Here is a 57,671-nt window from a genome sequence, read left to right as displayed (position 1 = left end):
CCGACCTGCGGTACATCGGCCTGCGGGTGGAGAACAACGCGGGGTTCGCGGCGGACGCGTACGGCAGGATGACCGGGGAGGCGGCCCCGCTGCTGCTGTCGACGGGCCCGGGGGCGCTGACGTCGCTGGCCGCCCTCCAGGAGGCCGCGGCCGCCTCCGCCCCGGTCCTGGCGATCAGCAGCCAGGTCCCGACCGCCGGCCTGGGCGGCGGCCGGCACGGCTACCTCCACGAACTCCCGGACCAGTCGGCCTCCTTCCGGGGCGTGGTCAAGTCCGTCCACACCGTCCGCACCCAGTCCCAGATCCCGTCCGCGGTCGAGGCGGCCTGGAAGTCGGCGCTGACCGCCCCGCACGGGCCGGTGTGGGTGGAGATCCCCCAGGACGTGCTGCTCGCCGAGACCTCGATCCCGGTGGTGACGGGCGGCGACGCCTTCCCCGAGGAACTGCCGCCGCGCCCCGAACTCACGGCGCTGGCCGCGCACCTGCTGTCGAACGCCGTCCGCCCGGCGATCATCGCGGGCGGGGGAGTCGTACGGTCGGACGCCTCCCGCAAGCTGCGGCAGCTGGCCGAGACGCTCCGGGCGCCGGTCGTCACCACCCCCGGCGGCAAGGGCGCCTTCCCCTGGACGCACCCGCTGTCCCTCCAGTCGTGGATCGAGGACCGCCACACCACGGACTTCCTGGAGGAGGCGGACGTCCTGCTGGTGGTGGGCTCGGGGCTCGGTGAACTGTCGTCCAACTACCACACGTTCAAGCCACGCGGCCGAGTGATCCAGATCGAGGCGGACCTCGGCAAGCTGGAGTCCAACCATCCCGCGCTGGGCATCCACGCGGACGCCCGCCTCGCGTTGCAGGCGCTGCTGGAGACGGTGACGCCGAGGACGGACGAGGAGGCCCCGGAGCGGGTGCGGGAGGTCCTGGCCCGCGTGTCGGAGCGGATCGCCGCCCAGGAACTCACCCTGGAACAGGATGTCCTGGCGTCGGTCCGCAGGGCGCTCCCCGCCGACTCGCCGTCCTTCTGGGACATGACGATCCTGGCCTACTGGGCCTGGTCGGCGTTCGACGCCAAGGGCCCCAACCACATGCACTCGGCCCAGGGCGCCGGCGGCCTCGGCTACGGCTTCCCCGCGGCACTGGGAGCCGCGGTCGCGGACCCCACCCGTCCGGTCCTGGCGGTCTCCGGCGACGGCGGCGCCCTCTACTCCGTCGCCGAACTCGCCACGGCCCGCCAGTACGACCTGAACGTCACCTGGCTGATCGTCGACGACGGCGGCTACGGCATCCTGCGCGAGTACATGACGGACGCCTTCGGCCAGGCCACGGCGACCGAGCTGACCCGCCCGGACTACGTGGCACTGGCCGAGTCCTTCGGCGTCCCCGGGGTCCGCACGACCCCAAAGACCCTCGCGGACGACCTCGCGAAGGCGCTCGGCTCACCGGGGCCCTCGGTGGTCGTCCTCCCGGCGGTGCTGCGGATGTTCGCGCCGACGCACCTGTAGCCGGGGTCCTACCAGATCGCCTCGACCCACTCCGGGTGGTCGACGAACGGGTTGCGGTTGTGCTGGTAGGTGTCGTAGATGACCTGGTTGCGGCGCTCCTCGAAGGCGCTGGGCGGGTCCGCCTCGTTCCAGGCCTTGAGGACGGAGAGCTTGCCCATGTACGGGTTGGAGCCGTTGCCGACCTTCTCGTTGGGCTCCAGGTCGGCGAAGCCGTCGCCGCCGTCGTAGCGCACGGCCATGTAGAGGATCATGCGGGCCACGTCACCGCGGTCCGCGGCGCGCGGCGCGAAGGAGTCGGAGTCGACGGTGGAGCCGCCGCCGTTCGTGACGGAGCTGCCGCCGTTGTCGAAGTCCAGGTTCCCGCGGATGCTGTTGACCTGGACGTCACAGGCGCGCAGGTGGTGCAGGTCGGTGCCCGGGCCGGTGACCTCGCCGAAGTCGCCGTGCGACTTGGCCCAGGTGTGCTCGCGGTTCCAGTCGCCGACGTCGCCGCCGTTGAGGGACTTGCTGCGGGAGACGCCGCTGTACAGCAGGAGGACGTTGCTGCTGTTGTTCGGGTCCTGGTCGGTGACCTTGAGCGCGTCCCAGACCGCGGAGTACGAGATCTTCGACTGGCTGCTGATGATCGTGTGCAGGGACGACTTGAGGCTCGAACCCGTCTTGCCGATCGCGTTCTTGTAGTACGTCGTGTCGTACGCGGTCGTGGTGGCGGCGGCCGGGGTCGTGGTCACGACGGGGGCGGCGAGCCCGGCCAGCACGGCGGCGGTGGTGAGTGCCACCGTCTTCCAGTTGCGGATGCGTGTCGCCAGCATAAAAGGGGGTCCCATCTACGCGGGTTGAATGGAGGCGGCAGATGGGAGCGTGACATGGACATGCGGCCGTGTAAATGGATGGCACGTGTCCATTCGGTGACCGGAAACGGCAAATCAGGTCGTGTCTACGCGAGTTGACACACGAAACGGCCCCCGACCGGGTGATCGGGGGCCGTTCGCGAGGGCAGGGACTAGTCGGCGAAGAGAGCGCCGAACTGGGGGGTGCCCGAGGTGGAGACGCCCACCGCGGTCACCGACAGGGCGCGGGAGCCGGTCGTGCCGATCTTCGTGCCGGTGGACGGCAGGTAGGTGACCGCTCCGTCGCCGCCGTCCTCGTAGGACCCGATGACCAGGTCGGCCTTGCCGTCGCCGTTGACGTCGTCGAGCTTGACGTCGGCGCCGAACAGGTCGTTCTTCTCCGAGGTGCCGGGGACGCCCGTCGTGTTCTGCTCGAAGGACTGCAGGCCCGTGGAGGTGTTGATGCCGCTCGCGGAGCCGTACATGACGGTGACCATGCCGGCGTTGGAGACGCTGCCGAGGTCCTCGTTCGGGGCGGAGACGACCACGTCCTGGAAACCGTCGCCGTTGACGTCGCCCAGGTCCAGGTCCCAGCCGAAGGAGTCGCCCTTCTCCGAACTGCCGGGCACGTTCCCGGTGTTCTGGGTGATTCCGGTGGTCGAGGCGGGGCCGGACGCGGAGCCGTAGGTGATGCTGACCCTGCCGCCGTCCGAGGAGTCCGGGACGGTCTGGCCGTCGCTGGTCGTGGCGTCCCAGCCGGCGCCGGTGACGATGTCGCCGTAACCGTCGCCGTTGATGTCGCCGATACCGGTGACGATGCCCGGCTTGAGGGTCTTGACGCCCGCGACGCTCAGGCCGTTCGCGGTGCCGGGCACCCAGTAGTTGGTGTTCCAGCCGATGCCGGTCTGCGTCTCGTAGCCGTCGACCACCAGGTCGGTGCGGCCGTCGCCGTTCACGTCACCGGCGGTGAGCTGCTGCGGGCCGTAGGGGAAGCCGGAAGAGCCCGGCATGATCGGCGGCTTGATGGTGTAACGCCCGCCGGGCTGGCCGGTGCTGCTGAAGCCGCCCTTGTAGACGTAGAGGGTCGCGGACGAGCTGCCGACGGCCAGGTCGGCCTTGCCGTCGCCGTCGAAGTCGCCGGCGGCCAGGGCCAGGCCCCAGTTGTCGTGCGAGGAGACGGCCGGGTCCGGCACGTCGCTCGCCTTGCCGGTGAGGCCGCTCGCCGAACCCCACAGGATGGCCAGGGCGCCGCCGTCGGTGTCGGTGCCGACCTTCTCGTACGGCGAGGCCACGGCGACGTCGTCGTACCCGTCGCCGTTGAAGTCGGCGTACGCCGTCGCGCCGCCGAACCAGTCGCCGGCCTCGGCGCTGCCGGGCACGGTGCCGGAGTTCTGGCTGAGGACCGAGCGCTTGGCCGAGGTCACGCCGTTGCCGGCGCTGCCGTAGAGGGCGACGACCTGGCCGGCGTCGGCGTGGCCGCTGACGGAGGCGCCGGCGGCCGTGGCGAGGACGTCGCCGATGCCGTCGCCGTTGAAGTCGGCCTTCGTGACCTTGAAGGAGTCCGCGGCGGTGGCCGTGGCCGCCGAGACGGTGAGCAGACCGCCCGTCAGCGCGGCCGCGGCGGCCGTCGCGAGGGCGAGTCTGAGGTGTGCGTGGTGCTTCTGGTGCATGCGGGATTCTCCTGCGGCATGCGGGGGATGCCTGGCGGGCATCCGGGTCGATGGGGTGCGAACCGTCCGTGTTTGCCGGGTGTTGTCCTCGGTGACACGTGCGGTTGGCGATCAAGAGACCTGCGGCGGGGTGCAAGGGTTGTACGTGAGTCGAAGGTTTTTTCCTCTGTCCCCGGCTCCCGACCCCGTGAGAACACCGAGGGCCGGGTAACGATTCGTACAACCGTCCCCCACGCGTACAACCATTCGCACCCGTCCGAGGGTCAACTGGGCATGACACGGGGGATACACAGACACAAGAAATGGATCGCGGCCGGTGCGCTGGCCGCCTGCGTCGCCGCCGCCGCACCGGCCGCCGCGGCCACCACGCCGGCCGTGAGCTGCACATCGGCCAAGGCCGGCCTCGCCGACAAGCTGAAGCGGGACATCACGGCCGCCGTCGCCAACCGCTCGGGCACGATCGCCGTGGGCCTCTACGACCGTACGACCAAGACCACCTGCACCCTGCGCTCCTCCACCGCCTACGACTCGGCGAGCGTGGTCAAGGTGACCGTCCTCGCCACGCTGCTGTGGGACGCCAAGAAGCACAACAGGTATCTGACCACCACCGAGAGCAACCTCGCCAAGGCCATGATCACCAAGTCCGACAACGACGCCACCAGCAAGCTGTGGCGGCAGCTCGGCCTGACCAAGATCAAGGGCTTCCTGTCCGCGGCCGGCATGACCCAGACCAAGCCGGGGGCCAACGGCTACTGGGGCCTGACCCAGATCACCGTCACCGACGAGCAGAAACTGCTCAAGCTGGTCACCGCCAAGAACACCGTCCTGAGCGACAACTCACGTGCCTACATCCTGAAGTTGATGGGGCAGGTCGTCTCGTCGCAGCGCTGGGGCACACCGTACGGCCGCGGGTCGAACATCTCCTGGCACGTCAAGAACGGCTGGCTCCAGCGCTCCACCCACGGCTGGCGGGTGCACAGCGTCGGCACCTTCACGGGCGGCGGCCACGACTACATGATCACGGTGCTCACGCACGGCAACAGCACCATGAACTACGGCGTCACCACGATCCAGGGCGTCGCCAAGGTCATTCACCGGGATCTCGCGGCGAGCTGACGCCTGCCGGACTCCCGCACGTCACCGAGCCGGACGGCCCTTCACGACACGGCCTCCCGTTCGTCACGAACCCGTCCTACGGTGACGCGCATGCAGCTCAGAACCGTACTCGCGACCACCACCGCGGCCCTGGCGGCGGCGGCCTGCCTGACAGCGGCAGGACCCGCCGTCGCCGCGGCCCCGGTGAGCCACGCCTGCTCCCCGTCCGTCTCCCTCGACGGCTACTCCGACGCCCTCGACAAGACGACGTTCGACGGCACCTTCGTCGGCAACTTCTCCGCGCTCGCCGTGGACCGGGACGGCTCGCTCGCCGCCCTCTCCGACCGCTCCGCCCTCTTCGACCTGGACGCGAGAACTCTCGCGCCGAAGGAAGTCGTCCCGCTCGCCGACGAGAACGGCGCAGCACTGGACTCCGAGGGCCTGGTGATCGACCGGGACGGCACCCGGCTGGTCACCTCGGAGACCGAGCCGTCGATCCGCCGCTACCGCGCCGACGGGAAGCTCCTCGACCGGCTCCCCGTCCCGGCCGCACTCCAGGTCGCCCCGGCCGGCCGCGCCACCTCCAACCAGACCTTCGAGGGCCTGACTCTCCTGAACGGCGGCCGCACCCTCCTCGCCTCCATGGAGTACGCCCTCTCCGGCGACACGGCCGGGACCGTCCGCTTCCAGACCTGGCAGCGGCACGGAAAGGGCTGGCAGACCGGGGCCCAGTACGCCTACCGCACCGACGCCGCCTTCCTCGGCGTCCCCGAGGTGCAGGCCCTCCCCGACGGCCGTCTCCTGGTCCTGGAGCGCGGCTTCACCTCCGGCGTCGGCAACACGGTCCGCCTCTACCTGGCCGACCCCCGCCACGCGACGGACACCCGCGGCATCGAGAACCTGACTGATCAGGCGGACGTCCGCCCGGTCAGGAGGACGCTGCTCACGGACATCGCCGACTGCCCGGCCCTGGGCGCCACCGCCAGGCAGCCCCAGCCGAACCCGCTCCTGGACAACATCGAGGGCATGGTGATCACCGGGCGCGACCACGGCCGTCTGAGGGTGCTCCTGGTCAGCGACGACAACCAGAACGCGGTCCAGACGACCCGTTTCTACCGCCTCCGCGTCCGCGTCTGACCACCGGTTGTTGCGGAGGGATGAAATCCGCTTCTGTCCGCGTTGGTGTCTTCCGGTAGATCAGGACTTCTGGACGACGGAGGACACCGCGTGGATCCGCAACGGGGCTGGGCGCGACGACTGGCCGGGTACGCCTGGCGCTATCCCAAGGACGTCGTACTCGCCCTCGGCTCCTCACTCGGCGGCATGGCCGTCATGGCGATCGTCCCCCTGATCACCAAGGTGATCATCGACGACGTCATCGGCGACCACACCCGGGACATGGCCCCCTGGGCCGGCGCCCTGATCGCCGCCGCCGTCCTCGTCTACGTCCTCACCTACGTCCGCCGCTACTACGGCGGCCGCCTCGCCCTCGATGTCCAGCACGACCTGCGCACCGAGATGTTCGGCACGATCACCCGCCTCGACGGCCGCCGCCAGGACGAACTGTCCACGGGCCAGGTCGTGGGCCGCGCCACCAGCGACCTCCAGCTCATCCAGGGCCTGCTCTTCATGCTGCCGATGACCATCGGCAACTTCGCCCTCTTCCTGATCTCCCTGGTCGTGATGGCCTGGCTGTCGATCCCGCTCACCCTGGTCGCCCTGGCGGTCGCCCCGGCCCTGTGGGTGATCGCCAAGCGCTCCCGTTCCAGGCTGCATCCCGCCACCTGGTACGCCCAGGCCCAGGCGGCCGCCGTCGCGGGCGTGGTCGACGGCGCGGTCAGCGGTGTACGCGTGGTGAAGGGCTTCGGGCAGGAGGACCAGGAGACCGGCAAGCTCCGGGAGGTCGGCCGGCGCCTGTACGCGGGCCGCCTGCGCACGATCCGCTTCAACGCGAAGTACACCCCGGCCCTCCAGGCCGTCCCCGCCCTCGGCCAGGTCGCGATGCTCGCCCTCGGCGGCTGGCTCGCGGTCCGCGGGCACATCACGCTCGGCACCTTCGTCGCCTTCTCGACCTACCTCGCCCAGCTCGTCGGCCCGGTCCGCATGCTCGCCATGGTCCTCACGGTCGCCCAGCAGGCCCGCGCCGGCACCGAGCGCGTCCTGGAGCTGATCGACACCGAGCCCTACCTGAAGGACGGCGGCAAGGAACTCCCCGCCGACGCGCCGGCCACCGTCGAGTTCGACGACGTCTCCTTCGGCTACGAGGACGGCCGCAAGGTCCTCGACGGCCTCTCCTTCGAGATCCGCCCCGGCGAGACCCTCGCGGTCGTCGGCTCCTCCGGCTCGGGCAAGTCCACGGTCTCGCTCCTGCTCCCGCGCTTCTACGACGTCACCCACGGCGCCGTCCTCATCGGCGGTCACGACGTCCGCGAGCTCACCCTCGACTCGCTGCGGGCCGCGATCGGCCTGGTCCCCGAGGACTCCTTCCTGTTCTCGGACACCGTCCGCAACAACATCGCCTACGGCCGTCCCGACGCGACCCAGGAGGAGGTCGAGAAGGCCGCCCGCGCCGCCCAGGCGGACCGTTTCATCGCCGAGCTGCCCGAGGGCTACGACACCAAGGTCGGCGAACACGGCCTCACCCTCTCCGGCGGCCAGCGCCAGCGCGTCGCACTCGCCCGGGCGATCCTCGCCGACCCGCGGCTGCTCGTCCTCGACGACGCCACCTCCGCCGTGGACGCCCAGGTCGAGCACGAGATCCACGAGGCCCTCAAGCACGTCATGGAGGGCCGCACCACCCTCCTCATCGCCCACCGCCGCTCCACCCTGAACCTCGCCGACCGCATCGCCGTCCTGGAGCACGGCCGCCTCGCCGACGTGGGCACCCACGAGGAGCTGGAGAAGCGCTCCGCCCTCTACCGGCGCCTGCTCACCGACCCCGACGGCCTCGGCGGTGTCTCCCCTGGCCACGCCCGGCCGGTCGCCGTGCAGGAGGACACCTCCGTACGCGACGAGCTGGACGCCGAGTTCGACGCCGAGCGCGGGGTCACCCCCCGGCTGTGGACCGGCGACCGCGAGCGCAAGGACCTGGCCCTGGCCGGCACTCCGGCCACTCCCGAACTGCTCGCCCAGGTCGACGCGTTGCCCCCGGCCACGGACACCCCGGACATCGACGAGGCGCGCGCGGTCACGCCCGAGGAGTCGTACGGACTGCGCCGGCTGCTGCGCGGGTTCGGGCGCCCGCTGCTGATCAGCCTGGGCCTGGTCGCCCTGGACGCCGGCATGGGTCTGCTGCTCCCGGTGATGATCCGGCACGGCATCGACGACGGTGTCTCGCGGACGGCCATGGCCGCGGTCTGGACGGCGACCCTGTTCGCCCTGCTCTCGGTGCTCGTCCAGTGGGCCGCCCAGATCGGCGAGACCCGGATGACCGGACGCACCGGCGAACGGGTCCTGTACTCCCTGCGGTTGAAGATCTTCGCCCAGCTCCAGCGGCTCGGACTCGACTACTACGAGCGGGAGCTGACCGGGCGGATCATGACGAGGATGACGACGGACGTCGACGCCCTCTCCACCTTCCTCCAGACGGGCCTGGTCACCGCGTTCGTGTCGGTCGTCACCTTCTTCGGCATCATGGTCGCGCTCCTGGTGATCGACGTGCAGCTGGCGCTGGTCGTGTTCGCGACGCTGCCCCCGCTGATCGTCGCCACGTACTTCTTCCGCAAGGCGAGCGTGAAGGCGTACGAACTCGCCCGTGAACGCGTGTCGTTGGTCAACGCGGATCTCCAGGAGTCGGTGTCGGGGCTCAGGATCGTGCAGGCGTTCCGCCGGGAACGGGACGGTGGGGCACGGTTCGCGGAGCGCAGCGACAGCTACCGCTCGGCCCGGATCCGGGGCCAGTGGCTGATCTCGGTCTACTTCCCGTTCGTCCAGCTGCTGTCCTCCGTCGCCGCCGCGTCCGTGCTGATCGTGGGCGCGGGCCGGGTGGACGCGACCACGCTGACGACCGGCGCGCTGGTCGCCTACCTCCTCTACATCGACCTGTTCTTCGCCCCGGTCCAGCAGCTCTCCCAGGTCTTCGACGGTTACCAGCAGGCGACCGTCTCCCTGGGCCGCATCCAGGAACTGCTCCAGGAGCCCACGTCCACCAAGGCGGCCGAGGAGCCCCTGGAGGTCCTCTCCCTGCGGGGCGAAGTGGCCTTCGAGAACGTGCACTTCGCGTACGGCGACGACGAGGAGGCCCTCGGCGGCATCGAGCTGCGCATTCCCGCGGGGCAGACGGTGGCGTTCGTCGGCGAGACCGGCGCGGGCAAGTCCACCCTGGTCAAGCTGGTGGCCCGGTTCTACGACCCGACGGGCGGCCGTGTCACGGTCGACGGCACCGACCTGCGCTCCCTGGACCTCACCTCCTACCGCCACCGCCTCGGCGTGGTCCCGCAGGAGGCGTACCTCTTCCAGGGCACGATCCGGGACGCCATCGCCTACGGCCGCCCGGACGCCACCGACGCCGAGGTGGAGGCGGCGGCCCGCGCGGTCGGCGCCCACGAGATGATCGCCACGCTGGAGGGCGGCTACCTCCACGAGGTAGCCGAACGCGGCCGCAACCTCTCGGCGGGCCAGCGCCAGTTGATCGCCCTGGCCCGCGCCGAACTGGTCGACCCGGACATCCTGCTCCTGGACGAGGCCACGGCGGCCCTGGACCTCGCCACCGAGGCCCAGGTCAACCTGGCCACCGACCGCCTCGCCGGGCGCCGCACCACGCTCGTCGTGGCCCACCGCCTCACCACGGCCGCCCGCGCCGACCGCGTCGTCGTCATGGACCACGGCCGCGTCGTCGAGGACGGCACCCACGAGGAACTGCTCGCGCGGGGCGGCAGGTACGCGGACCTGTGGCGCACGTTCGTCGGCGAGGACGAGCCCGCGGCGGCGTGACGGGGGGGTCGGGGGCGGCGGCGGTGACTGGATTCGGGTGTCGGCTTGACGGTCGTGCAACCGTCCGACATACGTTGTGCGTCCGTACACCTGTACGCCCGAAAGCTGCGGGAGGGACGGCAGTGAAGAGTGGTGCGATACGCAGGCTGGCGGAGGGGCTGGCGGTGACAGCGGTGGCCGGGATGCTCGCGGTCGCCGCGCCGGGGCACGCGCACGCCGCCGCCTCCTCGTGCGAGGGGCGCAAGGTCAGGTCGTTCCCGTTCCCCACCGGCACGGTGGAGGTCTACAAGCGGCGCGGTTACGTGTGCGCGCTCACGCTCCCGAGGCGCCCCGGGGCCCGGCAGTACATGATGGTGAGCCTGCGCGCCTACGGTCTGCTGCCGGTCAAGGACGCCGGCCGGTACAAGTACCGCGCGGGTCCGGTCACCGTGCACGCCGGGCAGCGGAAGCTGTGGGTGAAGGGCCAGGTCGGCCGGGGCAAGTACGACTCGGACGGCTGGATCCGGCTCTGAGGCACAGATTCCTCACAGGGTTTTCCCCATCGAGTGGCCATCTCCCCTGGTGCGGACCGCACTTGCGCCGCTAGCGTCCGGCGCACATCTGTACTCACAGGGGAGGGTGCATGCGCAAGGCGCTCAGATGGCTCCTCACGCTGGTCGTGCTCATAAGCACGGTCGGCACGGCAGGCGCGGCCACCGCCGCCGAGCCGGAGGCCCAAGGCACCGGTGCCACCACCGACATCAAGGATCAGCTCCTCGCCGTCCCGGGGATGAGCCTGATCGAGGAGAAGCCGTACACCGGTTACCGCTTCTTCGTGCTCAACTACACCCAGCCGGTCGACCACCGGCACCCGTCCAAGGGCACGTTCCAGCAGCGCATCACCGTGCTGCACAAGGACGTGAGCCGGCCGACGGTCTTCTTCACCGGCGGCTACAACGTCTCCACCACGCCTCGCCGCAGTGAGCCGACCCAGATCGTGGACGGCAACCAGGTCTCCATGGAGTACCGCTTCTTCAAGCCGTCCAGGCCCGACCCGGCCGACTGGAGCAAGCTGGACATCTGGCAGGCCGCCAGCGACCAGCACCGCATCTTCAAGGCGCTGAAGAAGATCTACTCGAAGAACTGGATCTCCACCGGTGGCTCCAAGGGCGGCATGACCGCCACGTACTACGAGCGCTTCTACCCGCGGGACATGGACGGCGTCGTCGCCTACGTCGCCCCCAACGACGTGGTGAACAACGAGGACTCGGCCTACGACCGCTTCTTCGCGAAGGTCGGTACCGAGGAGTGCCGCGACCGGCTGAACGCGGTGCAGCGCGAGGCCCTGGTCCGGCGCGAGCCGCTGGAGAAGAAGTACGCCGACTACGCGGCGGCGGAGGGCCTCACCTTCACCACCATCGGCAGCCTGGACAAGGCGTACGAGGCCGTCGTACTCGACTACGTCTGGGGCTTCTGGCAGTACAACCTGCTGGCCAACTGCGGTGACGACACGCTGATCCCGCCGGACGCGAAGACCGCGACCGACGACCAGATCTGGAACTCCGTCGACACCATCTCCGGGTTCTCCGCCTACGCCGACCAGGGCCTGGAGACGTACACGCCGTACTACTACCAGGCGGCCACCCAGCTCGGCGCGCCGACGATCGAGTTCCCGCACATCGAGAAGAAGTACATCCGCTACGGCTACCAGCCGCCGCGCAACTTCGTCCCGCGCAGCATCCCGACGAAGTTCCAGCCGTACGCCATGCGGGACGTGGACACCTGGGTGCGCCACAACGCCCACCACATGCTGTACGTCTACGGCCAGAACGACCCGTGGGGCGCGGAGCGCTTCCGCGTCGACAAGGGGGCGAAGGACGCGTACGTGTTCACCGCGCCCGGCATGAACCACGGGGCGAACGTCGCCGGTCTGGTCGCCGACCAGAAGGCGTTCGCCACGGCCAGGATCCTCGCCTGGGCGGGTGTGTCCGCCACGGCCGTGTCCGAGGCCAAGCCGCTCGCGAAGTTCGACCGGAAGCTGGACGTCCGGGACGTGGAGCGCGAGCCCGCCCTGCGTCCGTAGTCCGCTCGCCGCGCCCGGCCGTCGATCACAACGGCCGGGCGCAGCCCACCGGTCGGGGGCCGCCGAGCTGGACGTACAGGGCGGTCGACAGCGGGCACCGGCCGCGCGCGTCGACCGCCTTCACCACCTTGTACTGCGGCTTCTTCGCGCCCTTGCCGTCGCAGGCGGTCTCCCTGACCTGTCCGCTGCCCGCGCCGTACACGCAGTCGCCGACGATGGTCCGCGGCCCGCCCCCGCCGCCGGGGTCGCCCGGGTGCGGCGGTTGCAGGTTGCGCATGCAGGCGTACCCCTGGGGCACCGCCCCGTCGCCGTCCTCGTCGGAGACCTGGCTCTGCGCACTGATGTGCAGCACGAAGTCGGTGGTCGCCGGGCACGGCGGCCCGTCGGCCGTGGTGCCGTCGTGCCGGGCCACGACCCGTGCCGCCGCCCGCTCGCCGGCGCAGGGCACCTCGGTGAAGGTGGCCTTGCCGAAGGAACTGCACTCGTCGACCCCGAGGAACACCGCGCCGAAACCGGAGGCGGGGCGCGCGGACGGCGAGACGGCGACCTGCGTGGCGGACCCCGCGTCGCCCTCCCCGCCGGCCGCCGACTGCGTACACCCCGTCAGCAGGGCGCCGAGCAGCGCCGCCAGGACGCACACCACCCCCGCGGAACTCTTCTCGCGCATCGCCATCCCCCCGACCGTCCCCGCCGTCCAGCGTGACCGTCGCGACGGGGCCACGCCAGACGTGTGGGGTCCTTTGCGCCTTTCGGGGGTGATGTGCGAGTTGCGCGTCGTACGGGATCTACGCCCCGCGCCCTATCGGCCGTACGACAGCCCGTACCCGACCGGGTACAGCACCTTCGCCGGGTCGTCCGCCCGCTGCACCGGCACCGGCAGCCTCCCGCGCGGAGCCACCTTCCCGGCGATCACCCGCGCGGCCGCCCGCAGTTCCACGTCGGTCCAGGAGTAGGTCGCCAGGAAGGCCGGCACGGTGGGCAGTTGGGCCACGTCGTAGGGATTGCGGATCGCGACCGCCACCACCGGCCTCCCGGTCGCCATGAGCTGCTCGACGAGCGTCCGCTGCGCGGCCGTGAGGTTGTACGTCCCCACGATCACCGCGTCCGCGTCCTGTGCCGCCGCCACGGCCCGGGCGACGACGGCCGCCGTGGGGGCCGTGCCGGTCGACAGGGCGGTGGCCGTGAAGCCCAGTTCGGTGAGGGCGGCGGCCAGGACCCCGGTGGGCGGCCCCGTCGTCCCGGACGGGGAGGCGGGGTCGGCGCCCACGACGAGCAGCCTGCGGTGGGTGCGCCGGGACAGGGGCAGCAGCCGCTCCTCGTTGACCAGCAGGGTCGTCGTGCGCTCGGCGATCCGGTCGGCCGCGGCGAGATGGGCCGCGGTGCCGACGGTCCGGGTGACGCCGCCGTGGCTGACGTACGGCTGCTCGAACAGCCCCAGCCGGGCCTTGAGCCGCAGGATCCGCAGGATCGACTCGTCGAGGCGCGCCTCGGTGAGCTCTCCGTCCCGTACGGCCGTCAGGACCGCGTTCCACGCCACGTCCAGGGAGGGCGGGTTGAGGAGCTGGTCGACACCGGCCTTGAGGGCGAGGACGGGGACGCGGTCGTCGCCGTACTTGGTGCGGACGCCCTCCATGCCGAGGGAGTCGGTGACCACGACCCCGTCGTAGCCGAGTTCGCCGCGCAGGATGCCGGTGACGATCGGGTGGGAGAGAGTGGCCGGGTCGCCCGAGTCGTCGAGGGCCGGGAACTGGATGTGCGCGGTCATGATGGAGTCGATGCCGGCGCGGATCGCGGCCCGGAAGGGCACGGCGTCCAACTGCTCCCACTGCTCCCGGCTGTGGGTGATGACCGGGAAGCCGTAGTGGCTGTCGACCGCGGTGTCCCCATGCCCGGGGAAGTGCTTGGCGGTCGCGGCGACCCCGGCGCCCTGGTAGCCGGCCACCTCGGCGGCCACCAGCCCGGCGACCGCGCCGGCCTCGGAGCCGAAGGAGCGGACGCCGATGACGGGGTTGGCGGGGTTGACGTTGACGTCGGCGACGGGGGAGTAGTTCTGCCGGATGCCGAGGGCCCCGAGCTCCTGCCCGGCGATGCGGCCGAGGGTGCGGGCGTCCTTGCGGGACCCCCCGGCGCCGATCGCCATGGCGCCGGGGAACAGGGTGGCGGGCTCGCCGACCCGGCACACGATCCCGTGCTCCTGGTCGGTCGAGACGAGCACCGGCAGTCCGCGCGGCTGGGACAGCGACGCTTTCTGGATGCCGTTGGAGAGGTCGGCGATCTGGTGCGGATCACGGGTGTTGTGCGCCCAGGTGAAGTAGATGATCCCGCCCACCCGGTACCTGGCGATCATCTCGGCGGCCGTACGGACGCCGATCTCCTTGAGGTTGGCGTCGACGTCGGCCTGGTCGGGGGCGGTGGCCGAGTGGCCGTAGACCCGCATCACGAAGAGCTGGCCGACCTTCTCCTCGAGCGTCATACGGGAGACGAGGGAGCGGAGCTTCTGGTCACCGGCGTGTGCGGTCCCGCCGACGGCGAGTGCGGCGGCGACGCCTGCTGTGGCGGTGAGGACGGTACGTCTGGAGGGCACGTGCGCTCCTTCCGGAGGTGATCCGCTGAAGGAAACTTCCGAGAGGTCACCAATATCCGGGAAGTTTCTGCCAGTCAAGGGAGTGCACAGTAACCAGGGAGGGGCCGCCATCGGCGCAGTTGGAGGGGGGCGCGCCGATGACGGCGTGCTGCCGGCCGCAGTACGGAGGAGAGGGTTGGTCAGCGTTCGCAGCCAGCAGCGAGGCCGACGCCGTACCGCGGTGACTCTCCGGCAGCTTGCCGGTTGGACGAGCGGGGGTGGGGCCGGGTTCCCGGCTCCGGCCCGATTCCCGCAAGTTGGTGGCGGCGGGGCCAACGGGACGGATGAGCCGCCGACTCGCCGCGTACGGTTGCCGCATGGGTCATGTGGTGCCGCTCCTGATCGTGCTCGGTGCGCTCGCCGTCGTACTCGGCCTCTTCACCGCCCTGGCCGGTCACGTCCGCAGACGGGGCACCGCGGGCGGAGGCCTGCGCGGGGCGCTGGCCGCGCACGACGAGGCGTTCCACGGCACGGCGGCCGACTCGTACCACGAGATCCAGGTGCAGACGGACCGGAAGGCGCCGCTGCCCGACGACCGGTGGAAGCGGGGGCCGCGCTCCGGGCGGCGCGCCTGACCGGGGTCCACCCCGTGGACGTGCCGGCCCCGGAGACGGCCGGGCGGCGATCATGAGGGCATGCCCGTCGATGCACCCGCCCCGCGCTCCCTCACCCTCCCCGGCTCCAAGTCCATCACCGCCCGCGCCCTCTTCCTGGCCGCCGCGGCCGACGGCGTGACCACCCTCGTACGCCCCCTGCGCTCGGACGACACGGAGGGCTTCGCCGAGGGCCTGGTACGGCTCGGCTACCGGGTGGGCCGTACACCGGACGCCTGGCAGGTGGACGGCCGCCCGCAGGGACCGGCGGCCGCGGAGGCGGACGTGTACTGCCGTGACGGCGCCACGACCGCACGCTTCCTGCCCGCGCTCGCCGCGGCCGGCCACGGCACGTACCGCTTCGACGCCTCTCCCCAGATGCGCAGGCGCCCCCTGCTGCCGCTGTCGCGTGCCCTGCGCGACCTGGGCGTGGATTTGCGGCACGACGAGGCGGAGGGGCATCATCCGCTGACCGTGCGGGCGGCGGGCGTCGAGGGCGGGGACGTGGTGCTGGACGCGGGCCAGTCCTCCCAGTACCTCACCGCGCTCCTGCTCCTCGGCCCCCTGACCCGCCGGGGCCTGCGCATCCGCGTCACCGACCTGGTGTCGGCGCCCTATGTCGACATCACCCTCGCGATGATGCGGTCGTTCGGGGTGGAGGTGACGCGAGAGGACGACGTCTTCGTGGTCCCGCCGGGCGGCTACCGCGCCACGACCTACGCGATCGAGCCGGACGCGTCCACGGCGAGCTACTTCTTCGCGGCGGCGGCGATCACGCCGGGCGCCGAGGTGACGGTCCCGGGCCTCGGCACGGGCGCGCTCCAGGGCGACCTCGGCTTCGTGGACGTCCTGCGGCGGATGGGCGCGGACGTGTCCGTCGGCGCCGGCGCCACCACGGTCCGGGGGACCGGCGAACTGCGCGGCCTGACGGTCAACATGCGGGACATCTCGGACACCATGCCGACCCTGGCGGCCATCGCCCCCTTCGCCGACGCCCCGGTCCGCATCGAGGACGTGGCCAACACGCGGGTCAAGGAGTGCGACCGGCTGGAGGCGTGCGCGGAGAACCTGCGGCGGCTGGGGGTGCGGGTGGCCGCGGGCCCGGACTGGATCGAGATCCACCCGGGGACGGCCGCCGCGGCCGGCACGGAGATCAAAACGTACGGCGACCACCGCGTCGTCATGTCCTTCGCCGTCACCGGCCTGCGGGTGCCGGGTATCTCGTTCGACGACCCCGGGTGCGTACGGAAGACTTTCCCCGGTTTCCATGAGGCGTTCGCCGCACTGCGCGGCGGCATCGGGGGTTGAACGGGCGTTGGGTTTCGCATGGCAAGGGCCGGTCCTGACGGGCGGGTTGGTGCGCCTGGAGCCACTGGACCACGGGCACACGGCGGACCTGGCCGTGGCGGCGGAGGAGAACCGCGGGACGTACGCGTACACCTGGGTGCCCAGGGCCGGCGAGGTCGGTGACTACGTCGACGCACAGCTCGCGCGGGCGGCGACGGGACGGCTGGTGCCCTATGCCCAGGTCTCGGTGGCGACCGGGCGCGCGGTGGGGGCCACCGCGTACTGGGAGCCGCGCTGCTGGCGCTCGGAGGACCAACTGGACGCCGTCGAGATCGGGTTCACCTGGCTGGCGGCCTCGGCGCAGGGCACCGGCATCAACGCCGAGGCCAAGCTGCTGCTCTTCCGGCACGCCTTCGAGACGTGGGGCGTCCTTCGGGTCGACCTGAAGACCGACGCCCGCAACGACCGCTCGCGGGCCGCGATCCAGAGCGTCGGAGCCCGCTTCGAGGGCGTCCTGCGCAACTGGTCCCGCTCCTGGGCACCCGGCGAGGACGGTCTGCTGCGGGACTCGGCGATCTTCTCCGTCACAGCCGAGGAGTGGCCCCGGTGCCGCGACCGGCTGGAGGAACGGGTGGCGGGGTTCCTGCCCCGGCGGGGATGAGGAGGAGCGGGGGTATGCGGTCGCGCCCCCGGACCGGCCCGACGTGGTGGCGGTGGACCGGGTCCTGCGCAGCAGCCACTGGACGGTCACGCCACCCGGCTCATGAGGTCCGCTGCTGTTTCGCGTCGCACAACTCCTGGCCCGACAGGCGTAGTTGGTCCAGGACGGTTGCCAGTACCGGATCCGTCTCCGCGCCGGTGCGTACCGCCGCGAAGAGGTGCCGGGCCGGAGGCGGGCCGTCCTCCGTCGTCAGGAGGGCCAGGTCGCGGTGGGCGTACGCCGGGCGGACCAGGCGGGGGATCAGGGCCACCCCGCGGCCCGCCTCGACCAGGGCCGCCAGCGCGCTCCAGTCGTCGACCGCGTGACGGATGTCCGGGGTGAAGCCGGCCGCCGCGCACACCGAGCGCGCCACCGCGCCCACGCAACTGCGCGCGTCCCCCACGATCCACGCCTCCCCGGCCAGTTCGCGGAGCGGTACGCGACCCCGTCCGGCCAGGCGGTGTCCCGCCGGGACGGCGATGTCCATCACGTCGGTGAACAGCTCGGTGCGGCGGTAGCGGGCGTCCGTGTGCGGGGGCGCCGCCGCGAAGTGCACCGCCACGGCCACGTCGACCTGGCCCGCGTCCAACGCCGTGAACAGGTCCGGCGGCTCGGACTCGACCACGTCGACCCGGACCCGGGGCAGCCGCCCGGCCAGGGCGCTCAGCACGTCCGGCAGCAGGCCGAGGATGCCGCTCGCCAGACAGCCGATCGTCACCGACCCCCGGCCGCCCTCGCCGTACGCCTCCAAGTCGGCCCGCGCCCGCTCCAGTTGGGCCGCGATGACGTCGGCGTGGGCCAGCAGCACCCGTGCCTGGCCGGTCAGCCGTACGCCCCGGCCGTCCTTCTCCGTGAGCGGTACGCCCGCCTCGCGGGCCAGTGCCGCGATCTGCTGCGAGACGGCGGACGGGGTCAGGTGCAGGGCCTCCGCCGTCCTCGCGAGGCTGCCCCGGCGCCGGAGCTCACGCAGGACGGTCAGCCGACGCAGGTCCACCGTGAAGGGATCGCTTACCTGTTCCACCAGGAAAGATTAACTGGACCTGGGTCCTGGTGATCGGAAACCATCGACCGCATGACGGCCTACCTCATCCTCCACGGCTGGCAGAACCACCGGCCCGAGAACCACTGGCAGCACTGGCTCGCCGACCGGCTCACCGGCCTCGGACACCACGTGGCCTACCCCCAGCTGCCCGACCCGGACGACCCCGACCTCGACGTGTGGCTCACCGAACTCGCCCACCACCTCGCCGAACTGCCCGTCACGGGAGAGCGAGTGGTCCTCGCCCACAGCGCCTCCGCCCTGCTCTGGCTGCACGCCGTCGCCCGCGGCCTGCCCGGCCTCGACGGCGTCGACCGCGTGCTGCTGGTCGCCCCGCCCTCCGCCTCCGTGCTCGTCCACCACCCGGAGGTCGCCGCCTTCGCCCCGCCCGCCCTGGAGTTCGCCCTTCCCGGACCCACCCGCCTGGTCGCGGGCGATGACGACCCCTACTGTCCGGAGGGAGCCCGCGAGACCTTCGGCGAGCCGCTCGGCATTCCCGCCGACATCCTCCCCGGCGCCGCCCACCTCGACCTGGACGCCGGCTACGGCCCCTGGCCCGCCGTACTGGACTGGTGCCTCGACCCGAGCGCGGCGATCACCCCTCGCCCGTAGCCGGCACCTCCCGCAACTGCGGTGTGCTCGCCCCGACGTACCCCACCGCCGCCACGCACAGGAGACCGCCCGTGATCAGTGCCGTGACGCCCGAACTCCAGCCCGCGACCAGGCCGCCGCGCAGGTTCCCGAGGTGCGGGCCGGCCTGGCCGACGATCGTCTCCGCGGCCGTCACCCGGCCGAGCAGGGCGTCCGGGGTGCGGGTCTGGACGATGGTCGTACGGGAGAGGACGGCCAGGGCGTCCGCCGCGCCGGCCAGCGCCAGCACGCCCAGGCCCACCCAGGCGCTGGTGGTCAGCCCGAACAGCGCCAGGGACGCCCCCCAGGCCGCCGACGCGCACAGCATCACCGGGCCCGGCCGGGCCAGCCGGGTGACCGGCCCTGACAGGACCGTCGCGGCGACCCCGCCCACGGCGAGCGCGGACAGGAACAGGCCGAGCGTGCGCGGGTCACCGCCGAAGCGCTCTTCGTTGACCAGCGGGAACAGGCTCACCGGCATGGACAGGACGGTGGCGGCGAGGTCGGTGAGCAGCGCACCGCGCACCACCCGGTGACCGGTCAGGAAACGCAGCCCGTCCAGGACGCCGTGCAGACCGGGGCGCGACTTCTCGCCCTCGGGCGGCAGCGCGGGCAGGCCGAAGGCGCCGTAGAAGGACATCGCGAAGCTCAGGGCGTCCAGCAGGTAGCAGACGCCGATGCCCCACCAGCCGAGCACGACCCCGGCGACGGCCGGGCCGACCAGCATCATCGCCTGACCGGTGACCTGCTGGAGCGCGAGACCGGCGGCCACCTGCTCGCGGGGCAGCAGCCGCGGCACGAACACCCCGGCGGCGGGCGCGCCGAGCGCGGCGAACGACGTCTGCGCCGCCACCAGCAGCAGGACGACCAGCACGGGCGCGTGCCCGGCGAAGCCCTGCACGGCCAGCAGCAGGGAGCAGACCGCCGAGCCGACGGTGCCGGTGAGGTACACCCGGCGCCGGTCGGCCCGGTCCACCCAGGCCCCAGCGAACAGGCTGACCCCGACCATCGGCACCGCCTGCGCGACACCGACCGCGCCGCTCCAGACCGTGCTGTGGGTCATGTCCCACACCTGGTACATGACGGTCACCATGGTCATGAAGGTGCCGAGCGTGGACACCGTGCGCCCGAACAGCAGCCGCCGGAAGACCGGCGAGGTGCGCAGGGGCCGTACATCGAGGAACGTACGGCTGAGGCTCATGACACGGGGAGCGGGGCGGGGGCGGGCTGAGGCACCCGGGGACGGTATCCGGCCGCGGCCGCCCCCGCCATCGAATTTGTCCCGCCGTCAGGCGGAGTCGTTCAGGAGGCGGGCCAGGTGCTCGCGGCCCGTCCCCAGCAGCTCCTCCAGCGGCGCGGCCGCCTCGTACCAGCGCTTCTCGTACTCCCAGCACAGCCAGCCGTCCCAGCCGTTCCGGGAGAGGACCTCCACGCACTCCGCGAGCGGCAGGACCCCGGCGCCGAGCGCCACCGGGGTGGTGTCCTCGGCCGACGCGATGTCCTTGACCTGGACGTATCCGAGGTGCGGGCCGAGGGCCGCGTACGTCTCGGAGGGCTGCTCGCCGCCGAGCCAGGTGTGCATGACGTCCCAGAGCGCGCCTACCTGGCGGTGGCCGACCGGGCCGAGGACCCGGATCGCGTCGGCGCCCGTGCGGTGCGAGTCATGCGTCTCGAGGAGGATGCGCACGTCGAGGTCGCCGGCGTACTCCGCGGCCGTGCCGAGCCGCCGGGCGGCCGTGGCGTCGGCCTCCTCGCGGGACTGGCCGGAGGCGGCGCCGGGGAACACGCGCACGTAGCCGGCGCCCAGGTCGCGGGCGAGGTCCAGGAGGCGGTGGATCTCCTCGACCACGGGCTCGTCGTCGCCCGGCGCGGCCACGCGCGCGTACCCCGCGAGACCGAGGACCTCCACGCCCGCCGCCTTGAACTCGGCGACCGCGTCGGCCCGTTCGCCGAGTCCGATGCCGGGGTGCACCGGCTCCTCGGGATGCGCGCGCAGTTCTACGCCGTGATAGCCGTGCGTGGTCGCGAGCCGCAGCACGTCGGTGAGGGGGAGGCCGGGGACACCGAGGGTGGAGAACGCCAGTTTCATGCGCCCTACTCTCACCCGCTGGAGTCGGTGAGGTCCAGCCGGGCGGGCGCGGCGCGGTCCGGTCGCCCGGCCGACGCGCACACCTCACTCACCCGTGCCGGTCAGGTCCAGTCGCCAGTCCTGTCCGTTCAGGTCCTTGCCGAAGGAGCGGTGGGGCTTCTCCGCGACCAGGACGAAACCGTGGCGCTGGTAGAGGCGGCGGGCGGCGGCGAGGACGTCGTTGGTCCACAGCACCAGGTCGCGGTAGCCGACCTCGCGCGCGAAGTCGACGACGGCCGACACCAGCCGGTCCCCGATGCCCAGTCCGCGCGCCTCGGGCTCGACGAGGAGCAGCCGCAGCCGGGCGGTCGCGGGCGCTTCGTCCCGTACGCACATCACGGAGCCCACCGGGCGCCCGTCCAGCTCGGCGATCCACACCCGCTCCAGATGCGGGTCGTGGTCCTGCGCGAAGTCGGCGACGATCCGTGCGACCAGGGCCTCGTAGTCGGCGTCGAAGCCGTACTCGGCGGCGTACAGGGACGCGTTGCGGGCGACGATCCAGCCGAGGTCACCGGGGCCCGGCTCGCGCAGCAGGACGTCCTCGCGGCGGGGAGGACGGCCCTCGGACAGCAGCGTGCGAACGGTGTGCATCGCCTCGGAGAGCCGGGGGCGGTCGGCGGAGGGGACGGTCGCGAGGAGCGCGCCCACGGATTCGTCGGCGCGCTCGGCGAGCAGGGCGGCGGTCTCCCGGCCGCGCGGGGTGAGGGTGACGCGGCGCCGGCGCGGATCGCGGCGCGAGACCGTGCGCTCGATCAGTCCGTCCTGCTCGAACCTGTTCAGGATGCGGCTCAAGTACCCGGCGTCCAGGGAGAGTTCGGTGCGCAGGTCGGCCGCGTCGGTGCGCGGCGAGTGCGCGAGCTCGTACAGGACGCGGGACTCGGTGAGGGTGTACGGCGCGTAGAGCCGGCGGCTGTAGTCGAGGGCGCCGATGACGTTCGTGTAGAAGCGGTTGAAGGCGCGGATGTCCTGGACGGTCATGATCGGTCGACCCCCGGATGCTTGACTGAGTCAGAGATACCGATGGACCGAGCGTAGGACGTCCGCGCCCGCCGCGGCTACCCCTCGGTAGCGGGCCGGTAGACGCACAGCTGCACGCCGGTCTTCCCGGTGACCGTGGACACCAGCTCGAAGGGCCGCTTCGCGCCGTCGTCCGGGAAGATCGACTTGCCGCCGCCGAGCAGCACCGGCATCACGATGAGCTGGAGCTCGTCGACGAGCCCCTCGCTGATCAGCGTGCGGACGAGGGTGGGGCTGCCCATCATCGCCAGCTCACCGCCCTCGCTCTCGCGCAGCGCACGGATCCGCTCCACGGCCTCCGAGCCCGGGATCCGCTCGGTGTTGGCCCAGGTCAGATCGGAGTCGCCGAGGGTGTCCGTGACGACGTACTTCTTCAGGGAGTTCAGCCGGTCGGCGAACGGGTCCCCGGCGCGCTCCGGCCAGGCCCCCGCCATCGTCAGATACGTCCGTCGCCCGTACAGCAGCGCCTCGGCCCGCTCCATCCCCTCGGTGAACGCCGGGCCCAGCACCTCCTCGTCGAAGTACGGGTGCGACCAGCCGCCGTGCGCGAACCCGCCGTCGGTGTCCTCCTGGGGCCCGCCGGGCGCCTGCACGACGCCGTCCAGACTGATGAACTCACTGACCACGATGCGCATGGGAATCACTCCGGTTCCTTGGGTGGATGACGGCAGTACAGACCGAGGCGGGGGGCGGAACTCATCGGTGGGGGGAGCGTACGGCGTCCGACGGCCGCGGGAAGGGGTTACGCGGGTTCAGGCACCGGATTCCGGCGGACGCCCGCCCGGAGCGCCCACGGGCCGTGGTGGAGTGTCACCGGTGCCGGACGGAGGAGGCGGCGAGGGGACTCCCGGGGGGGGGACACGGATGCCGGCACCCGCCTGAGAACGCGGAGCCTGGGCGGCCGTGGGCATGCGCTGCGGGGCGACGACGATGCTGCGCTGCTTGTCCGTCTGGCGGTCTGCGGCCGCCGCCGCGTGGGCGCGACCGGCCGCCGCGTGGGCGCGCCGGGCCAGTGGCCCGCGCCTGTCCACGCCTCCTCAGCCCCGGGGCGCCCCAGAAGACCCCCGCACCATCAACTCCCCCCGCACCGTCGCGATCCCCCCGGGCGGCGGCTCCTCCCGCCCCATCGCGATCCGGCCCGCCCGGGCCCCCGCCTCCGCCAGCGGCAGCCGTACCGTCGTCAGCGCGGGCACCGCGTCGATGCTGAACGGGAGGTCGTCGAACCCGGCGACCGAGACGTCGTCCGGGATCCGCAGCCCCGAGTCCCGCAGTGCCGCGCACGCCCCCAGCGCGACGGAGTCGTTCGCGGCGACGACGGCCGTGAGGGACGGGTCCCGGCGCAGCAGCTCCAGCGTGGCCTCGTACCCGGACCGCCGGTCGTAGCGGCCGTGCACGGTCCAGCGAGGGTCCTCCTCGATCCCGTGCGCCTCCAGCGCCGCCCGGTGTCCCTCCAGCCGGTGCCGGGTGGTCGTCCGCTCCTCGGGACCCGCGATGTAGCCGAGGCGTCGGTGCCCGAGTCCGATGAGGTGCTCGGTGAGCTCGCGGCCGCCGCCCCGGTTGTCGAAGGTCAGCGCGAACGCGCCGGTCTCCGGCGCCGGCGGCCGCCCGCACAGCACGATCCGCGTCCCCGCGTCCGCCAGCTTCCGCAGCTTGGCGGACATCGCGGCCTTGTGCGGCGCGGCCTCCGTCGCCCCGCCCGTCAGCACCACCGCCGCCGCCCGCTGCCGCTGGAGCAGGGTGAGATACGTCAGCTCCCGCTCGGGCGAGCCCCCGGTGTTGCAGACGACCCCGAGCCGCTCGCCGCCCGCGCGCCCGCCGGGCCCCCCGATCTCGGACTGGATCGCACCGGCCATGATCCCGAAGAAGGGGTCGGCGATGTCGTTCACGAGGATCCCGACGAGATCCGAGGTGGCGGCGGCGAGCGAACTCGCCGGACCGTTCAGCACGTAGTCCAGCTCGTCCACGGCCCGCAGCACCCGTTCACGGGTGGACGCGGCCACGGGATAGTTCCCGTTCAGCACGCGCGACACCGTCGCGGGGGAGACCTGGGCGCGGGCCGCCACGTCCGCCAGGGTCACCGTCATCTCGTCGTCCTCCGGTCGCGCGCCGCGGTGTGCCGCGGTGTGCCGCGGGCGCCCTGGCGCATCTCAGTCGTACTCCGTCGTACACGCGGGCCCCCACGGCCCGGTTCCGAGCCGAACCTTAAGCCCCCCGACCCTCGCCGTTCGCCCCCTCGAACAACTCGCCCCGTTCGCGGTCTTGTCCGGACCACTGGTCAGAGGCTAGCTTCTCCCTAGATAGAAAGCGCTTGCTGTAACGCTCATCAGTAGGGCGTGCGCGGCGCGCACAACCGCGTACGACTCCTATGAAGGGAATGACGTGACACGCAAGACGGTGCGTATCGCCATGAACGGTGTGACGGGGCGCATGGGCTACCGCCAGCACCTCGTCCGCTCCATCCTCGCCATCCGCGAGCAGGGCGGTCTCGACCTCGGCGACGGCGACGTGCTGTGGCCCGAGCCGGTCCTCGTGGGCCGCCGTGAGCACGCGCTGAGGGCCCTCGCCGAGCAGCACGGCCTGGACCCGGCGAACATCTCCACCGACCTGGACGCGGTCCTCGCCGACCCGACCGTCGAGATCTACTTCGACGCCCAGGTGACCTCCGCCCGCGAGGAGGCCATCAAGAAGGCGATCGCCGCCGGCAAGCACATCTACACCGAGAAGCCCACCGCCACCGGCCTCGACGGCGCCCTGGAGCTGGCCCGGCTCGCCGAGGCGAAGGGCATCAAGCACGGCGTCGTCCAGGACAAGCTGTTCCTCCCCGGCCTGCTCAAGCTCAAGCGCCTCATCGACGGCGGCTTCTTCGGCCGGATCCTCTCCGTCCGCGGCGAGTTCGGCTACTGGGTCTTCGAGGGCGACTGGCAGCAGGCCCAGCGTCCGAGCTGGAACTACCGGGCCGAGGACGGCGGTGGCATCGTTGTCGACATGTTCCCGCACTGGGAGTACGTGCTCCACGAGCTCTTCGGCCGCGTGAAGTCCGTGCAGGCGCTCACCGCCACCCACATCCCGCAGCGCTGGGACGAGAACGACAAGCCCTACGACGCCACCGCCGACGACGCCGCCTACGGCATCTTCGAGCTCGACGGCGGCGCGATCGCCCAGATCAACTCCTCCTGGGCCGTCCGCGTCCACCGCGACGAACTCGTCGAGTTCCAGGTCGACGGCACGGAGGGCTCCGCGGTCGCCGGCCTGCGCAACTGCCGCGTCCAGCACCGCTCCGCCACCCCGAAGCCGGTCTGGAACCCGGACATCCCCGCCACCGAGGTCTTCCGCGACCAGTGGCAGGAGGTCCCGGACAACGCCGAGTTCGACAACGGCTTCAAGGCCCAGTGGGAGCTCTTCCTCAAGCACGTCTACGCCGACGCCCCCTACCAGTGGGACCTCCTCGCCGGCGCCCGCGGTGTCCAGCTCGCCGAACTGGGCCTGAAGTCCTCGGCCGAGGGCCGCCGTCTCGACGTACCGGAGATTGCGCTGTGACGATCCGACTCCCCGACTTCAAGGGCGGCTGGAGGGCTTACGAGCCCCGCGAGGAGCCCTTCGCCGCCACCCCCGGCACGCCCCTCGCCTCCCGTACGGTCTTCTCGGCCGCGCACGTCGTCGCCGACCCGTTCGCCGACACCACCCCCGACTCGCCCGCCGCCGTCGACTGGGACGCCACCCTCGCCTTCCGCCGCCACCTGTGGTCGCACGGACTCGGGGTCGCCGAGGCGATGGACACCGCCCAGCGCGGGATGGGCCTGGACTGGGCGGGCGCGGCCGAGCTGATCCGCCGCAGCGCCGCCGAGGCCAGGTCGGTCGGCGGGCTCATCGCCTGCGGCGTCGGCACCGACCAGCTCACCGGCCCGGCGACCCTCGCGGAGGTCCGGGCCGCCTACGAGGAGCAGCTCGCCCTCGTCGAGGAGTCCGGCGCCCAGGCCATCCTGATGGCCTCCCGGGCGCTCGCGGCCGCCGCCCAGGGCCCCGAGGACTACCTGGAGGTCTACGGCCATCTCCTGCGCCAGGCCGGCGAGCCGGTGATCCTGCACTGGCTGGGCCCGATGTTCGACCCGGCGCTTGAGGGCTACTGGGGCTCGTCCGACCTGGACGCGGCCACCGGCACCTTCCTGGACGTCATCGCCGCCCACCCCGACAAGGTCGACGGCATCAAGGTCTCGCTCCTGGAGGCACGGCGCGAGATCGACATCCGCCGCCGGCTCCCGCAGGGCGTGCGCTGCTACACCGGCGACGACTTCAACTACCCCGAGCTGATCGCCGGTGACGAGCAGGGGTTCAGCCACGCCCTGCTCGGCATCTTCGACCCGCTGGGCCCGCTCGCCGCCGAGGCGGTCCGGGTCCTGGACACCGGAGACGCCAAGGGCTTCCGCGAACTCCTCGACCCCACCGTCGAGTTGTCCCGGCACCTCTTCCAGGCGCCGACCCGCTTCTACAAGACGGGCGTGGTCTTCCTCGCCTGGCTGGCCGGCCACCAGTCGCACTTCACGATGGTCGGCGGCCTCCAGTCGGCCCGCTCCCTGCCGCACTTCGCGCGCGCCTACGAACTCGCCGACGGACTGGGCCTGTTCCCGGACCCGAAGCTGGCCGAGGAGCGCATGAAGAACCTGCTGTCCCTGTACGGGGTGACCCAGTGACCGACCTGTCCCGCTTCTCCGTCAACCAGATGACGGTCAAGCAGCTGTCCCTGCCCGAACTGGTCGCCGCCTGCCGTGAGCTGGGCGTCGGCAACGTCGGCCTGTGGCGCGAGCCCGTCCGGTCGTACGGCGTCGAGGAGACGGCCAAGCTGGTCCGCGACGCGGGTCTGACCGTCACCACGCTGTGCCGCGGCGGCTTCTTCACGGCGATCGACCCGGACGAGCGGGCCGCCGCCCTGGACGACAACCGGCGCGCGGTCGACGAGGCGGCGACGCTGGGCACCGACACCCTGGTGCTGGTCTCCGGCGGCCTCCCGGCGGGCTCGAAGGACCTGCACGGCGCCCGTGAGCGCATCGCGGACGCCCTGGCGGTGCTGGGCCCGTACGCCGAGGAGCGCGGGGTGAGGCTGGCCATCGAGCCGCTGCACCCCATGTACGCCTCGGACCGCTGCGTGGTCTCCACGCTCACCCAGGCGCTCGACCTGGCGGAGCGCTTCCCCGCCCACCAGGTCGGCGTCACCGTGGACACGTACCACATCTGGTGGGACGACAACGCGCCCGCGCAGATCGCCCGCGCGGGTGCCGGCGGCCGTATCCACACCTTCCAGCTCGCGGACTGGACGACCCCGCTGCCGGAGGGCGTGCTGAACGGACGCGGGCAGATCGGCGACGGCGCGATCGACATGCGCCAGTGGCAGCGGTACGTCGAGGCGGCCGGGTACACGGGCGCCATCGAGGTGGAGCTGTTCAACGACGCGCTGTGGGCCCGCGACGGCCACGCGGTCCTCGCGGAGACGGCGGAACGGTTCGTGGCCCACACCCTGTGAAGCGGGCCCCGGGCATTTCGAAGGGGCCCGGTCACAGACCGGGCCCCTTCGGGTTTCCCCTCCCCATCAGAACCCCCGCGATCCCCCCAGATCCCCCTCCAAGAGTCCTGATGCCAAGTACGACCCGCCAGGTCGGGGGAGGGTTGTACGGGTTGCCGACTTTTTTTCGCGGAGTTCGGCGAGCGCTCCGCCCTCAGAAGAACACCCCGCATCTGAGCAGCACGTTCGCGTACGGCCGGGCCTCTCCGGTGCGCACGATCAGCCGCGCGCCCGCCGACAGCTCCTTGAGCTCCTCGTGGGAGACCAGGGCCAGCTCGGGGAGGCGGGCGTCCAGCAGCTCCGCGGCCGCCGGGTTGGCGCCCCGCACCTCCCGCGCCGCCGTGCCCCCCTCCACCACCAGCTCGGCGAGCAGCCCGTCGAGGACCTCCGCGAAGGACGGCACCCCGGCCCGGAAGGCCAGGTCGACCACGCGCGGCCCGTCCGGGATCGGCATGCCGGCGTCGCACACCAGCACCCCGTCCCCGTGCCCCAGCTCGGCGAGCGCACCGGAGAGGTGGCGGTTCAGTATTCCGGCCCTCTTCACAGCGCGCCGACCTCCTCGGCGGTGGGGAACGAGTCCTGCGCGCCCTTCCGGGTCACGGCGACCGCCCCGACCCGGGACGCGTACGAGGCCGCCTCCACCAGGGGGGCACCGGCCCCCAGCCGGAACGCCAGCGCCGCCGTGAAGGCGTCCCCGGCGCCCGTCGTGTCCACGGCGTCCACCTTCACCGACGCCACCCGGCTCACCCCCGCCGAGGACGCCACCAGCGATCCCCCGGCGCCCAGCGTCACCACGACCGACCGCGGCCCCTTCGCGAGCAGCAGCCGCGCCCAGTCCTCCGGCACGTCGCTGACACAGGCGTCCCCGAGGATCACCTTCGCCTCGTGCTCGTTGACGATCAGGGGATCGCAGGCCGCGAGCACCTCGGTGGGCAGCGGCCGCGGCGGCGACGGGTTCAGCACGAACCGGCTGTCCGGCGACAGGTTCCGTACCACCTCCACGACCGTCTCCAGCGGGATCTCCAGCTGGGCCGACACCACCCGGGAGGCGTGGAAGAGGCTGACCGCGGCCCGTACGTCCCCCGGCGTCAGACGCCCGTTGGCACCCGGCGAGACCACGATGCTGTTGTCGCCCGACGGGTCGACGGTGATCAGCGCGACCCCCGTCGGCGCCCCGCCCACCAGCACCCCCACCGTGTCGACCCCGGCCGCCCGCTGCGAGTCGAGCAGCAGCCGGCCGTGCCCGTCGTCGCCGACCCGGGCCAGCAGCGCCGTGCGCGCGCCCAGCCGGGCCGCCGCGACCGCCTGGTTGGCGCCCTTGCCCCCCGGGTGCACGGCCAGGTCCGAACCGAGCACCGTCTCGCCGGCCCCCGGCCGCCGCTCCACGCCGATCACCAGGTCGGCGTTGGCCGACCCTACGACCAGTAGGTCGTAGTCGTACATGAATGACTCCCCTAGTCGGTGACGCGGGGCGGGCGGTCGCAGCGACCGCCCGCCCGTACGTCGTCGTCAGCCCGTGAAACCGGCCACGTTCTCCTTCGTGACCACCTTCACCGGCACCTTGACGGTCTCCTCGACCTTCTTGCCCTCGAGGGCCTTCAGCGCGTTGTCCACCGCGATTTTGCCGAGTTGGGAGGGCTGCTGTGCCACGGACGCGTACAACGTGCCGCCCTTGACCGCGTTCAGGCCGTCCGGAGTGCCGTCGAACCCGACCACCGAGACCGACTTGCCGGCCTTGGAGCCCAGCGCCTTGATCGCGCCGAGCGCCATCTCGTCGTTGGCGGCGATGACGCCCTGGACGTCCGGGTGCGCCTGGAGCAGGTTCGACATCACGTCGAGGCCCTTGGTGCGGTCGAAGTCGGCGGGCTGCTGCGCGACGACCTGGATGCCCGGGTAAGCCTTGAGGCCGTTGGCGAAACCCTCGGCGCGCTCACGGGCCGCCGACGTGCCGGCCTGGCCCTGGAGGATCACGATCTTGCCCCTGCCGCCGAGCTTCTCGCCGATGGTCCTGGCGGCGAGCTCACCGCCGGCGATGTTGTCGGAGGCCACGAGGGCGTCCGTCCTGGCGTTGTTGACGCCCCGGTCGACCGCGATGACCGGGATCTTCGCCTTGTCGGCGGCCTTCACGGAGTTGCTCGCCGCGTCCGAGTCCACCGGATTGACGATGATCGCGCCGAGGTTCGAACTGGTGAAGTTCTGGAGCTGGTTGGCCTGCTGGGAGGCGTCGTTCTGGGCGTCGGTGACGGTCAGGTCCACCCCCAGCTTCTTCGCCTCGGCCTGGGCACCGGCCCGGATCTGCACGAAGAAGGGGTTGTTGAGCGTGGAGAGCGACAGGCCCACCTTCGGGTTCGCCGTCGAGGACGAGTCGTCGTGCAGGAACGAGGTCGCGCCGACGATCGCCACGGTGACCACGGCCGCGAGCCCGTACGTCGCCGCCTGGCGCCGCTTGCCGCCCGGCCCGCCGGCGCCCGCGGCCACCGGGGTCGCCCCGGCCTTGCGGCGCAGGGTGTCCAGGAGCACGGCCAGCGCGATGACGACACCGATGACGACCTGCTGCCAGAACGCGGACACGTTCAGCAGGTTGAGACCGTTGCGCAGCACCGCGAGGATCAGCGCGCCGATCAGCGTCCCGGACGCCTTGCCGGTGCCGCCCGCGAGCGAGGCGCCGCCGATGACGACCGCGGCGATCGCGTCCAGCTCGTAGCCGTCGGCGGCCTGCGGCTGCGCCGAGGACAGCCGCGCGGCGAGCACGACACCCGCGACGGCCGCGAACACACCGGAGAAGGCGTAGATGGCGAGCTTCTGCTTCTTCACGCGGAGACCGGAGAGGCGGGCCGCCTCCTCGTTGCCGCCGATCGCGTACATGGAGCGGCCGATGTACGTCCGGCCCAGCACGAAGGCCGCGACCAGCCCCATGACGACCATCACGAGGACGGGCACCGGCAGCCAGCCGCCGAGCGTGTCACCGAGGTGCGAGACGGAGTCGGGGAAGGCGATCGGGGAGCCCTCGGAGATCACCAGCGACAGACCGCGGGCCACCGAGAGCATCGCCAGCGTGGCGATGAACGGCGGGAGCTTGCCGTACGCGATGAGGAAGCCGTTGACGAGTCCGGCCGCGATGCCGGTCACCACGGCGAGGACGACGGCTATGAAGACCGGCACCCCGTGCGAGGTGGCGCTCCAGGCGAGGACGGTGGCCGACAGCGCCGCCACCGAGCCGACCGACAGGTCGATGCCCGCCGAGACGATCACGAAGGTCACACCGAAGGCGAGGATGGCGGTCACGGCCGCCTGGACGCCGACGTTGAGCAGGTTGTCGGTGGTCAGGAAGTCGCCGGACAGCGCCGACATGGCGATGACGAGGACGATCAGCGCGGTCAGCGCGCCGTTGTCGAGCAGGAGACGGCGCAGGCCACCCGCGCTCGCTCCGCTTCTGAGCGTGTCAGTGGCCACGGGGGGCCTCCTTGTCGGTCTTGACGGTGTTCGTGCTGACGGCGAGGGCCATCACGGAGTCCTGCGTGGCCTCGCCGGCGTCGAGTTCGCCGGCGATCCGGCCCTGGGCCATCACCAGCACCCGGTCGCTCATGCCGAGCACCTCGGGCAGATCGCTGGAGATCATGAGGACGGCGGCCCCTTGAGACGTCAGCTCGTTGATGAGCTGGTAGATCTCGACCTTGGCGCCGACGTCGATCCCGCGCGTGGGCTCGTCGAGGATCAGCACCTTGGTGTCGGCGAGCAGCCACTTGCCGATGACGACCTTCTGCTGGTTGCCGCCGGAGAGCGTGCGGACGTGCTGGTGCAGGCCCGCCATCCGCACCCCGAGCTGCTCGGCGATCCGCGCGGCGGCCTCCCGCTGGCCCTTGAGGTCGACGAGCCCGCCACGGGTCGCCGAGCGCATGGTCACCAGCCCGAGGTTCTCCTCGACCGACTGGTCGAGCACCAGGCCCTGGCCCTTGCGGTCCTCCGGGATCAGGCCGATCCCGGCCGCCATCGCGGCGCCCACGTCATGGCCCCGCAGGGCCGTCCCGGCGACGTGCACGGCCCCCCTGTCGTACGGGTCCGCGCCGAACACGGCCCGCACGACCTCGGTACGGCCCGCGCCGACCAGCCCGGCGATGCCGACGACCTCACCGGCGTGCACCTCGAAGCTGACGTCGTGGAAGACGCCGTCACGGGTGAGGCCCTCGACCTTCAGCAGGGCCGGACCGGTGTCCCCGCGCTCCCGCGGGTACTGCTGCTCGATCGACCGCCCCACCATCAGACGCACGAGTTCGTCCTCGGGCGTGGTGGCGGGCACCTGGCCGACGGACTTCCCGTCCCGGATGACCGTGACCCGGTCGCCCAGGGCGGCGATCTCCTCCAGGTGGTGGGTGATGAAGACGATCCCGACGCCGTCCTCGCGCAGCCTGCGCACGATCGCGAAGAGCTTGTCGACCTCCTCGGAGGTGAGCACGGCGGTCGGCTCGTCCATGATCAGCACACGCGCGTCCAGGCTGAGCGCCTTGGCGATCTCGACCATCTGGAGCCGGGCGATGCCGAGTTCACGCACGCGCGCGCGGGGCGACACATTGACCCCGACGCGCTGGAGCAGCACCTCGGCGTCGGCCTCCATCCGCTTCCGGTCGATCATCCCGAGGCGGCGCGGCTGGCGGCCCAGGAAGATGTTCTCGGCGACCGTGAGGTCGGGGACGAGGTTGAACTCCTGGTAGATGGTGGCGATGCCGAGCCGCTCGGCGTCCTGCGCCCCGCGGATGTGCACCTCCTCGCCGTCCACCAGGACGCGGCCCTCGTCGGGGTGGTAGGCGCCCGAGAGCATCTTGATCAGCGTGCTCTTGCCGGCGCCGTTCTCGCCGAGCAGTACGTGCACCTCGCCCCGGCGCAGGTCGAAGTCGACGCCGTCGAGCGCGACCACGCCGGGGAAGGACTTCCGTATGCCCTCGATGCGCAGCAACTCGTCCTCGTTGCTCACGACGTGCTCCTTTGCACAGGGTTGGGGTTCTCGCCGCAGGAGCGGCGGACGACCAGACGGGCGGGGAGGGTGACCGACGCGGGCGGCCGCCCCTCGATGCGGTCGACGAGCGCGCGCACGGCGGCCCGTCCCAGGTCGCCGGTGGGCTGGGCGATCGCGGTGACCGGCGGATCGGTGTGCACGAACCACGGGATGTCGTCGAACGCGGCCAGGGCCAGGTCCTCGGGCACGCGCAGCCCACGCGCGCGTACGGCGTCCAGGGCGCCGAGCGCCATCAGGTTGTCGGCGGCGAAGACGACCTCGGGCGGCTCCGGGAGGTCGAGGAAGCCCTCGGTGACCCGCCGTCCGCTCTCGGCCTGGAAGTCGCCCTGCCCTATGTAGGCGTCGGGCAGCTCCAGGCCGTGCGCCTCCAGGGCCTCCCGGAAGGCCGCCACGCGCTCCTGGCCGGTCGTGGTGGCGGCGGGCCCGGCGATGATGGCGAGCCTGCGGTGGCCGAGGCGGTGCAGATGGGCCACGAGGTCGCGCACGGCGGCCCGTCCGTCGGCCCGGACCACCGGCACGGCCACGCCCGGGATCCACCGGTCCACGAACACCATCGGGGTCCCCGCGCGCACGGCGTCCAGCATCAGCGGGGAGCCGCCGTCGGTGGGGGAGACCAGGAGGCCGTCGATCCGCCGGTCGAGCAGGGTGCGGACGTGATGGTCCTGGAGGTCCGGCCGTTCGTCGGCGTTCCCGATGATCACGCTGTAGCCGAGCGCGCGGGCCTCCTCCTCGACGGAGCGGGCCAGCTCGGTGAAGTAGGGGTTCAGCACGTCGCTGATGACCAGGCCGAGGGTGTGGGTCTGGTCGGTGCGCAGGGAGCGGGCGACGGCGTTCGGGCGGTAGCCCAGGGCCTCGACGGCGGCCAGCACGCGGGTGCGTGCGTCCGCGCTGACCGACGGATGGTCGTTCAGGACACGCGACACCGTGGCGACGGAGACCCCCGCCTCGGCAGCGACGTCCTTGATGCTCGCCATCGCCGCTCCACCTCCTTGTGGAATCGATTACACGAGTTCGTGTAACGAGGATTGGAATCGATTACACGGCGGTTGGCAAGACCTCGATACCGGATCGTGATGTCGCGGGTCGCGCGGACGCGGACCAGGCTGGAAGGGACAGGAGTCGTTTCCCCGAGGCCCCCCGGGCCGGAGCGGAGGAGTCATGACGGCGGCCACTCGCGACGACGTACCCGTCGCCCTCGCGGGCGACGGTGTGGAGGTGCGCACCCAGCCCATCGGCGGCGGCATGTCCGTCGGCTGGCTCCGGCTCCCGGAGGGCACGGACATGGGCCCCGCCCTCAAGGGCCTCGAAGGCGACGCGTGCCAATGCCCGCACTGGGGCTACCTGTTGAAGGGCCGGCTCAAGATGCTCACGCCCTCCGGCGAGGAGGAGTACGAGGCGGGCCAGGCGTACTACTGGGGACCCGGCCATGTCCCCGTCGCCCTGGAGGACTGCGAGTTCGTGGAGTTCTCCCCGACGGAGGACTTCCGGACGGTGATCGACCATGTGACGTCACAGACGGGGTAGCGGGGCCGGCGGTGTGTCGGGCGCGGGGGTTCCCTTGGCTGTTGGGCGCCTCCGAGGCGTCTCCTGGCGGGCGCTCGGCGTGTGTGTTCGTGGCGAACGGTAGGGCGGCGCGCGGGGGTTGGGGGCGGCGGACGCCCCGCGCGGCGGCCCGCGGCTTCCCGGGCGGGCCGTGCGCTTTCGTACTCCGGGGATCATGCGTCGCTCGCCGGGACTGGGGCGGTACGTAGAGTCCCGCGCGGCGGCCCGCAGCTTCCCGGGCGGGCCGTGCGCCTGCGTACTCCGGGGATCACGCGTCGCTCGCCGGGACCTGGGCGGTACGTAGAGCCCCGCGCGGCGGCCCGCGGCTTCCCGTGGGGGCCGTGTGCCTGCGTACTCCGGGGATCACGCGTCGCTCGCCGGGACCTGGGCGGTACGTAGAGCCCCGCGCGGCGAGCCGCAGCTCCCCGTACAGGCTGCGCGCTTCCGCTTCCCGGAGGTCACACACCACCCGCTGGGACCCGGGCGGTACAGGGAGCCCCACGCGCGGCGACCCGCACCCCTCCCGGGGACAGGTTCCGCCCCTTTGTGTTCAGGGCAAGCTGCCCGGCTCCGGCGTGGACCGGACGGCACACGGGCGTCCCGCGCGCGGCTGCCCCCCCCTCAGGCGGCACCCAGGCACCTCGTGCGGGGCTGTCCCGTCCGGCGCGGCACCTCGGGCGTCCCGCGCGCGGTTGTCCCGCCCGGTGCGGCATACGGCATCTCGTGCGCGACTGTCCCCCTGGCTCGGCACCCGGCGTCCCCCCGCGCGGCTGTCCTGCCCCGGGCGGCGCCCCACCTCCCCGCGCGGCTGTCCTGCCCCGGGCGGCGCCCCACCTCCCCGCGCGGCTGTCCTGCCCCGGGCGGCGCCCCACCTCGCCGCGCCGCTGTCCCGCCCCGGGCGGCACCCGGCGTCCCCCGCGCCGCACCCCCCCCGGGGGCGGCACCCGGCGTCCCCCGCGCCGCTGTCCCGCCCCAGGCGGCGCCCCGCGTCCAGCGCGCCGCTGCCCCCCGAGCGGCACCCGGCACCCCCCCCCCGCGGCTGTCCCGAGAGCCCCGGGGCAGCCCTCCGCCTCCCTCTCCACGGCGAACCGCACGCCCTCCAGAGCAGGCCCCCGCACGCACGACTGCCGCTCAACCCCGCCGCCCCCCTGGGCTGTCACTGCCGGGCGGTACCGTCGGGGCATGTCCAATCAGGCGGGGGCCTCCACGGGTGAACGACGGCTGGCCGTGCTCGAAGGCGTGCTGGAGCGCATCACGTACGCCAACGAGGACAACGGCTACACGGTCGCCCGCGTCGACACCGGCAGAGGCGGCGGCGACCTCCTCACCGTCGTCGGCGCGCTGCTCGGCGCCCAGGTGGGGGAGTCCCTGCGGATGGAGGGGCGTTGGGGCTCCCATCCGCAGTACGGCAAGCAGTTCACCGTGGAGAACTACACGACTGTCCTGCCGGCCACCGTCCAGGGCATCCGGCGCTATCTCGGCTCAGGGCTCGTCAAGGGCATCGGCCCCGTCTTCGCCGACCGCATCACCCAGCACTTCGGCATGGACACCCTGAAGATCATCGAGGAGGAGCCGCAGCGGCTCATCGAGGTCCCCGGCCTCGGCCCCAAGCGCACCAGGAAGATCGCGGACGCCTGGGAGGAGCAGAAGGCGATCAAGGAGGTCATGCTCTTCCTCCAGACCGTCGAGGTGTCCACCTCCATCGCCGTGCGCATCTACAAGAAGTACGGCGACGCCTCGATCTCCGTCGTCAAGAACCAGCCCTACCGGCTCGCCGCCGACGTCTGGGGCATCGGCTTCCTCACCGCCGACAAGATCGCCCAGTCCGTCGGCATCCCGCACGACAGCCCGGAGCGCGTCAAGGCGGGCCTCCAGTACGCCCTTTCGCAGTCCGCCGACCAGGGCCACTGCTACCTCCCCGAGGAACAGCTCATCGCCGACGCGGTCAAGCTCCTCCAGGTCGACACCGGCCTGGTCATCGAGTGCCTCGCCGAACTCGCCCTGCCCGACGAGGACTCCGGCGACCCGGGCGTCGTACGCGAGAAGGTGCCCGGCCCCGACGGCCACGAGGTCACCGCCGTCTGGCTCGTGCCCTTCCACCGCGCCGAACTCTCCCTCGCCGCACAGGTGTTGCGCCTGCTGCGCACCGACCAGGACCGCATGCCGGCCTTCCGTGACGTGGCCTGGGACAAGGCGCTGGGCTGGTTGAAGTCCCGTACCGGCACCGACCTGGCCCCGGAGCAGGAGGCCGCCGTCAGGCTGGCGCTCACCAAGAAGGTCGCCGTCCTCACCGGCGGCCCCGGCTGCGGCAAGTCCTTCACCGTGCGCTCGATCGTGGAACTGGCCCGCGCCAAGAAGGCCAAGGTCGTCCTCGCCGCCCCGACGGGGCGTGCCGCCAAGCGTCTGGCCGAGCTCACCGGCGCCGACGCCTCCACCGTGCACCGCCTCCTGGAGCTGAAGCCCGGCGGTGACGCGGCCTACGACAAGGACCGTCCGCTCGACGCCGACCTGGTGGTGGTCGACGAGGCCTCCATGCTGGACCTGCTGCTCGCCAACAAGCTGGTGAAGGCCGTACCCCCGGGCGCACACCTGCTGTTCGTCGGGGACGTCGACCAACTGCCCAGCGTCGGCGCCGGAGAGGTCCTGCGCGACCTCCTCGCCGACGGCGGTCCGGTCCCCGCGGTGCGCCTCACGCGCGTGTTCCGCCAGGCCCAGCAGTCCGGCGTGGTCACCAACGCCCACCGGATCAACGCCGGGCAGCACCCCGTGACCGACGGCATGAAGGACTTCTTCCTCTTCGTCGAGGACGACACCGAGGAGGTCGGCCGGCTCACCGTGGACGTGGCGGCCCGTCGGATTCCGGCCAAGTTCGGTCTCGACCCGCGCCGGGACGTCCAGGTGCTCGCGCCCATGCACCGCGGCCCCGCCGGCGCCGGCACGCTCAACGGCCTGCTCCAGCAGGCCATCACCCCGGGCCGCCCCGACCTCGCCGAGAAGCGGTTCGGCGGCCGGGTCTTCCGGGTCGGCGACAAGGTCACCCAGATTCGCAACAATTACGAGAAGGGCACCAACGGTGTCTTCAACGGCACCGTGGGCGTGGTCACCTCGCTCGACCCGGTCGACCAGCGCCTGACCGTGCTGACGGACGAGGACGAGGAGGTGCCGTACGAGTTCGACGAGCTGGACGAACTGGCCCACGCGTACGCGGTGACCATCCACCGTTCCCAGGGCAGCGAGTATCCGGCCGTGGTGATCCCGGTCACCACCAGCGCCTGGATGATGCTCCAGCGGAACCTGCTGTACACGGCGGTCACCCGGGCGAGGAAACTGGTCGTCCTCGTCGGTTCGCGCAAGGCGATCGGTCAGGCGGTGCGCACGGTCTCGGCGGGACGGCGCTGCACGGCGCTGGATTACCGGCTCTCGGTCCTGTGACGGGCGTCAATCGTGAGACAACACAAAAAATGATCGATCAAATGAGTCACGTGGGTCACAGAGCCCTTCCGGAAGCGGGTGGGGAGGGGCAGGATGAGCAAGTTGGCGGCACTCAGTGCCGCTGATACGCCCAACGGCCGACCCCGAGTGCACTCTCCTGCGCCAAATGGGGGATGGTAGAGACAGTCAGGGCAACCTCGAAGAAGAGGCACAACGTCGGTGAGGGATGACGTGAGCGACAACTCTGTAGTAGTGCGGTACGGCGATGGCGAGTACACCTACCCGGTGATCGACAGCACCGTCGGCGACAAGGGCTTCGACATCGGGAAGCTCCGCGCCCAGACCGGTCTGGTCACCCTGGACAGCGGCTACGGCAACACCGCGGCCTATAAATCCGCCATCACCTACCTCGACGGTGAGGCCGGCATCCTCCGGTACCGCGGCTACCCGATCGAGCAGCTGGCCGAGCGCTCCACCTTCCTGGAGGTCGCCTACCTCCTGATCAACGGTGAGCTTCCGACCGTCGACGAGCTCTCGGTGTTCAAGAACGACATCACGCAGCACACCCTGCTGCACGAGGACGTCAAGAACTTCTACAAGGGCTTCCCGCGCGACGCCCACCCGATGGCCATGCTGTCGTCGGTGGTCTCCGCCCTGTCGACGTTCTACCAGGACAGCCACAACCCCTTCGACGAGAAGCAGCGCAACCTCTCGACGATCCGCCTGCTCGCCAAGCTCCCGACGATCGCGGCGTACGCCTACAAGAAGTCGATCGGCCACCCGTTCGTCTACCCGCGCAACGACCTCGGCTACGTCGAGAACTTCCTGCGCATGACCTTCTCGGTGCCCGCGCAGGAGTACGACCTCGACCCGGTCGTCGTCTCGGCCCTGGACAAGCTGCTCATCCTGCACGCCGACCACGAGCAGAACTGTTCGACCTCGACGGTCCGCCTCGTCGGCTCGTCGCAGGCGAACATGTTCGCGTCGATCTCGGCCGGCATCAACGCCCTGTGGGGCCCGCTGCACGGCGGCGCCAACCAGTCCGTGCTGGAGATGCTGGAGGGCATCCAGGCCTCCGGCGGTGACGTCGACTCCTTCATCCGCAAGGTGAAGAACAAGGAGGACGGCGTCCGGCTGATGGGCTTCGGCCACCGGGTCTACAAGAACTTCGACCCGCGCGCGAAGATCATCAAGGCGGCGGCGCACGACGTCCTCTCGGCCCTCGGCAAGTCCGACGAGCTGCTGGACATCGCGCTCAAGCTGGAGGAGCACGCGCTCTCCGACGACTACTTCGTCTCGCGCAGCCTCTACCCGAACGTCGACTTCTACACGGGCCTGATCTACCGCGCCATGGGCTTCCCGACCGAGATGTTCACGGTCCTGTTCGCCCTCGGCCGCCTCCCGGGCTGGATCGCTCAGTGGCACGAGATGATCAAGGAGCCGGGCTCCCGCATCGGCCGCCCGCGCCAGATCTACACGGGTGTCGTGGAGCGGGACTTCATCCCGGTCGAGCAGCGCTGACAAACGCCGGTGCCGGGGCTGACCTGTTTCTTCAGGGGCGCGGGGAACCGCGCGACCAGCCCCCACCGGCCGGCAGCCGACGACGAACCGCGGTCCGGCTGAATCCGCAAAGCGAAAGGCGCCCTGGCGACGGTCCCCCCACGGGCCGGCGTCCAGGGCGCCTTCCCATGTCCCGGTGCGGATTCCCCCCACGGGATCCGGCCGGGCGTCTGAGAGACCAGCGCCTGAATCGCTGTCTTTCCGGTACTGCTGTTTGAGCAGAACGAGCAGAACTCCTCGTACTACTCCAGTGTGCGGTCTGCCGGGACAGCGCACGGTCGGGAGGGCCGCTCAAAGCTTCCCTAAGTGCGTGCCCCGGCAACGCAGCTCCGAGGAAGTCCCCCAAGACATCCTCAGACGTCAGTCAACGCCCCCCAAGACGCTGCCTGACATCGCCAACTTAGACCTTCGAACCCCTTCGATGGTTACGTTCGCATCACTGTGATCTGCGTCTCTTGCAAATGTCCGTTAGATACGCAAGAGCCCGGATAGGTGGCCGGGACCCCAGCGTAAGGACGATGCGCGAGTCTTGTGAAGAGCTTATGTGAGCGTGGCTCCGGACTCCAGAGGGGGTCCGTCAAAGGATCCTCAACGGAAAGCGCGCAGCCGCAGGCTGTTGGTCACCACGAACACCGAGGAGAACGCCATCGCCGCCCCGGCGATCATCGGGTTCAGCAGCCCGGCCGCGGCCAGCGGCAGCGCGGCCACGTTGTAGCCGAAGGCCCACACGAGATTGCCCTTGATCGTGGACAGGGTGCGCCGGGAGAGCCGGATCGCGTCCGCGGCCACCCGCAGATCACCGCGCACCAGCGTCAGGTCGCCCGCCTCGATCGCCGCGTCGGTCCCGGTCCCCATGGCGAGTCCCAGGTCGGCGGCGGCGAGCGCGGCCGCGTCGTTGACGCCGTCGCCGACCATCGCGACGACCCGGCCCTCGCTCTGCAGCCGCCGTACGGCCTCGACCTTGTCCTCGGGCAGCACCTCGGCGACGACCTCGTCGATCCCGACGGCCCGCGCCACCGCCTCGGCCACCGTCCGGTTGTCCCCGGTCAGCAGTACCGGCGTCAGCCCCAGGGCCCGCAGTGACCGCACCGCCTCGGCGCTGGTCTCCTTGACCGCGTCGGCGACGGCCAGGACTCCGCGGGCCACGCCGTCCCACCCCACGACGACAGCCGTACGACCGCCCCGCTCGGCCTCCTCCTTCGCGCGGGCCAGCTCGGCGGGCAGCACGTCGAAGAGGCGCCCCACGGCCACCTCGTGGCCCTCCACGCGCCCGCGTACGCCCTTGCCGGGTACGTTCTCGAACTCCTCGACCGCCGGCAGCGGTCCGGCCTGCTCCTCGGCGCCCGCGGCGACCGCCCGGGCGACCGGGTGCTCGGAGGCGTGCTCCAGGGCACCCGCGAGCCGCAGCACCTGCTTCTCGTCGGCGTCCTGGGCGACGTGGATCTCTTGAAGCGTCATGCGGCCGGTGGTGACCGTGCCGGTCTTGTCCAGGACGACGGTGTCGACGCGCCGCGTGGACTCCAGGACCTCCGGGCCCTTGATGAGGATGCCGAGCTGGGCGCCGCGCCCCGTGCCGACCATGAGCGCGGTCGGGGTGGCCAGACCCAGCGCGCACGGGCAGGCGATGATCAGCACGGCGACGGCCGCGGTGAACGCGGCGACGGTGTCCCCGGTGGCGCCGAGCCAGGCCCCGAAGGTGGCCACGGCGATGCCGATGACGACCGGCACGAAGACCGCGGCGACCCGGTCGGCCAGCCGCTGCACCTGGGCCTTGCCGTTCTGCGCGTCCTCCACGAGCTTCGCCATCCGCGCGAGCCGGGTGTCGGACCCGATCCGGGTCGCCGCGACGACGATCCGCCCGCCGGCGTTGACGGTCGCCCCGGTGACGGCGTCCCCGACCCCGACGTCCACCGGGACCGACTCGCCGGTCAGCAGGGAGGTGTCCACGGCCGAGGAGCCCTCGACGACGGTGCCGTCGGTCGCGATCTTCTCGCCGGGCCGTACGACGAACCGGTCCCCGACGGCCAGCCGCTCCGCCGGGATCCGCACCTCGCGCCCGTCCCGCAGGACGGCGACGTCCTTGGCCCCGAGCTCCATCAGCGCCCTGAGGGCCGCCCCCGCGTGCCGTTTGGCGCGGGCCTCCAGGTAGCGGCCGAGCAGGATGAAGGCGGTGACCCCCGAGGCCACCTCGAGATAGATCGTCGAGGCGCCGTCCATGCCGCCGACGGTGAGCTCGAACCGCTCCCGCATGCCCGGCATGCCCGCGTCGCCGAAGAACAGCGCCCACAGGGACCAGCCGAAGGCGGCGAGGGTTCCGACCGAGACCAGCGTGTCCATGGTGGCCGCGCCGTGCCGGGTGTTCGTCCAGGCGGCCCTGTGGAACGGCCACGCTCCCCAGACGACGACGGGCGAGGCGAGGGTCAGGGCGAGCCACTGCCAGTTGTCGAACTGGAGGGCGGGGGTCATGGAGAGCGCGACGACCGGGACGGCGAGCGCGACGGAGACGAGGAGCCGCTGCCGCAGGGCCGCGAGCTCGGGGTCCGGGTCCTCGGGCTCCGGTGCCGGGGGCGCCGGCTCCTGTGCCGTGTAGCCCGTCTTCACGACGGTCGCCACCAGATCGGCGATCTCGACGCCCGCGGGGTAGACGATCTTCGCCTTCTCGGTCGCGTAGTTGACCGTGGCGGTGACGCCGTCCATCCGGTTGAGCTTCTTCTCGACCCGGGCGGCACAGGAGGCGCAGGTCATCCCGCCGATGACGAGTTCGACCTCGGACACGGGCGCTGTCGGGGCCGTGGTGGACATGTTCCCTACTCCAGAAACGGTTCGTCCGCGCTCCTTCGGGGCGCGGGGAACAGTGCGACGGGCCGTGCCGGGCCGTCGGTCGCCCGGCGGCCCGGCACGGCACTCCTCAGGGCGGTCAGGCCTTGCCGACGAGCTCGAAACCGGCCTCGTCCACGGCGGCCCGCACGGCCTCCTCGTCCAGCGGCTCCGCCGACACGACCGTGACCTCGCCGGTGGAGGCGACCGCCTTCACCGAGCTGACCCCCGCGATCTCGGAGATCTCGCCGGAAACGGAACCCTCGCAGTGCCCGCAGCTCATCCCGCTCACCTTGTAGACGGCGGTGACGGAACCCGGGGTGTCGGTCTGGGCGGTCATGTCGTTCTCCTCGTGGAGGCGTGTGGGGTTGTTGAGTCACAGCCTATACCCCTAGGGGGTATTTCTCCAAGAGTCGTGGGCCGGGTGGCGGCGGCGGACCGGTGACCAGTCACGATGGACCGGCCAACGGAAACGGCGAGGGAGGCGCGGATGCGAGCGGTTGTCTTCGAACACTACGGCGAACCCGCACAGGTGCGGGACGTCCCCGACCCCCACCCGGCGGAGCACGGAGCACTCGTCCGGGTGGAGGCCACGGGCCTGTGCAGGAGCGACTGGCACGGCTGGCAGGGCCACGACCCCGACATCACCCTCCCGCACGTGCCCGGCCACGAACTCGCGGGCGTGGTGGAGGCGGTCGGCCCCCGCGTGCGCGACTGGCGCCCCGGCGACCGGGTCACCGTCCCCTTCGTCTGCGCCTGCGGCACCTGTGCGGCCTGCGCGAGCGGCGACCACCAGATCTGCGAGCGCCAGACCCAGCCCGGCTTCACCCACTGGGGCTCGTTCGCCCAGTACGTGGCGCTGGACCACGCCGACGTGAACCTCGTGGCCGTACCGCCGGACATGACCTTCGCCACCGCCGCCTCCCTCGGCTGCCGTTTCGCCACGGCGTTCAGGGCGGTCGTGCAGCAGGGGCGGGCCGCCGCGGGGGAGTGGGTCGCGGTGCACGGCTGCGGCGGGGTCGGCCTGTCCGCGGTGATGATCGCGGCGGCCTCGGGGGCCCGCGTGGTCGCCGTGGACGTGTCTCCCGGGGCGCTGGCCCTGGCGAAGGAGTTCGGTGCGACGGAGTGCGTGGACGCGAACGGCACCCGGGACACCGCGGCGGCGGTCCGTGAGCTGACCGGCGGCGGGGCCCATGTGTCCCTGGACGCCCTGGGATCCCCGGCCACCTGCGCGGCCTCCGTCGAGTCGCTGCGCCGGCGCGGGCGGCACGTCCAGGTGGGCCTGCTGCCCTCGGCGGACGGCAGGACCCCCGTGCCCATGGCCCGCGCGATCGCCCTGGAGCTCGCTCTCCTCGGCAGCCACGGCATGGCCGCCCACACCTACCCGCCGATGCTGGAGCTGGTCGGGGCGGGCGTGCTGCGACCGGACCTGCTGGTCACCGCCACCATCCCGCTGGACGCGGCACCGGCCGCCCTCGCGGCGATGGGCACGGCCCCCGGAGCGGGGGTGACGGTCATCGAGCCGTGGGGTTGAGGGCGGCCCACTCGCGGTCGAGGAGGCCCATGACCACCCAGTCCACCCACTCGCCGTCCCGCAGATCGGCCTCCCGCCGCACTCCCTCGACCGTGAACCCGGCCTTCTCGTAGACCCGCAGGGCGCGGGCGTTGTGGCGGTAGACCTCCAGTTCGACGCGGTGCAGGCCGAGCCGCTCGAAGCCGTGGCCGACGATGAGCCGGGTGGCCTCGGTGCCGATCCCGCGTCCGCGCCCCCGGGGGCCGATGAGGGTGCGGAAGGTGCAGCTCCGGGCCTGGGCGTCCCACTCGTGGAGGACGACCTCGCCGACCAGTTCGCCGGTGGCGCGGTCGGTGACGGCGAGGTCGAGGCGGTCGGTCTGCGCGGACCGGGAGCCGTACCAGGACCGCAGCCGCTCCGGGGTGAGCTCGCCGGCGGGGGTTCCGGTGAGGCGGACGACCTCGGGGTCCTCGATGATCTCCGCCATGACCTCGGCGTCGGCCTCGGTGAACGGCCGCAGCACGGTCCGCTCGCCGGTGAGCACGGGTTTCACGGAGAAGTCGCTCATGGGCCGACTGTGCCAGACGCCGTCCCCTGCCGGCCCGCCTTTTTCGGGTCGGCGGGACGGGGTGCGGCGCTGCTCCCTCCGGCGTCGCCCTAGTCCTCCCTCCGCCCCCGGTTCCCCGGCCGGGACGCGACCCACGCGCGCACGGTGTCCGCGTACCAGAAGGGCTTGCCGCCCTCGACGTGGTCGGGCGGCGGCAGCAGTCCGTGCTTGCGGTACGACCGCACGGTGTCCGGCTGCACACGGATGTGCGCCGCGATCTCCTTGTACGACCAGAGCCTTCGGTCGGTCATGTGGTGCACCTCCCCGCGCGCACCGCGGCGGCGGCCGGGAACGGCCGTCGGGGGTACCGGGCGCTGCGCTGGCGATCACAAAGCCTGTGCCCGGTGAACGACCCGCGGTGACCCGCGGTCAGGGTCTGTGCGCGGGGTGTGACGGGGGGCCCGCGTACACGCGACATGTGTGACACGGAAGTGGTCTTCGTGACAGAGGTGACGCAAAGGCGTACGCGGGCGTGCGGGCGCGGCGCGTTGACATCGGGGGCCACCGGCCTCCGCGGCCGGTCCGGCACGCGCCCGCAGCCGGAGGGCTACGCCCCGCAGGACCGCAGGAACGCCCGGGTCCGCCGGGCGATCGGCAGCGGCTTGTCCGGCTCGCACGGATACATGTCCTGCTCGACGATCGCGAACAGGTCCACGTCCAGCTTCTGCGCCGCCTCCAGCACCGGACCGAGCTCCGGCACGCCCGAGGGCGGCTCGCACATCACGCCCTGCGCCACGGCCGGCCCGAACGGCGTCCCCTTGGCCCGCACGTCCGCGAGGATCTCCGGGTCCACCTGCTTGAGGTGCAGGTACCCGATCCGCGAGCCGTACGCCTCGATCAGCTTGACGCTGTCGCCGCCGCAGTAGGCGTAGTGGCCCGTGTCCAGGCACAGCGACACCAGGGAGGAGTCGGTCGCGTCGAGGAAGCGGACCACGTTCTCCTCGCTGTCGATGTGGGTGTCGGCATGCGGGTGGACGACGATCTGAAGGCCGTACTCGTCGCGCACCCGCTGCCCGAGCCGCTCGGTCAGCGAGCTGAGGTTGCGCCACTGCTCGGGCGTGAGTGTGTCGGACTCCAGCACCTCGCCCGTCTTGTCGTCCCGCCAGAACGACGGGATCACGACCAGGTGCCTGGCTCCCATCGCCTGGGCGAGCGCCGCGTTGTCCGCGACATGCGCCCAGGTCCTGTCCCACACGGCCTCGCCGTGGTGCAGGCCGGTGAAGACGGTCCCGGCCGACACCTTCAGGCCACGCCGGGTGACCTCCTCGGTGAGGACCGCGGGATCGGTCGGCAGGTACCCGTACGGCCCCAGCTCGATCCACTCGTAGCCGGAGTCGGCGACCTCGTCGAGGAAGCGCTGCCAGGGGACCTGCTGGGGGTCGTCGGGGAACCACACGCCCCAGGAGTCCGGAGCCGAGCCGATCCGGATGCGGGACAGTGAGGGCTGAGGTGCGGGCGCTGTCATGCCGGTCAGCTTCGGTTCGCGCAGCAAGCGCTGTCAAGGTCTCGTCCGAATGTCTGGACAAAACATTGACAGGGCTCCTCGTACGGGGCTACAAACGCCGGGAGAGCCGACGCAGGTACGAAGGGAAGCCGATGGCGTACGACCTGATCACCATGGGGCGGATCGGTGTGGACCTGTATCCACTCCAGACCGGTGTCCCGCTGCCGCAGGTGACGTCCTTCGGCAAGTTCCTCGGGGGGTCGGCGACGAACGTCGCGGTCGCCGCCGCACGCCTGGGACGGCGGACCGCGGTGATCACCCGCACCGGCGACGACCCGTTCGGCACCTATCTGCACGAGGCCCTCCAGGGCTTCGGTGTGGACGATCGCTGGGTCACCCCGGTCCCGGGCCTGCCGACCCCCGTCACCTTCTGCGAGGTCTTCCCGCCGGACGACTTCCCGCTCTACTTCTACCGGCAGCCCAAGGCCCCCGACCTGGAGATCGACGCCCACGAGCTGGACCTCGACGCGATCCGCGAGGCGAGCGTCTTCTGGGTCACCGGCACCGGCCTGAGCGAGGAGCCCAGCCGTACGGCGACGCTGGCCGCCCTCGCCCACCGGGCCAAGGCGGGCACCACGGTCTTCGACCTGGACTGGCGCCCGATGTTCTGGAAGGACCCCGAGTCCGCCCGCCCCTTCTACGAGGAGGCCCTGCGCCACACCACGGTCGCCGTCGGCAACCTCGACGAGGTCGAGGTCGCGACCGGGGTGCGCGAGCCCCGCAAGGCGGCCCGGGCGCTGCTGGACGCCGGTGTCGAGCTGGCGGTCGTCAAGCAGGGCCCCAAGGGAGTCCTCGCCGTCGACAGCAAGGGCCACGAAGCGGAGGTCCCGCCCCTGCCCGTGAACGTCCTCAACGGCCTCGGCGCCGGTGACGCCTTCGGCGGCTCCCTCGTCCACGGCCTCCTCGCCGGCTGGGACCTGGAGAAGATCATGCGGCACGCCAACGCGGCCGGCGCCATCGTCGCCTCCCGCCTGGAGTGCAGCTCCGCGATGCCCACGGTCGGCGAGATCGAGGACGCGGTCGCGGCGGGAGCGGTCAAGTGAGCGTCGACATCACCGAACTCGTGCGGCTGCGCGCCGAACGCCCCGAGGCGATCGCCGAGGCGGCGGCCCGCCGTACCCGCAGGCCGCTGCTGAACGACAGCGGCCGCCTGATGATCGTCGCCGCCGACCACCCCGCCCGGGGCGCGCTCGGCGTCGGCGGCAACCGCATGGCCATGGCCAACCGCGCCGACCTGCTGGAGCGCCTGTGCCTGGCGCTCTCCCGCCCCGGCGTGGACGGCGTCCTCGCGACCGCCGACATCCTGGACGACCTGCTCCTGCTCGGCGCCCTGGACGGCAAGGTCGTCATGGGCTCCATGAACCGCGGCGGCCTCCAGGGCGCCAGCTTCGAGCTCGACGACCGCTTCACCGGCCACCGCCCCGAGGACATCGAGCGGCTCGGCTTCGACGCGGGCAAGCTGCTCCTGCGCATCGACTACGCCGACCCGGGCTCCCTGACCACCATGGAGTCCACGGCCCGCGCCGTCGACGACATGGCCGCGCGGAAGCTCCCCGTCTTCGTCGAGCCGTTCATCAGCGGCCGCACCACCGAGGGCAAGGTCAGGAACGACCTGTCCGCCGAGGCCGTCACCAAGTCGATCGCCATCGCCTCCGGGCTGGGCGGCAGTTCGGCCTACACCTGGCTCAAGGTCCCGGTCTGCGACAACCCCGACGACATGGGCGAGGTCATGGCCGCCTCCACACTGCCCGCCGTGCTCCTGGGCGGCGAGGTCGGCGACGACCAGGACGGGGCGTACGAGAAGTGGCGCGGCGCCCTGCAACTGCCCACCGTGCGCGGCCTGGTGGTCGGGCGCTCCCTGCTGTACCCGGCGGACGGCGACGTGGCCGCCGCCGTGGACACCGCCGTAGGACTGCTGTGAGGGCCGCCGCATGACACACAACGAGCTGTACGTCCCCAAGGGCGGGTCCGCCAACGCCCAGTACGCGGTGGACATCGACCCCAAGCGGGCCGGCTGGACCCACAGCAGCCTGCGGATCGTCGAGCTGGCCCCCGGCGGCACGCACACCTTCACCTCCGGTGACAGCGAGTGGATCGTGCTTCCGCTGGAAGGCGGCTGTACCGTCCGCACAGGTACCGAAGAGTTCCAACTCCTGGGCCGGGAGAGCGTGTTCGCCGGAGTCTCGGACTTCGCGTACGTGCCCCGGGACGCCCAGGCATCGATCGCCTCCGGCGCGGGAGGCCGCTTCGCCCTGGCAGGAGCGAAGTGCGAGCGACGACTCCCCGCCCGCTACGGCCCCGCGCCGGAGGTCCCCGTCGAAGAGCGCGGCAGCGGCACGCAGTTGCGGCACGTGCGCAACTTCGCCTCCGCCGACGCCTTCGACTGCGACAAGCTCATCGCCGTCGAGGTCGTCACCCCCGGCGGCAACTGGTCCTCCTACCCTCCGCACAAGCACGACGAGCACCGGCCGGGCGTGGAAGCCGAGTTGGAGGAGATCTACTACTTCGAGATCGACGGCCCGAACGGTTTCGGCTATCAGCGCGTATCTCCCTCCCGTGAGGGCGGTTCCGACGTCCTCGCCGAGGTCCGCTCCGGCGACGCCGTCCTCGTCCCCGACGGATGGCACGGCCCGTCCATCGCCCAGCCCGGCCACGACATGTACTACCTGAACGTCATGGCGGGGCCGGGTGAGACGCGGGAGTGGCGGATCTGCTTCCACCCGGACCACACGGAGGGGTACCGATGACCACCCGCCTGACCGTCGCGCAAGCGCTGGTCCGCTTCCTGGCCGCCCAGTACACCGAACGCGACGGCGTACGACAGCGGTTGATCCCCGCGACCTGGGGCATCTTCGGCCACGGCAATGTCGCGGGGATCGGCCAGGCACTGGTCGAGTACGGCGACGACATGCCCTTCCACCAGGGCCGCAACGAGCAGTCCATGGTGCACGCGGCCGTCGGCTACGCGCGTCAGTCCAACCGCCTCTCCACCCACGCGGTGACGACCTCGATCGGCCCGGGCGCCACCAACCTGGTGACCGGCGCCGCCCTCGCCACGATCAACCACCTGCCGGTCCTGCTGCTGCCCGGGGACATCTTCGCCACCCGGGTCGCCGACCCGGTCCTCCAGCAACTCGAAGTCCCGTACGCCGGTGACGTGTCGGTCAACGACTGTCTGCGCCCGGTGTCGAAGTACTTCGACCGCGTCACCCGGCCCGAAGCCCTGATCCCGGCCGCCCTCCAGGCCATGCGCGTCCTCACCGACCCGGTCGAGACCGGCGCCGTGACGCTCGCGCTGCCCCAGGACGTCCAGGCCGAGGCCCACGACTGGCCGGACGAGTTCTTCGCCGAGCGCACCTGGACCGTACGGCGTCCCGGCGCCGACCCCACCGAACTGGCCGAGGCCATCGACGTGATCAGGTCGGCGACCCGCCCTCTGGTCATAGCCGGTGGGGGAGTCCACCACAGCCGCGCCGAGGAGGCCCTCGCCGAGTTCGCGAGCGCCACCGGCATCCCGGTCGCCTCCACCCAGGCGGGCAAGGGCTCCCTGCGCCACGACCACCCCCAGGACGTCGGCGGCGTCGGCCACACCGGCACCGCCACCGCCAACGAACTGGCCCGCCAGGCGGACCTGGTGATCGGCGTCGGCACCCGGTACACCGACTTCACCACGGCCTCCGGCACGCTGTTCGAGAAGCAGGGCGTCCGCTTCCTGAACCTCAACATCGCGCCCTACGACGGTCACAAGCTGGCCGGCCTGCCGCTGGTCGCGGACGCCCGCAGCGGCCTGACCGAGCTCACCGAGGCGCTCCGGCTGCACGCCCACCGCGTCACGAGCGTGTACGTCGACGAGTACACCGTGGACAAGGAGCGCTGGGAGCAGCGCGTCGACGCCTGCTACGAGGCCGACGAGCCCGACGTCAGGCCCACCCAGCCGCAGGTCCTCGGCGCCCTGGACGCGCTCGTCGACGAGTCCGACGTGATCATCAACGCGGCCGGCTCCCTCCCCGGCGACCTGCACAAACTGTGGCGGGCCCGGTCGCGTGACCAGTACCACCTGGAGTACGGCTACTCCTGCATGGGCTACGAGATCCCGGCCGCGATCGGTGTGAAGATGGCCGCTCCCGACCGCAACGTCTGGGCGCTGGTCGGCGACGGCACGTACCTGATGATGCCGACGGAGATCGTCACGGCCGTGCAGGAGGGCGTCGCGATCAAGATGCTCCTCATCCAGAACCACGGCTACGCCTCCATCGGCGGCCTGTCCGAGACCGTCGGCGGCGAGCGCTTCGGCACGGCGTACCGCCACCGTTCGCCCTCCGACGGTTCCTACACGGGCGCCCCGCTGCCCGTGAACCTGGCCGCCAACGCGGCCAGCCTCGGTATGCGCGTGCTGCGCGCGAAGACCGTACGAGACCTCCGCGTCGCACTCGAAGAGGCGCGGGCAGCCGACACTCCCACATGTGTCTGCGTCGAGACCGAAACGGCAGACACAGTGTCGGGCGCGCCTCCGGCGCAGGCCTGGTGGGATGTTCCTGTGGCCGAGACCGCGACGCGCGCGTCCGCGGTGAAGGCCCGTGAGCTGTACGAACGGCACGTCTCTACCCGACGCCGCCATCTGTGAAGGAGTACTCGGTCATGACGAAGATCGTCAACCACTGGATCGGCGGCAAGACCGTCGAAGGCGCGTCGGGGAACTACGGGCCGGTCACCGACCCGGCGACCGGCGCGGTCACCACGAAGGTCGCGTTCGCCTCGGTCGACGAGGTCGACGCCGCCGTGGCCGCCGCGAAGGACGCGTTCCAGACCTGGGGCACGTCCTCGCTCGCCAAGCGCACCAGCATCCTGTTCCGCTTCCGGGCCCTGCTGGAGGCGAACCGGGACGCGATCGCCGAGCTGATCACCGCCGAGCACGGCAAGGTGCACTCGGACGCGCTCGGCGAGGTCGCGCGCGGCCTGGAGATCGTGGACCTGGCGTGCGGGATCACCGTGCAGCTCAAGGGCGAGCTGTCCACCGAGGTCGCGAGCCGGGTGGACGTCTCCTCCATCCGCCAGCCGCTCGGTGTCGTCGCCGGCATCACGCCGTTCAACTTCCCGGCCATGGTGCCGATGTGGATGTTCCCGATCGCCATCGCGACCGGCAACACCTTCGTGCTGAAGCCGTCGGAGAAGGACCCCTCGGCCTCCATCAAGATCGCCGAGCTGCTTGCCGAGGCCGGTCTGCCCGACGGCGTCTTCAACGTCGTCCACGGCGACAAGGTGGCCGTCGACCGCCTCCTGGAGCACCCGGACGTCAAGGCCGTCTCCTTCGTCGGCTCGACCCCGATCGCCCGCTACATCCACACCACCGCCTCCGCCAACGGCAAGCGCGTGCAGGCCCTGGGCGGCGCCAAGAACCACATGCTGGTCCTGCCCGACGCCGACCTCGACGCGGCCGCCGACGCCGCCGTCTCCGCCGCCTACGGCTCGGCCGGCGAGCGCTGCATGGCCATCTCCGCGGTCGTCGCGGTCGGCGCCATCGGCGACACCCTCGTCGAGAAGATCCGCGAGCGCGCCGAGAAGATCAAGATCGGCCCCGGCAACGACCCCGCCTCCGAGATGGGCCCGCTCATCACGAAGGTGCACCGCGACAAGGTGGCCTCCTACGTCGAGGGCGCGGCCGCCGAGGGGTGCGAAATCGTCCTGGACGGCACCGGGCACACGGTGGAGGGCTTCGAGGACGGCCACTGGATCGGCATCTCCCTGCTCGACAAGGTGCCCACCACCGCCAAGGCGTACCAGGACGAGATCTTCGGCCCGGTCCTGACCGTGCTGCGCGTGGACACCTACGAGGAGGGCCTGGCGCTGATCAACGCCTCACCCTTCGGCAACGGCACCGCGATCTTCACCCGGGACGGCGGCGCCGCCCGCCGCTTCCAGCTGGAGGTCGAGGCCGGCATGGTCGGCGTGAACGTCCCGATCCCGGTCCCGGTCGGCTACCACTCCTTCGGCGGCTGGAAGGACTCGCTCTTCGGCGACCACCACATCTACGGCAACGACGGCACGCACTTCTACACCCGCGGCAAGGTCGTCACCACCCGCTGGCCCGACCCGGCCGACGCCCCGGCGGGCGTGGACCTGGGCTTCCCGCGCAACCACTGAGCACCCCCGACGGGGCCGTCCGCATGGCGGACGGCCCCGTTTTTTTGCGCGCACGCGCTGCGGTTCCCGTACTCCCCAAATCGCGGATTTCTTCACGGCAAACTATTGAATCCGCCATCCTGGCCGGTTCTTCGCCACGAATTCCGCAGCAAGTCATCTATTGACGGGTCGGTTTTCGTCGGGGTTCCATGCAGCACCATGACCGACACCCTCCGCCCTGCCGACAACGCCGTCCCAGAGGCGCTGGAGCACGGCCACGCCAAGCTCAACCGTTCCATCGGCGTGGTCGGCGGCACCCTCCTGACGCTGTCCTGCGTGACCCCGGCCTCCACGCTCTTCGTGGTCGTCCCCGACCTCTTCGGCTCGCTCGGCACCGCCACCGCCCTGACCATCGCCATCGGCTCCCTGCTCTGCATCGCCGTGGCGTTCTGCTACTCGGAGCTGGGCACCCTCATCCCCAGCGCGGGCGGCGAGTACGCGATGGTCTCGACGCTGGCGGGACGACTCGCGGGCTGGCTCGTCTTCGTGCTCTCCCTCCTGGTCGTCATGATCGTCCCGCCGGTGATCGCGATGGGAACGGCGGACTACCTGGCCCCCGTGATCCACCTGGACCCCTCCCTGGCGGGCGCCGCAGTCATGCTCCTGGCCACCCTCGCCGGCCTCCTCGACCTGCGCGCCAACGCCTGGATCACGGGCGTCTTCCTGGTCCTCGAGGTGATCGCGGCCGCGGTCGTGGCGCTCCTGGGCTTCACCCACGCCGAACGCGGCCCGAGCAGCCTGCTGTCGATGCAGGTCGCGGACGCCCACGGCGGCACGGACACGGTGACGGCCATGCTCGTGGTCTCCGGCCTCGCGATCGCCCTCTTCGTCACCCAGGGCTTCTCCACGGCCGTCTACCTCTCCGAGGAACTGGAGAACCCGCGCCGCAACGTGGCCCGCACGGTCCTGGCCACCCTTGCCATCTCCACCGTGATCATCCTGGTCCCGGTGGCCGCGATCACCATGGGCGCCTCCGACCTGACCGCGCTCACCGGCGGCGACATCAGCACCATGGTCACCGCCTGGTCCAACTCCGCGGTCGGCACCTTCGTCAGCCTGTGCGTCGCCCTCGCGATCATCAACGCCGGCATCGTCATGGTCATCCAGAACTCCCGGGTCCTGTTCGCCTCGGCACGGGACAAGGCCTGGCCGGCCCCGGTGAACACGGTCTTCTCCAAGCTCGGCCGCTTCGGCAGCCCCTGGGTCGCCACCCTCGCGGTCGGCGTCCCGGGCGCGGCCCTGTGCTTCGTCAACCTGGACACGCTGTACGGCGTCACGGGCGTCTCGGTGACGGGCATGTACCTGCTGGTCGCGGTGGCCGCGCTGCTGTCCCGCCGCACCCACCACAAGCACACCCCGGCCTGGCGCATGCCCCTGTGGCCCGCGATGCCGGTCCTCCTGATAGCGGTCCTGACCTACATCCTGACCCAGCAGGAGACGGAGTACCTGCTGTGGACAGGGGGCATCACCGCAGTGGCCACCCTCTACTGGGCTCTGTACCTCCGCCCCCGAGCCGGAACGAGGTGGCTCGTCTCGATACCGGAGGAGTGAGAAGTCAGGGGCGCGGGGAACTGCGCGACCAGCCACGACGGGCTTGTACCCGGCAGTCGAACGGTCGAGACCGAGCTCGTACCCGTACCGCACCTGCTGTACGAACCGGAAGCCCCTCCACCCCCAGGATGGCCCGGAGTTCAGCCCTCGGTCGACAAGGGACCGACAGTTTCACCCCGTACCGTTGACACATGGATCTTCGACGCCTCCGGAGGCCGCGGTGGATCGCCGCCGCGGCCTCCGTCGTCGTGCTCGCCGCCGCCGGGACCTGGACGGCCGCCGCCTCCGACGACCCACCCCCGGTGCACCGCGCGGACCAGATCATGGCGATCGACGGCGTCCGCATCGACACCTCCTACTTCACGACGAACGGCACCGGCAGGCGCCCCGCGGTCCTCCTCGGCCACGGCTTCGGCGGCAGCAAGGCCGACGTACGGGAACAGGCCGAGGACCTCGCGAGAGACGGCTACGCGGTCCTGACCTGGTCGGCGCGAGGCTTCGGCAGGTCGACGGGCAAGGTCGGCCTCAACGACCCCGATGCCGAGGTCAAGGACGTCAGCAAGCTGATCGACTGGCTGGCGGAGCAACCCCAGGTCCGGCTCGACAAGCAGGGCGACCCCAGGGTCGGCGTGGCGGGCGCGAGCTACGGCGGCGCGATCTCCCTCCTCGCCGCCGGTCACGACCGTCGGGTGGACGCGATCGCCCCGTCGATCACGTACTGGAACCTCGCGGACGCCCTCTTCCCGAACGGCGTCTTCAAGAAGCTGTGGGCCGGAATCTTCGTCAACTCCGCGGGCGGCTGCGAGAAGTTCGAGCCGCAGATCTGCGCGATGTACCAGCGGGTCGCCCAGTCCGGCGTCCCGGACGCGCAGGCCGTGAAGATGCTGGAGGAGCGCTCCCCGTCGGCCGTCGCCCGGGACATCAAGGTCCCCACCCTCCTCGTCCAGGGCCAGACGGACTCCCTCTTCCCCCTCGGCCAGGCCGACCAGGCCGCGAAGGCGATCCGCGCCAACGGCGCCCCCGTGGACGTCGACTGGATCGCGGGCGGCCATGACGGCGGCGACCTGGAGACGAGCCGGGTCCGGGCCCGCGTGGCCGACTGGTTCGACCGCTACCTCAAGGGCGAGAAGTCCGCAGACACCGGCCCCGCCTTCCGCGTCACCCGCACCGTCGGCACCGACACCGGCGACGGCGAGACCCGTCTGACCGGCGTCACCGCCGGCACCTACCCCGGCCTGGAGGGGGACGACCGCAGGATCGCCCTGACCGGCCGCGCACAGGACTTCACCAACCCGGCCGGCGCGAGCCCGCCCGCCGTCTCGGCCCTCCCCGGCATCGGCGGCGGCGGCCTCTCCCAGCTCTCCTCCCTGGGCGTCGGCGTCTCCCTCGACTTCCCCGGCCAGTACGCCGCCTTCGAGTCGGCCCCGGTCGAGGACGACCTCCGGATCACCGGCTCGCCCACGGTCACCGTCCACGTGAAGTCGACGACCGACGACGCCGTCCTGTTCGCCAAGCTGTACGACGTGGGCGGGAGGGACCAGCAGACGCTGCCCTCCCAACTCGTCGAGCCGGTCAGGGTCGAGGGCGCGAAGGCCGGCAAGGACGTCACGATCACCCTCCCGGCGATCGACCACGAGATCGACGACGGCCACCGTCTGCGCCTGGTCCTCGCCTCCACCGACCTCGGCTACGCCTCCCCGGCCGCCCCGGCGACGTACACCGTCTCCCTGAAGGGCGGCCTGAACGTCCCCGAGCCCCTCGGCGAGAAGAACACCCAGGCCCCCCTGCCCGCCTGGGTGTGGTGGCTGCCGCTGGCCGGCGCGGTGCTCGCCCTGGTCCTCGTGGTGACGGGCCGCCGCCGTACGACAGCCCCCGCCGCCCCCGAGCCGGAGCTGGCCGAAGTCCCCCTTCAGATAACCGACCTGAGCAAGCGGTACGCCAGGTCCGCGGACCGTTACGCGGTCCGCGACCTCTCCTTCCGCGTCGAGAAGGGCCAGGTCCTCGGCCTGCTCGGGCCGAACGGCGCGGGCAAGACGACCACCCTGCGCATGCTGATGGGCCTGATCAGGCCGGACGGCGGCGAGGTCCGCGTCTTCGGCCACGCCATCGCCCCCGGTGCCCCCGTGCTCTCCCGCGTCGGCGCCTTCGTCGAGGGCGCAGGCTTCCTCCCGCACCTGTCCGGCCGGGAGAACCTGGAGCTGTACTGGCAGGCCACCGGCCGCCCGCCCGAGGACGCCCACATGGACGAGGCGCTGGAGATCGCCGGCCTCGGCGACGCGCTGTCCCGCGCGGTCCGCACCTACTCCCAGGGCATGCGCCAGCGCCTGGCCATCGCCCAGGCCATGCTGGGCCTGCCGGACCTGCTCATCCTCGACGAACCCACCAACGGCCTCGACCCGCCGCAGATCCGCGAGATGCGCGAGGTGATGATCCGCTACGCGGCCGCCGGGCGCACGGTCATCGTCTCCAGCCACCTCCTCTCCGAGGTCGAGCAGTCCTGCACCCACCTCGTGGTCATGGACCACGGCCGACTCGTCCAGGCGGGCCCGGTCGGCGAGATCGTCGGCTCCGGCGACACCCTCCTGGTCGGCACGGCCGTACCGGTCGAGGAGCCCGTGGCCGAGAAGGTGGCGGCCCTCCCGGGCGTGGCCTCGGCGGTCACCACCGACGACGGCCTCCTCGTACGCCTCGACGCGGACGGCAGTGCGGCCCGCCTGGTCGCCGAACTCGTCCGCCTCGAGGTCCCCGTGGAGTCGGTGGGCCCGCACCGCCGCCTGGAGGACGCCTTCCTCACCCTGATCGGAGACTCCGCATGAGCAGCACGCCGACCGAGCGCGCGGAGGTCGCCGACGGCTACCGCGCGGGCCGTACGCTGCCGGTCCGCGTCGAGCTGGTACGGCAGTTGAAGCGCCGCCGCACCCTCGTCATGTTCGGCATCCTGGTCGCCCTGCCCTTCGTCCTGCTGATCGCCTTCCAGCTGGGCGGCGGACCGGGTTCGGGCAACACCCGCGTCAACCTGATGGACACGGCGACGGTGTCCGGGGCGAACTTCGCCGCGGTGAACCTCTTCGCCTCCGCGGGTTTCCTGCTGGTCGTCCCGGTCGCGCTGTTCTGCGGGGACACGGTCGCCTCCGAGGCGAGCTGGTCCTCCCTGCGCTATCTGCTCGCGGCCCCCGTGCCGAGGGCCCGTCTGCTGTGGTCCAAGCTCGTCGTCGGCCTCGCCCTCAGCCTGGGCGCGATGCTGCTGCTCCCGCTGACCGCCCTCGCGGTCGGCACGGCCGCCTACGGCTGGGGCCCGCTCCAGCTCCCCACCGGCGGCGCACTGGGGCCGGGCACCGCGGCCCAGCGCCTGCTGATCACGGTGGCGTACATCTTCGTCTCCCAACTCGTCACCGCGGCCCTCGCGTTCTGGCTCTCCACCCGTACCGACGCCCCGCTCGGCGCGGTCGGCGGAGCGGTCGGCCTGACCATCGTCGGCAATGTGCTGGACCAGGTGACGGCCCTCGGCGACTGGCGGGACTTCCTCCCCTCGCACTGGCAGTACGCCTGGCTGGACGCCGTGCAGCCCTCGTTGCAGTGGTCCGACATGATCCAGGGCACCTCCCTGTCGATAACGCTCGCCCTGGTGCTGTTCGCCCTGGCCTTCCGGGGTTTCGCCCGCAAGGACGTGGTCTCCTAGGTCAACGGAAGATCTCCCACCGGTCTCGACAGGCCCTCTCCGTGCCCTCTTCGAGACGCATCCGCAACGCTCCGTGGCGCACGTTCCGGCCCCCCGGCCCGTCACAGTCGCAGAAGCCGACGTCAACAGGCCCAGGGGGTACGGACGATGGAGCGACAGCGGACACGACGGGTGATGGTCGCCCTCACACTGGCGGGCGGCCTGCTGCTCACCGGGTGCAGCGGGGGCGGCGACGGAGGGAGGAGCAGCGCCGACGGCGCGAAGGACGGCTCGTACGACTCGGGCTTCCCGGCCCCCGCCCAGCCCGAGGGGGAACAGGGTTACGACGAGTCCCGCGACCAGGACTCCCCGGACCGGGAGTCACCCGATTACCTCTCCACCTTCGCCCTCGACGTCGACACCGCCTCCTACGGCTACGCCCGCCGCACCCTTGCCGAGGGCCGCCGCCCCGACCCCTCGACGATCCGCCCCGAGGAGTTCGTCAACAGCTTCCGCCAGGACTACGACCGCCCCGACGGCAACGGCTTCACGGTCACCGTCGACGGCGCCCGTACCGACCGCGACGACTGGTCCCTGGTCCGCGTGGGCCTGGCCACGAGGAGCGCCGCCGAGGAGT

At 71.8% G+C, this 57,671-nt stretch carries 46 protein-coding genes (2 of these 46 only partly in view); 26 read left to right on the top strand and 20 right to left on the bottom strand.

Annotation, left to right across the window (positions count from 1 at the left end; genetic code table 11):
• On the top strand, positions 1-1,499 hold the 3' portion of the coding sequence (locus ACIQJT_RS07730; RefSeq protein ID WP_365449998.1) for a thiamine pyrophosphate-binding protein. 184 nt of this gene lie to the left of the window's left edge; the window shows 1,499 of its 1,683 coding nt (coding positions 185-1,683); its start codon lies beyond the left edge, outside the window; it ends in the stop codon at positions 1,497-1,499.
• Positions 1,500-1,507: 8 nt separating this feature from the next.
• On the opposite strand, the gene ACIQJT_RS07725 is transcribed toward ACIQJT_RS07730, so the two are convergent.
• Both ACIQJT_RS07725 and ACIQJT_RS07720 read right to left on the bottom strand, forming a co-directional pair.
• On the bottom strand, positions 1,508-2,311 hold the full coding sequence (locus tag ACIQJT_RS07725) for an endonuclease (protein ID WP_365450000.1): 804 nt from the start codon (positions 2,309-2,311) through the stop codon (positions 1,508-1,510).
• A 191-nt stretch (positions 2,312-2,502) separates the two neighbouring features.
• Entirely contained in the window at positions 2,503-3,999 is a 1,497-nt protein-coding gene (locus tag ACIQJT_RS07720) for an FG-GAP and VCBS repeat-containing protein (RefSeq protein WP_402640806.1), read from the bottom strand.
• A gap of 273 nt (positions 4,000-4,272) precedes the next feature.
• Between ACIQJT_RS07720 and ACIQJT_RS07715 the strand changes: the two genes are divergently transcribed.
• The 5 genes from ACIQJT_RS07715 (at position 4,273) to ACIQJT_RS07695 (ending at position 12,088) form a co-directional block, all read left to right on the top strand.
• A complete protein-coding gene (locus ACIQJT_RS07715; RefSeq protein WP_402640803.1) occupies positions 4,273-5,115 on the top strand; it encodes a serine hydrolase in 843 nt (280 codons plus the stop codon).
• 90 nt (positions 5,116-5,205) lie between these two features.
• Entirely contained in the window at positions 5,206-6,231 is a 1,026-nt protein-coding gene (locus ACIQJT_RS07710) for an esterase-like activity of phytase family protein (protein ID WP_402640800.1), read from the top strand.
• Between the two features lie 90 nt (positions 6,232-6,321).
• A complete protein-coding gene (locus ACIQJT_RS07705; protein ID WP_402640798.1) occupies positions 6,322-10,026 on the top strand; it encodes an ABC transporter ATP-binding protein in 3,705 nt (1,234 codons plus the stop codon).
• Between the two features lie 122 nt (positions 10,027-10,148).
• A complete protein-coding gene (locus ACIQJT_RS07700) occupies positions 10,149-10,538 on the top strand; it encodes a hypothetical protein (RefSeq protein ID WP_402640795.1) in 390 nt (129 codons plus the stop codon).
• Between the two features lie 110 nt (positions 10,539-10,648).
• Complete coding sequence (locus tag ACIQJT_RS07695; protein ID WP_402640792.1) at positions 10,649-12,088, top strand: S28 family serine protease; 1,440 nt, start codon at positions 10,649-10,651, stop codon at positions 12,086-12,088.
• Between the two features lie 25 nt (positions 12,089-12,113).
• Here the strand turns inward: ACIQJT_RS07695 and ACIQJT_RS07690 are convergent, their stop codons facing one another.
• Both ACIQJT_RS07690 and ACIQJT_RS07685 read right to left on the bottom strand, forming a co-directional pair.
• Complete coding sequence (locus tag ACIQJT_RS07690; protein WP_402640789.1) at positions 12,114-12,755, bottom strand: hypothetical protein; 642 nt, start codon at positions 12,753-12,755, stop codon at positions 12,114-12,116.
• Positions 12,756-12,887: 132 nt separating this feature from the next.
• The gene (locus ACIQJT_RS07685; protein ID WP_402640787.1) at positions 12,888-14,672 is read right to left on the bottom strand and encodes a glycoside hydrolase family 3 protein; all 1,785 of its coding nucleotides are present in this window, start codon (positions 14,670-14,672) and stop codon (positions 12,888-12,890) included.
• A gap of 356 nt (positions 14,673-15,028) precedes the next feature.
• On the opposite strand from ACIQJT_RS07685, the gene ACIQJT_RS07680 reads away from it, so the two are divergent.
• Genes ACIQJT_RS07680 through ACIQJT_RS07670 form a run of 3 tightly spaced genes read left to right on the top strand, consistent with a single transcriptional unit; the run spans position 15,029 to position 17,252 of the window.
• The gene (locus ACIQJT_RS07680; RefSeq protein WP_365450018.1) at positions 15,029-15,286 is read left to right on the top strand and encodes a hypothetical protein; all 258 of its coding nucleotides are present in this window, start codon (positions 15,029-15,031) and stop codon (positions 15,284-15,286) included.
• A 60-nt stretch (positions 15,287-15,346) separates the two neighbouring features.
• On the top strand, positions 15,347-16,612 hold the full coding sequence (gene aroA / locus ACIQJT_RS07675) for a 3-phosphoshikimate 1-carboxyvinyltransferase (RefSeq protein ID WP_365450020.1): 1,266 nt from the start codon (positions 15,347-15,349) through the stop codon (positions 16,610-16,612).
• On the top strand, positions 16,572-17,252 hold the full coding sequence (locus ACIQJT_RS07670; RefSeq protein WP_402640784.1) for a GNAT family N-acetyltransferase: 681 nt from the start codon (positions 16,572-16,574) through the stop codon (positions 17,250-17,252). The genes aroA and ACIQJT_RS07670 overlap by 41 nt, the downstream gene beginning before the upstream one ends.
• A gap of 100 nt (positions 17,253-17,352) precedes the next feature.
• Here the strand turns inward: ACIQJT_RS07670 and ACIQJT_RS07665 are convergent, their stop codons facing one another.
• Positions 17,353-18,312 (bottom strand): LysR family transcriptional regulator, encoded by a 960-nt coding sequence (locus ACIQJT_RS07665; RefSeq protein WP_365450024.1) that lies wholly within the window; start codon positions 18,310-18,312, stop codon positions 17,353-17,355.
• Between the two features lie 51 nt (positions 18,313-18,363).
• Between ACIQJT_RS07665 and ACIQJT_RS07660 the strand changes: the two genes are divergently transcribed.
• The gene (locus ACIQJT_RS07660; protein WP_402640780.1) at positions 18,364-18,942 is read left to right on the top strand and encodes an RBBP9/YdeN family alpha/beta hydrolase; all 579 of its coding nucleotides are present in this window, start codon (positions 18,364-18,366) and stop codon (positions 18,940-18,942) included.
• On the opposite strand, the gene ACIQJT_RS07655 is transcribed toward ACIQJT_RS07660, so the two are convergent.
• The 5 genes from ACIQJT_RS07655 to ACIQJT_RS07635 all read right to left on the bottom strand — a co-directional run bounded on the left by ACIQJT_RS07655 (position 18,926) and on the right by ACIQJT_RS07635 (position 24,189).
• A complete protein-coding gene (locus ACIQJT_RS07655; protein ID WP_402640777.1) occupies positions 18,926-20,161 on the bottom strand; it encodes an MFS transporter in 1,236 nt (411 codons plus the stop codon). The genes ACIQJT_RS07660 and ACIQJT_RS07655 overlap by 17 nt on opposite strands.
• An 87-nt stretch (positions 20,162-20,248) precedes the next feature.
• On the bottom strand, positions 20,249-21,049 hold the full coding sequence (locus ACIQJT_RS07650; protein ID WP_365450030.1) for a sugar phosphate isomerase/epimerase family protein: 801 nt from the start codon (positions 21,047-21,049) through the stop codon (positions 20,249-20,251).
• Between the two features lie 84 nt (positions 21,050-21,133).
• Positions 21,134-22,066: a GNAT family N-acetyltransferase gene (locus tag ACIQJT_RS07645; RefSeq protein WP_402640774.1), complete on the bottom strand. Its 933-nt coding sequence runs from the start codon at positions 22,064-22,066 to the stop codon at positions 21,134-21,136.
• A gap of 77 nt (positions 22,067-22,143) precedes the next feature.
• A complete protein-coding gene (locus tag ACIQJT_RS07640) occupies positions 22,144-22,740 on the bottom strand; it encodes a dihydrofolate reductase family protein (RefSeq protein ID WP_365450660.1) in 597 nt (198 codons plus the stop codon).
• Positions 22,741-23,142: 402 nt separating this feature from the next.
• Complete coding sequence (locus ACIQJT_RS07635; protein ID WP_365450036.1) at positions 23,143-24,189, bottom strand: LacI family DNA-binding transcriptional regulator; 1,047 nt, start codon at positions 24,187-24,189, stop codon at positions 23,143-23,145.
• Positions 24,190-24,484: 295 nt separating this feature from the next.
• On the opposite strand from ACIQJT_RS07635, the gene ACIQJT_RS07630 reads away from it, so the two are divergent.
• The 3 genes from ACIQJT_RS07630 to ACIQJT_RS07620 are packed head-to-tail and all read left to right on the top strand — an operon-like array spanning position 24,485 to position 27,620.
• Positions 24,485-25,642 (top strand): Gfo/Idh/MocA family protein, encoded by a 1,158-nt coding sequence (locus tag ACIQJT_RS07630; protein WP_402640771.1) that lies wholly within the window; start codon positions 24,485-24,487, stop codon positions 25,640-25,642.
• A complete protein-coding gene (locus tag ACIQJT_RS07625) occupies positions 25,639-26,793 on the top strand; it encodes a dihydrodipicolinate synthase family protein (RefSeq protein ID WP_402640768.1) in 1,155 nt (384 codons plus the stop codon). The genes ACIQJT_RS07630 and ACIQJT_RS07625 overlap by 4 nt, the downstream gene beginning before the upstream one ends.
• The gene (locus tag ACIQJT_RS07620; protein ID WP_402640766.1) at positions 26,790-27,620 is read left to right on the top strand and encodes a sugar phosphate isomerase/epimerase family protein; all 831 of its coding nucleotides are present in this window, start codon (positions 26,790-26,792) and stop codon (positions 27,618-27,620) included. The genes ACIQJT_RS07625 and ACIQJT_RS07620 overlap by 4 nt, the downstream gene beginning before the upstream one ends.
• 193 nt (positions 27,621-27,813) lie before the next feature.
• Here ACIQJT_RS07620 and rbsD read toward each other — a convergent pair whose 3' ends face one another.
• The 5 genes from rbsD to ACIQJT_RS07595 form a co-directional block, all read right to left on the bottom strand.
• Complete coding sequence (rbsD, locus tag ACIQJT_RS07615; protein WP_402640763.1) at positions 27,814-28,203, bottom strand: D-ribose pyranase; 390 nt, start codon at positions 28,201-28,203, stop codon at positions 27,814-27,816.
• Positions 28,200-29,102: a ribokinase gene (locus ACIQJT_RS07610; RefSeq protein WP_402640761.1), complete on the bottom strand. Its 903-nt coding sequence runs from the start codon at positions 29,100-29,102 to the stop codon at positions 28,200-28,202. Before ACIQJT_RS07610 ends, rbsD begins: the two co-directional genes overlap by 4 nt.
• A 66-nt stretch (positions 29,103-29,168) precedes the next feature.
• Positions 29,169-31,112 carry a substrate-binding domain-containing protein gene (locus tag ACIQJT_RS07605; RefSeq protein ID WP_402640758.1) on the bottom strand — a complete coding sequence of 648 codons (1,944 nt, stop codon included), beginning with the start codon at positions 31,110-31,112 and terminating at the stop codon, positions 29,169-29,171.
• On the bottom strand, positions 31,102-32,628 hold the full coding sequence (locus tag ACIQJT_RS07600; RefSeq protein WP_365450050.1) for a sugar ABC transporter ATP-binding protein: 1,527 nt from the start codon (positions 32,626-32,628) through the stop codon (positions 31,102-31,104). The genes ACIQJT_RS07605 and ACIQJT_RS07600 overlap by 11 nt, the downstream gene beginning before the upstream one ends.
• Complete coding sequence (locus tag ACIQJT_RS07595) at positions 32,625-33,644, bottom strand: LacI family DNA-binding transcriptional regulator (protein ID WP_365450052.1); 1,020 nt, start codon at positions 33,642-33,644, stop codon at positions 32,625-32,627. Before ACIQJT_RS07595 ends, ACIQJT_RS07600 begins: the two co-directional genes overlap by 4 nt.
• Positions 33,645-33,828: 184 nt before the next feature.
• Between ACIQJT_RS07595 and ACIQJT_RS07590 the strand changes: the two genes are divergently transcribed.
• The 3 genes from ACIQJT_RS07590 to ACIQJT_RS07580 all read left to right on the top strand — a co-directional run bounded on the left by ACIQJT_RS07590 (position 33,829) and on the right by ACIQJT_RS07580 (position 39,165).
• The gene (locus ACIQJT_RS07590) at positions 33,829-34,194 is read left to right on the top strand and encodes a hypothetical protein (protein WP_402640755.1); all 366 of its coding nucleotides are present in this window, start codon (positions 33,829-33,831) and stop codon (positions 34,192-34,194) included.
• Between the two features lie 1,200 nt (positions 34,195-35,394).
• Complete coding sequence (locus tag ACIQJT_RS07585; RefSeq protein WP_365450056.1) at positions 35,395-37,644, top strand: ATP-dependent RecD-like DNA helicase; 2,250 nt, start codon at positions 35,395-35,397, stop codon at positions 37,642-37,644.
• 231 nt (positions 37,645-37,875) lie between these two features.
• Positions 37,876-39,165, top strand: coding sequence for a citrate synthase (locus tag ACIQJT_RS07580; RefSeq protein ID WP_365450058.1), 1,290 nt, complete (start codon positions 37,876-37,878; stop codon positions 39,163-39,165).
• Positions 39,166-39,792: 627 nt separating this feature from the next.
• Here the strand turns inward: ACIQJT_RS07580 and ACIQJT_RS07575 are convergent.
• Both ACIQJT_RS07575 and ACIQJT_RS07570 read right to left on the bottom strand, forming a co-directional pair.
• Positions 39,793-42,006, bottom strand: coding sequence for a heavy metal translocating P-type ATPase (locus tag ACIQJT_RS07575; protein WP_402640752.1), 2,214 nt, complete (start codon positions 42,004-42,006; stop codon positions 39,793-39,795).
• Positions 42,007-42,121: 115 nt separating this feature from the next.
• The gene (locus ACIQJT_RS07570) at positions 42,122-42,361 is read right to left on the bottom strand and encodes a heavy-metal-associated domain-containing protein (protein ID WP_031037814.1); all 240 of its coding nucleotides are present in this window, start codon (positions 42,359-42,361) and stop codon (positions 42,122-42,124) included.
• Between the two features lie 150 nt (positions 42,362-42,511).
• Here ACIQJT_RS07570 and ACIQJT_RS07565 point away from each other — a divergent pair, with 150 nt between their 5' ends.
• The gene (locus tag ACIQJT_RS07565) at positions 42,512-43,555 is read left to right on the top strand and encodes a zinc-dependent alcohol dehydrogenase family protein (protein WP_402640749.1); all 1,044 of its coding nucleotides are present in this window, start codon (positions 42,512-42,514) and stop codon (positions 43,553-43,555) included.
• Here ACIQJT_RS07565 and ACIQJT_RS07560 read toward each other — a convergent pair.
• From ACIQJT_RS07560 to ACIQJT_RS07550, 3 genes are all read right to left on the bottom strand, one after another.
• A complete protein-coding gene (locus ACIQJT_RS07560) occupies positions 43,536-44,102 on the bottom strand; it encodes a GNAT family protein (RefSeq protein ID WP_365450064.1) in 567 nt (188 codons plus the stop codon). The two genes, ACIQJT_RS07565 and ACIQJT_RS07560, sit on opposite strands and share 20 nt — an antisense overlap.
• 89 nt (positions 44,103-44,191) lie before the next feature.
• Entirely contained in the window at positions 44,192-44,392 is a 201-nt protein-coding gene (locus ACIQJT_RS07555; protein WP_020116516.1) for an AlpA family transcriptional regulator, read from the bottom strand.
• 296 nt (positions 44,393-44,688) lie between these two features.
• Positions 44,689-45,606 (bottom strand): sugar phosphate isomerase/epimerase family protein, encoded by a 918-nt coding sequence (locus tag ACIQJT_RS07550; RefSeq protein ID WP_402640746.1) that lies wholly within the window; start codon positions 45,604-45,606, stop codon positions 44,689-44,691.
• A gap of 131 nt (positions 45,607-45,737) precedes the next feature.
• Here ACIQJT_RS07550 and iolC point away from each other — a divergent pair, with 131 nt between their 5' ends.
• The 9 genes from iolC to ACIQJT_RS07505 form a co-directional block, all read left to right on the top strand.
• Complete coding sequence (gene iolC / locus ACIQJT_RS07545; protein WP_402640743.1) at positions 45,738-46,688, top strand: 5-dehydro-2-deoxygluconokinase; 951 nt, start codon at positions 45,738-45,740, stop codon at positions 46,686-46,688.
• Positions 46,685-47,566, top strand: coding sequence for a deoxyribose-phosphate aldolase (locus ACIQJT_RS07540; protein WP_365450070.1), 882 nt, complete (start codon positions 46,685-46,687; stop codon positions 47,564-47,566). Before iolC ends, ACIQJT_RS07540 begins: the two co-directional genes overlap by 4 nt.
• 10 nt (positions 47,567-47,576) lie before the next feature.
• Positions 47,577-48,392, top strand: coding sequence for a 5-deoxy-glucuronate isomerase (gene iolB, locus ACIQJT_RS07535; protein ID WP_402640739.1), 816 nt, complete (start codon positions 47,577-47,579; stop codon positions 48,390-48,392).
• Complete coding sequence (iolD, locus tag ACIQJT_RS07530; protein ID WP_402640737.1) at positions 48,389-50,269, top strand: 3D-(3,5/4)-trihydroxycyclohexane-1,2-dione acylhydrolase (decyclizing); 1,881 nt, start codon at positions 48,389-48,391, stop codon at positions 50,267-50,269. Before iolB ends, iolD begins: the two co-directional genes overlap by 4 nt.
• 14 nt (positions 50,270-50,283) lie before the next feature.
• Positions 50,284-51,786: a CoA-acylating methylmalonate-semialdehyde dehydrogenase gene (gene mmsA, locus ACIQJT_RS07525; protein ID WP_402640734.1), complete on the top strand. Its 1,503-nt coding sequence runs from the start codon at positions 50,284-50,286 to the stop codon at positions 51,784-51,786.
• 198 nt (positions 51,787-51,984) lie between these two features.
• On the top strand, positions 51,985-53,376 hold the full coding sequence (locus ACIQJT_RS07520) for an APC family permease (RefSeq protein WP_365450078.1): 1,392 nt from the start codon (positions 51,985-51,987) through the stop codon (positions 53,374-53,376).
• A gap of 191 nt (positions 53,377-53,567) precedes the next feature.
• Positions 53,568-56,192 carry a CocE/NonD family hydrolase gene (locus ACIQJT_RS07515; protein ID WP_402640731.1) on the top strand — a complete coding sequence of 875 codons (2,625 nt, stop codon included), beginning with the start codon at positions 53,568-53,570 and terminating at the stop codon, positions 56,190-56,192.
• Positions 56,189-57,055: an ABC transporter permease gene (locus tag ACIQJT_RS07510; RefSeq protein ID WP_402640728.1), complete on the top strand. Its 867-nt coding sequence runs from the start codon at positions 56,189-56,191 to the stop codon at positions 57,053-57,055. Before ACIQJT_RS07515 ends, ACIQJT_RS07510 begins: the two co-directional genes overlap by 4 nt.
• Before the next feature lie 147 nt (positions 57,056-57,202).
• On the top strand, positions 57,203-57,671 hold the 5' portion of the coding sequence (locus tag ACIQJT_RS07505) for a von Willebrand factor type A domain-containing protein (protein ID WP_402640725.1). 1,055 nt of this gene lie beyond the right edge of the window; the window shows 469 of its 1,524 coding nt (coding positions 1-469); its start codon is at positions 57,203-57,205; its stop codon lies off the right edge, out of view.

Source organism: Streptomyces sp. NPDC091972, assembly GCF_044756385.1.
Classification (GTDB): domain Bacteria; phylum Actinomycetota; class Actinomycetes; order Streptomycetales; family Streptomycetaceae; genus Streptomyces.
This window is presented reverse-complemented; position numbering and strand designations above follow the sequence as displayed.

Coding starts and splice junctions, on each gene's coding strand:
- ACIQJT_RS07725 (WP_365450000.1), bottom strand. CDS start 2,311: ATGCTGGCGACACGCATCCGCAACTGGAAGACGGTGGCACTCACCACC.
- ACIQJT_RS07720 (WP_402640806.1), bottom strand. CDS start 3,999: ATGCACCAGAAGCACCACGCACACCTCAGACTCGCCCTCGCGACGGCC.
- ACIQJT_RS07715 (WP_402640803.1), top strand. CDS start 4,273: ATGACACGGGGGATACACAGACACAAGAAATGGATCGCGGCCGGTGCG.
- ACIQJT_RS07710 (WP_402640800.1), top strand. CDS start 5,206: ATGCAGCTCAGAACCGTACTCGCGACCACCACCGCGGCCCTGGCGGCG.
- ACIQJT_RS07695 (WP_402640792.1), top strand. CDS start 10,649: ATGCGCAAGGCGCTCAGATGGCTCCTCACGCTGGTCGTGCTCATAAGC.
- ACIQJT_RS07690 (WP_402640789.1), bottom strand. CDS start 12,755: ATGCGCGAGAAGAGTTCCGCGGGGGTGGTGTGCGTCCTGGCGGCGCTG.
- ACIQJT_RS07680 (WP_365450018.1), top strand. CDS start 15,029: ATGGGTCATGTGGTGCCGCTCCTGATCGTGCTCGGTGCGCTCGCCGTC.
- aroA (WP_365450020.1), top strand. CDS start 15,347: ATGCCCGTCGATGCACCCGCCCCGCGCTCCCTCACCCTCCCCGGCTCC.
- ACIQJT_RS07670 (WP_402640784.1), top strand. CDS start 16,572: ATGAGGCGTTCGCCGCACTGCGCGGCGGCATCGGGGGTTGAACGGGCG.
- ACIQJT_RS07660 (WP_402640780.1), top strand. CDS start 18,364: ATGACGGCCTACCTCATCCTCCACGGCTGGCAGAACCACCGGCCCGAG.
- ACIQJT_RS07655 (WP_402640777.1), bottom strand. CDS start 20,161: ATGAGCCTCAGCCGTACGTTCCTCGATGTACGGCCCCTGCGCACCTCG.
- ACIQJT_RS07650 (WP_365450030.1), bottom strand. CDS start 21,049: ATGAAACTGGCGTTCTCCACCCTCGGTGTCCCCGGCCTCCCCCTCACC.
- ACIQJT_RS07645 (WP_402640774.1), bottom strand. CDS start 22,066: ATGACCGTCCAGGACATCCGCGCCTTCAACCGCTTCTACACGAACGTC.
- ACIQJT_RS07640 (WP_365450660.1), bottom strand. CDS start 22,740: ATGCGCATCGTGGTCAGTGAGTTCATCAGTCTGGACGGCGTCGTGCAG.
- ACIQJT_RS07635 (WP_365450036.1), bottom strand. CDS start 24,189: ATGACGGTGACCCTGGCGGACGTGGCGGCCCGCGCCCAGGTCTCCCCC.
- ACIQJT_RS07610 (WP_402640761.1), bottom strand. CDS start 29,102: ATGTACGACTACGACCTACTGGTCGTAGGGTCGGCCAACGCCGACCTG.
- ACIQJT_RS07595 (WP_365450052.1), bottom strand. CDS start 33,644: ATGGCGAGCATCAAGGACGTCGCTGCCGAGGCGGGGGTCTCCGTCGCC.
- ACIQJT_RS07590 (WP_402640755.1), top strand. CDS start 33,829: ATGACGGCGGCCACTCGCGACGACGTACCCGTCGCCCTCGCGGGCGAC.
- ACIQJT_RS07585 (WP_365450056.1), top strand. CDS start 35,395: ATGTCCAATCAGGCGGGGGCCTCCACGGGTGAACGACGGCTGGCCGTG.
- ACIQJT_RS07575 (WP_402640752.1), bottom strand. CDS start 42,006: ATGTCCACCACGGCCCCGACAGCGCCCGTGTCCGAGGTCGAACTCGTC.
- ACIQJT_RS07570 (WP_031037814.1), bottom strand. CDS start 42,361: ATGACCGCCCAGACCGACACCCCGGGTTCCGTCACCGCCGTCTACAAG.
- ACIQJT_RS07565 (WP_402640749.1), top strand. CDS start 42,512: ATGCGAGCGGTTGTCTTCGAACACTACGGCGAACCCGCACAGGTGCGG.
- ACIQJT_RS07560 (WP_365450064.1), bottom strand. CDS start 44,102: ATGAGCGACTTCTCCGTGAAACCCGTGCTCACCGGCGAGCGGACCGTG.
- ACIQJT_RS07555 (WP_020116516.1), bottom strand. CDS start 44,392: ATGACCGACCGAAGGCTCTGGTCGTACAAGGAGATCGCGGCGCACATC.
- ACIQJT_RS07550 (WP_402640746.1), bottom strand. CDS start 45,606: ATGACAGCGCCCGCACCTCAGCCCTCACTGTCCCGCATCCGGATCGGC.
- iolC (WP_402640743.1), top strand. CDS start 45,738: ATGGCGTACGACCTGATCACCATGGGGCGGATCGGTGTGGACCTGTAT.
- iolB (WP_402640739.1), top strand. CDS start 47,577: ATGACACACAACGAGCTGTACGTCCCCAAGGGCGGGTCCGCCAACGCC.
- iolD (WP_402640737.1), top strand. CDS start 48,389: ATGACCACCCGCCTGACCGTCGCGCAAGCGCTGGTCCGCTTCCTGGCC.
- mmsA (WP_402640734.1), top strand. CDS start 50,284: ATGACGAAGATCGTCAACCACTGGATCGGCGGCAAGACCGTCGAAGGC.
- ACIQJT_RS07520 (WP_365450078.1), top strand. CDS start 51,985: ATGACCGACACCCTCCGCCCTGCCGACAACGCCGTCCCAGAGGCGCTG.
- ACIQJT_RS07515 (WP_402640731.1), top strand. CDS start 53,568: ATGGATCTTCGACGCCTCCGGAGGCCGCGGTGGATCGCCGCCGCGGCC.
- ACIQJT_RS07510 (WP_402640728.1), top strand. CDS start 56,189: ATGAGCAGCACGCCGACCGAGCGCGCGGAGGTCGCCGACGGCTACCGC.